Source organism: Legionella bozemanae, from assembly GCF_900450575.1.
Lineage (GTDB): Bacteria > Pseudomonadota > Gammaproteobacteria > Legionellales > Legionellaceae > Legionella > Legionella bozemanae.
Genome location: NZ_UGGY01000001.1, coordinates 1,155,068 through 1,212,738 on the forward strand (window position 1 = coordinate 1,155,068; position 57,671 = coordinate 1,212,738).

Consider the following 57,671-nt stretch of genomic DNA (forward strand, 5'->3'; position numbering starts at 1 on the left):
GTCCCACAAGGACATAGCAATCTTTTGTTACGGCCTGAATCTGTTTTAAATGTTCGGCAACCGCTTGTTGAAATTCCTTACGAAAGAGCAAATCTTCAGGAGGATAACCAGTTAAAGCCAATTCGGGGAAGAGTATTACATTGTGATCAGCTTGTTTGCTTTTTATAACCTCTATAATTTGAGCCTTATTGGATTCTAAAGCACCAACCGTGGGATTGATTTGTGCCATAAGCACAGTAAGCTTGTTCTGCATGATATATACTCTTTATAAATACTCTAAAAGTCCCTAAAGAGCGATAAACTAATATAAAGAACCTTTAATTTAAAGATAAAAATGTTAATTATTTTAAAAATTGACTAAAATAGATCCTTTGTCCAGTAAAAAACACATTTATGTTAAATGAAGCACTCTCAAAAATGCCAGAGGTCTTTGAGGCCAAAATATTATTACGAGGCCAAGAATATTTTGAAAATGGACACGTACTTAATATCCGCTTTAGTGATGGTCTATTAAAAGGTCGAGTTAAAGGGAGTTCGAGTCAAATTTATGATATACATATGGATTTGAAGGTCTGGCCAAAAAAACTAGCGCATTGCACTTGTAATTATCAATACAATTGTAAACATGCCGCTGCGTGTCTGCTTGCCCTGCGTGATAGAGAAAAAGTAAGCTCCCAATCTTTTGCGGGTAATAAATTAGATAAACGGCTCGATAGCTGGTTGAAAAATTTGCGCGCTCAAGAAGCTGCAATTGTGAAAGCGCCCGAAGCGACGCATCATTTAGTTTATCTCATAGAACTAAAACTTGATGGCTATGAGCACCGGATCGCCATTAAGTTAGCTTTAGCCAAGCTATTAAAACGCGGTGGCTATGGAAAAATGATCCCGTTTAACAGTCTCTCTGATTCCAAAAAGCAGCATTTTATTGGCGATGATAATGATTTGGTAGCACTTCTTCTGTTTAAATGCGGGGTTGCAGGTTGGTTTGATACATTAACCATTCGCAATAGTGAATTATTAGAACGAATCATTGCAACTGGAAGAGCTTTTTTTATACAAAATCAGGATGAGCCAATTCATTTGGGGGAGGCTATTCAAGGTACTTGTGAATGGGTGCTATCGCATAATGGTCATCAAAATTTATTGTTAATGCATGAAGGAAATGAGCTTGAGCCGTTGCTGTTGGATGAAAGTTGGTATTTTAATCGTTCTGAAGACAAAATGGGACGTTTAATTACTCCATATCCAATAAAACAATTGAGTTATTTATTGAAAGCACCTCCAATTCCAATGGAGCAGGCTGAATTACTAGCAAGCAAAATGGCTAAAACATGTCCTGAGTTTCCCGTACCGCAGGTTTTTGCAAAGCGGGAGGTTCGACAAGTGACACCAGTACCTGTTCTTATTCTAGATGCCATTAATGAATTGGATAATGAATCTTCCTGGCTTTATGACACTGAAGAAGAACTGCATGCCTTATTTACAGCGCGTATTCTTTTTGATTATGCAGGTTTAATGATTGCCGGTTCTGAAGAATGTAATACCGTTGTGTGTCAGCAGGAGGAGCTTTTAATTGAATACACCCGTTATAGAGATTTTGAGCAATCAAAATGGGATGAAGTGCAGGAAATACTTGAGTTAAGGACACCTAGAGCCTGGGAAAATGAACAGTGGGAAAAAGTAAAACAGGCTGATTTTGTTTTGCAGAATATTAATGTCTCGGCAGATTTGCAGTTTGTTTACAGTCAGTTGGTGCCTGAATTAAAAAGTCGCGGTTGGCGTGTTGAATGTGTCAGTCCATTGTATCAAGAAGTGATCCATGCTGATGATGTAGAGTGGTATTCTGACCTGCATGAAAATACAACCGATTTTTTCTCATATCAATTGGGAATTTTGGTTGAGGGTAAACCAGTCAGTATTGTCCCTTTGGTAGCAGATTTAATTCATCGTTACAGTGGCAATGATTTGGATAATCTTCTGGATACGCAATTAGTCAAGCTGCCTTTGCATGACGGACGTGCATTGCAGTTAGAAATGGGACGAATTAAACCTTTGGTTCGCCTGTTACTTCAATTTGGCTTGCGCCATATAGATGAAAATCAGCACTTACAAATTAACAAATATCAGCTTATTTTAATGCGTGAAGCTGAGTTAGCTATTGCGGCAACCAAAACACGTTGGCAAGGCGCTGAAATTTTAAGGGATCAAATAAGACAATTGTCTCAATTAACCCATATTCCTGAAATACAACCACCCCTTGGTTTGCATGCTCAGCTCAGGGATTATCAACGCTATGGTTTAAATTGGTTGCAATTTTTGCGAACAAGCCATTTCAGTGGCATTCTTGCTGACGATATGGGGTTGGGTAAAACAGTACAAACCTTGGCTCATTTACAATATGAAAAAGAACAAGGTCGTATTAAAGCAGCAACCTTAATTGTTGCGCCAACAAGTCTTGTGGGGAACTGGGAGGCTGAAGCAAAACGTTTTACTCCATCATTAAAGGTTTTAATTTATCATGGTTCCGAGCGCCATCAGGATAATTTTGATGACTATGATATCGTTGTTTCTACTTATGGATTGATCCACCGAGATAAAGAGAAATTTGTAACTTATTCTTTTTATTATCTGATTTTGGATGAAGCGCAATTTATTAAAAATACACGTACGAAAACGACACAGATTATTCAGCAGTTACATGCTACCCATCGTTTATGCCTGACAGGCACGCCTTTGGAAAATCACTTGGGTGAATTATGGTCTTTGTTTCATTTTCTGATGCCTGGCTTATTGGGTGACGCGAAGCAATTTAGACTCTGGTTCCGAACTCCTATTGAGAAATATGCTGATTTGAATAGAAGAGAGGTGCTGACAAAGAGAGTACAGCCTTTTATATTGAGGAGAACAAAAAATCAGGTAGCTCGTGAATTACCTCCTAAAACAGAAATGACGCGTATTATAGAAATTATTGGGCCACAGCGTGATCTATATGAAGCAATTCGAATGAGTATGGAGAAAAAAGTTCGTGATGCGATTGCAAAACAGGGATTGGGTAAAAGCCATATCCTTTTGCTGGATGCGTTATTGAAATTACGGCAGGTTTGTTGTGATCCCAGATTATTGTCTTTACCCGCAGCAGCTATTGCTCATGGTACTTCTGCAAAACTTGAGACATTAATGGATCTGTTGGATAACTTGATAGGCGAAGGAAGGCGGGTCCTGGTTTTCTCACAATTTACTTCCATGTTGCAGTTAATTGAAGATGAATTGCATGCGAGAAGTTATGATTATTTAAAGTTAACAGGCCAAACAGTACATCGACAAGCAATGGTAGAAAAATTTCAGGAAGGAAAAGTTCCAATTTTTCTTATCAGCTTGAAAGCAGGCGGCACGGGGCTTAACTTAACGCGTGCTGACACAGTAATTCATTATGATCCCTGGTGGAATCCTGCAGTAGAAGACCAAGCTACAGATAGAACACATCGAATAGGTCAGGAAAATCCCGTATTTGTCTATAAATTAATTACTTCGGGTACAGTGGAAGAAGCTATTTTAGGAATGCAAGAGAAAAAGAGACAATTAGTTGAAGGGGTTTTATCTGCTGATCCGGCCAAAGCAATGGCTTTAAGCGAAGAAGATGTAGAGCGGTTTTTTACGCCATTAGAGTAGGGCCTGTTTCCAATGACTCAAGAGAACGAATTGGAAACAGACTCCCTAAATATAATGTGATTACCCTTGTAGCCTGGGTGCAGCGCAGCGGAACTCGTGTTTACGATATCAACAAACTTCTTAATCCCGGGTTCTGCTACGCACCCAGATTACATGGCACACTCATTTATAAAAAATTACTTCGTTAATGCTGGCATAGTATTCAATCATAGCATAAGCTATTAAATGATTGTAAACATGGAGAAAATTATGAACTTATGGAAGCTAGCTTGTGGTTTTTTTGTTGCTGTGTTTTATTTACCTGCAGCACTTGCCGCATCGCCAGTAGGTAAGTGGGTCACAATTGATGATAAAACCGGTAAGAAAAGAGCCATTGTTACCATTAGTGAGTCGGGTGGTACTTTAAGTGCAGTTATTAATAAGGTATTTCCACAACCAGGTGATACTGGAATTTGCCAAAATTGTCCTGGTATGTTTAAAGGAAAAAAAGTTGAAGGATTGACCTTTATGTGGGGATTAAAGCAAGAAGGGGATAATGAGTGGGGCGGTGGCTCTATTTTAGATCCTAAATCAGGGAAAATCTATCGCGCTAAAATCACTGCTCAGGGAAATAAACTTTTAGTCCGAGGATATCTGGGTATTTCCTTATTGGGACGTACTCAAGTTTGGAAAAAACAGTAGCTTAACAACATAATTCATCCCGAACGGCTTTGTTCGGGATGACATCTATGTAAAAGAACATTACAATAGACCTTGTTCCAAGTTTCTCATTACATCACGACTATGTACGATCTGCAAAATTCCAAAAAAACAGTTGATCCATTAAAACGCCCTCCTCATTCAGTGGAAGCGGAGCAATCCATTATTGGTGGATTAATGTTGGACAATCAGGTTTGGGACAAAGTCAGTAATAAATTATGTGAAGCAGATTTTTATCGCACCGAGCATCGAATTTTATTTCGAGCAATTTCCACTTTGGTAAAAAAAGATCAACCTTTTGATGTAGTGACTTTGCTTGATGCATTAAAGTCTCATAACGAATTAGATGATGCTGGTGGGGAAGCCTATTTGTTCGAATTGGCTAATAATACCCCCAGCGTTGCTAACGTATCTGCTTATGCTGATATAGTTCGCGAAAAATCAGTGCAGAGACAGCTTATTACTGTAGCCACCGAAATTGCTGATTCAGCATATAATCCTGGAGGTAGACAAGTTCCTGAGCTTCTTGATATGGCAGAAACTAAAGTTTTTGCTATAGGCGAACAAACAGGCGGCGATGGCGGGCCTGAAAATATAAAATCAATTTTAGTTCGTGCAGTGGAAAAAATTGATGCACTTTATCATAATGGTGATGCAATTACTGGGCTTGCCACAGGTTTGTCTGATTTGGATGAAATGACTTCAGGATTGCAACCTTCTGATTTAATTATTGTTGCGGGTCGTCCTTCCATGGGTAAAACGACTTTAGTTATGAATATGGCAGAACATGGTGCGATTAAATCTGGAAAACCTGTGCTTGTTTTTTCTATGGAAATGCCGGCGGATTCTTTGGCCATGAGAATGATGTCTTCTTTAGGGCGCATTGATCAGCATAAGATTAGAACGGGTAAACTGGATGATGATGATTGGCCTCGCGTGACCTCAGCCGTACATATGCTTTCGGAAGCCCCTTTATTTATAGATGATACCCCCGCTTTAAGTCCTGGGGAAATGCGTGCGCGAGCCAGGCGGCTGGCCAAGGATCAAGGTAACTTGGGTCTAATTGTGGTAGACTATTTGCAATTAATGAAAGTGCCCGGGTTTAACGCTGATAATAGAACAGCAGAAATATCTGAAATTTCACGTAGTCTTAAATCGCTTGCAAAAGAACTACAGGTACCGGTTATTGCTTTATCCCAGTTGAACCGAAGTTTGGAACAACGCGCAGATAAACGTCCTGTTATGTCTGATTTGCGTGAATCTGGTGCGATCGAACAAGATGCCGACTTAATTTGTTTTATTTATCGAGATGAAGTCTATAATGAAGACAGTCCAGATAAGGGAACAGCAGAAATCATTGTGGCCAAACAAAGAAATGGTCCAATTGGTAAGGTTCGTGTAGCCTTTATTGGTAAATACACTCGTTTTGAAGATTTAGCTTATAATGGTTATCAAGGGGTAGATTAGGTGTCCAGACCTACCAAACTGGTGATAGAGCCAAGCGCTTTACATCATAACTTAACGCGAATAAGACATTTTGCCCCAGGCAAGAGAATAATTGCTATGGTTAAGGCCAATGCTTATGGTTGTGGTGTACATGTTGTAGCACCAATATTGGAAGGACATGTAGATGCTTTTGGTGTCGCTTGTATTGAGGAAGCCCTAGTTCTTCGTAAAATTGGAATACGAACTCATTGTATTCTATTTCAAGGCATATTTAGTCCTGATGAATTTAAGGTGGTAGCACAGCATCAATTTGGATGCGTGATTCATCAACCGCATCAAGTGCAGTGGCTTTTAAATACCCCTCTGGATACGCCGGTAAAACTTTGGGTTAAAGTGAATACGGGCATGCATCGTTTGGGTTTTAAGACTCATGAATTGCAAGGAGTAATGGATGCATTGCAGTCTTGTCCTTGGGTGGATAAAGAGATTGGCTTGATGACCCATTTAGCGTGTGCAGATGAACCTGAACGTATAGAAAATTATCAGCAAATTACTTTGTTTGAGAGTATTTCTGTCTCTGGGTTTAGCCAACGCAGTGTTGCCAATTCAGCTGCTATTATTTCTTTTCCACAAACTCATATGGATGTTGTCAGGCCTGGTATTATGCTTTATGGTGTGTCACCTTTTGCCGATCAGACTGCAATTGATTTGGGTTTGCTTCCTGTAATGCGTTTTGTTTCAGCAATTAGTGCAGTTCATCATAATCCTCCTTTGGCTCAAGTTGGGTATAGTGGTATTTGGAAAAGCGAAAAACCTTCCATCATTGGTATTGTTGCTGCGGGTTATGGTGATGGTTATCCACGGCATATTGCGGCAAATACCCCGGTTTGGGTGCAAGGCAAAGAGGTTCCTATTGTAGGGCGAGTTTCAATGGATATGCTTGCTGTAGACTTAACAGATCATCCCGAAATAAAACCTGGAGCACCTGTTGAGCTTTGGGGGATACATATTTTAGTTGAGCGAATTGCACAAGCAGCAGGAACTTCAGGTTATGAATTATTATGTCAGATTTCTGAGCGAGTGCGTCACGATTAAATGAATTATTTTTGATTGTAATCCGCGCACATTGTAGCCTGGAAGCAATGATGTGGAGCTTAGGTAAACTTGGGGTTCGCTTTGCTACATCCAGGCTAAAATATTTAGATTTCTCTTAACTATGGATAATAACTGAGCGTGATGTTAGAATTACAACCGATTTCTATAACCTTTTAATTGGGTGATATGTTATGAAAAAAATAGCTGTTGCATCATTGTCTTTATTATTGGTTGGTTGTGCCTCAATGAATCATGAAGACGTAGGTACTATCTCAGGTGGAGTTATCGGCGGATTGATTGGAAGCCAATTTGGTGGTGGCCCTGCAGCTAAATTGGCTGCAACAGCAGGTGGTGCTATTGCTGGTGCTTATTTAGGTGGTCAAATTGGTAAATATATGGATAAAGTGGATAGAATGGAAATGCAACGTGCCTTAGAAACTGCACCCACCGGCAAATCAGTACATTGGTCAAACCCAGACACTGGAAATAGTTATACAGTACAACCTACCCGTACTTATTATCGTGAACGCTTGCCTTGCCGTGAGTATCTAACTAAGGCAATCATTGATGGAAAACCACAAACATTACGTGGTAGTGCATGCCGTCAGCCAGATGGTACATGGCATGTTGTAAACTAATCACTTGCATCTTATGTAGGTTGAGCTAAAGGTTACTAACCTGAGATTCTTTGAACTCTGGTGCTGGGCTTTGCAAGCCAGCACCAGAGTTCAACTACTATTTTACTTCTCAACCTTTTTTACTTTCGGCTCTTTTTTTACTCTGACATCTTTTACTTCCACATCCTTTTGCTTGTCACAACAGACGCACTTGCAGCCACTAAACAAATTATATAGCCAAGCAATCAGAAAGCCTGTGATGAATGCATCAATGAAGCCTATAACAGCTCCTAATAAACTTCCTTTGATTGAAGGCTCATATCCAGGATATAAAGAACCTACTGCAACTACAAAACCATGTCCGTAGGTATAATAGTAAGCAAGTAGCCCCAGCATTAAAATAGATATGCCCCAAAGAACCCCAAATGCAAGACCTAGACCCACAGGGCTTAATTTGCAACCTTTCATGCTTGTCTCTCCTTTTTATAGAATCGTCCTCTATAGCCTCGCCAACTAAGTTTATACTGCGTTGCAAGCTCACTCGGCTTATATATACACTCCTTCGCCTCATTCACTTGCGTCTTGTCCTAAAGCTTAGTAAGTGAAGCTATAAAAACCTGGGTGCAGCGAGCGAAGCCCAGGAATTTATTTAGAAACCCCCGGGTTTCGCTTCGCTGCACCCAGGCTACAAAGCTACAAAATTGCAATAAATTCAACTGTATTTCTCAAAGTATAGACTACAACATTAATTAATTAATAATTTTTCGCAGATCGAAAAATATAAAATTTCTAATTGATACAGATCACTTAAGGAAACACATTCATTTACTTGGTGAATGGTGGTATTAACGGGTCCGAGTTCTACTACTTCAACACCATAAGGTGCAATGAAGCGGCCATCAGATGTTCCACCACTGGTAGAAAGTTCCGGTGAATTTCCAGTGTGTGCGAGGATTGCTTCCTTACAGCTTTCCAATAAGGCACCTTGGGAAGTCAAGAAAGGTTCACCACTTAGACGCCATTCAATAATAGGATTCAGATCGTGCTCTTGAAAAGTAGCAATGACTTTTTCTTTTAATAAGCGGTGTGTTTGTTCTGTTGAGTATCTAAAATTCAGGTGTAGAACCAACTCTCCAGGAATTATATTTGCAGCATGGCCTCCTGATTGGAGGTGGGTAATTTGCATGGATGTTGGCGGAAAATGATCGTTACCCTGATCCCAAAGTGTTGTGGTCAGCTTCGCAAGTGCGGGACTAATTTTATGTATTGGGTTGTCTGCCAAATGAGGGTAGGCGACATGCCCTTGTTTCCCATGTAAGGTAATTTGGGCACTTAATGAACCACGCCTGCCAATTTTGATTACATCACCCACTCGATGAGTACTTGATGGCTCCCCTACAATGCAATAATCAATGTGAATGCCTTGATTTTCCAGGAGTTGCATGACATAAGGTGTGCCCATATCATAATCATTACCTTCTTCACCGCTAGTGATAAGGAAACCTAATCTTCCCTGAAATTTGGGATAAGTATTTACGAATCGTTGTGCCATAAGCAGCATGCACGCAAGACTTCCTTTCATGTCAGCAACACCACGCCCATAGAGCATTCCATTTTTATTTTCCACTATAAAAGGATCAGACAGCCATTTTGCTAGGTCACCCACAGGAACCACGTCGGTATGACCAGCAAATACAAGCAAAGGGCCTGATTCTCCATAAGAAGCAAAGAAGTTGGAAACAGGCCCTTTATTCATACGTTGGCAAGTAAATCCTGCTTGTTCCAAAAAATGGATCATAAATTCTTGGCAGTCCGCATCTTCAGGTGTAATCGAGGGAAAATGAACAAGTTTTGTTACGATTTCTTGTAAGTCTGCCTCTAGATCAGGAGATACTTTCGTCATGCTAACTTGCTCTCAATAGTTCATTAATGCTTACTTTTGCTCTTGTTTTTTCATCTACCTGTTTTACAATGACCGCACAATACAAACTGTAACTTTTGTCTTCACTGGGCAGACTCCCTGCGACTACCACTGATCCTGCCGGAATACGGCCATAAGTAATTTCTCCAGTGAGACGATTATATATTTTAGTGCTTTGTCCTAAGTAGACACCCATAGATAATACGGAGTTTCGTTCTACGATAACGCCTTCGACGACTTCTGAGCGGGCACCGATAAAACAATTGTCTTCGATAATTGTGGGGTTGGCTTGCAAGGGTTCTAAAACACCGCCTATGCCTACTCCACCTGAAAGGTGCACGTTTTTGCCGATTTGAGCGCAAGAACCCACAGTCGCCCAGGTATCAACCATGACACCTTCATCAATATATGCGCCTACATTGACATAAGATGGCATTAAAACGCAGTTTTTTGCAATGTAAGCACCTTTGCGAACTATGGCATGCGGAACCACGCGCACTCCTGTTTGTTTGAATTGTTCTTCAGTATAGTTGTTGTATTTGAGGGGTACTTTGTCATAAAACTGACAGAAACCTGAATCAATCACTTGATTGGGATAAAGTCTAAAAGATAAAAGAACCGCTTTTTTTATCCACTGATGAACTACCCATTCATTATTTATTTTCTCCGCAACTCGGTACTGGCCGTTGTCCAAACAAGAAAGTACTTCATTCACCGCCGCAATAAGTTCAGGAGATGCTGTATCAATTGATAATGTTTGGCGTTGTTCAAAAGCGTGTTCAATTAGAGTTTGTAAAGTCTGCATCTATTTTTCCTGTGTCATTTGTAGCCTGGGTGCAGCGCAGCGAAACCCGGGTCAACTGATTAAGAACTCCCCCGGGTTTCGCTGCGCTGCACCCAGGCTAGCCAATGGCATCCTCGCTTTAATATGCAAGCGCATATTCCAAATCAGCTTGTAAATCTTTCACATGTTCTATGCCTACAGAGAGTCGAATAAATCCATCCTCTATGCCCAACGCTTTACGCTTTTCTGGAGGTATAGACGCATGAGTCATAATTGCTGGATGCTCTATCAAGCTTTCTACACCACCTAAACTTTCAGCGAGCGTAAACAACTCACAACGAGCAAGAAAATGTTTGGCTGCATCAATGCCGCCATCAATTACCATGGAAATCATGCCGCCAAATCCGTGCATTTGTTCTTTAGCTAACTCATGTTGGGGATGGTTTGTAAGGCCTGGATAAATAACTTTTTTTACTTTAGATTGCGTACTCAACCAATTTGCTAAATGAAGTGCGTTCTCGCAATGTCTTTCCATACGCAACGATAAAGTTTTCAGACTTCTTAAAACAAGAAAACTATCAAATGGACCTGCAATTCCGCCGCAGGAGTTATGCAGGAAAGCAATTTTATCTGCTAAATTAGGATTATCACCAACAACTACAACCCCACTGACTACGTCTGAATGACCATTAAGGTATTTAGTTGCTGAATGCAGTACGATGTCAAATCCTAACTCTATAGGTTTCTGAATCCAGGGAGTTGCAAAAGTGTTGTCTGCAACTGCTATAAGATTATGGCGTTTTGCTATCACTGCTATTTCACGTAAATTAGCCAGTTTTAACATGGGATTTGAGGGTGTTTCTACCCAGATCATACGGGTTTTGGGGGTAATCGCAGCCTCTATATTGCGCGTGTCAGACATGTCTATGAAAGAAAAGGATAATCCAGATGTGCGTGTTTTAACCTTATCAAATAAACGGAATGTGCCTCCATAAAGATCATCCATGGCAACAACATGATCTCCTGCATCTAATAAATCAATAATTGTGTTGATTGCAGCCATTCCAGAAGCAAAAGCAAAACCACGCTCACCTGACTCCAAACTGGCGATACATCCTTCATAGGCTCCACGAGTTGGATTATGTGTACGAGAGTACTCATAGCCAAGATGTTCCCCTGGAGCCATTTGTTTGTAGGTAGATGTTGCATAGATAGGAGTCATAACTGCACCGGTACTTGGACATGGTTCCTGGCCAGCATGAATGGCTCGAGTTTCAAAGTGATGCTTTTTCATTGGACTATCCTTAAGGGCTGTAAAATTTTTATGTCGATACTTTCTTGCATTAGCAAAGAGTGATCTTTTCAGAGTGGTTTATGTAGGATATTCTAGTGGGGGTTGTATGTATAGGCAAGTTCTACTTTTTTGGGGTTTAGTCAGGGCATAGCGAAGTTTTCATGTACAGGCAATTAATAGTTCAGGGGTCGTTTTGGCAATGAAATTTGATCTTCATGCTTTATTTTCAGCAAAATACGCACAATGGATTATTATTGTCTTGATTTCATTGTTTTCCGTACTGATTATCGCTGAATACGCTACTTTAATCTTTTCCCCTATAACTCGTCAGACGGTACCTGAAACCACAAAAGAGATGCCGGTGATAGCAAAACAGAATTCCTTTGATGCGATTTTACACTCTTCTTTATTTGGCGTTTATGTTTCAAATAATTTATCCAGTATTAAAAAATCCATGTTGAATGTTACTTTAGTAGGGATCTTATTTGCTAATAAGATAGATGACTCCCAAGTCATCATTCGTTCTGCGAATGGAGAGGAAAGCACTTATAAATTGGGTGATACGATACCTGGTGGTGCTGTGATCAAACGTATTATGGCTGCCGGGATTTTGGTTGAACGTAATGGTACTTTAGAGAGTTTAAGTTTACCCAAAAATGAATTAATCTTTGAGCCAGTAGCAAAGCCTTTGGAAGGGGATAAAAATTTATGAGACGTTTATTTAATCGATTAATCGGTGTAATTTTTATTTCTGCTCTTGCTGGATGTGCTGTCACTAACAAAATTAATTTGCGTGAAGGAATTGATAGTTTCAGAGTCGAAGATTACCGTAAGGCTTTTATCCGTTTAAAACCATTAGCTCAGCAAGGTCAACCTGATGCGCAATATGCTGTAGGTTATATGTATTATTATGGTAAAGGAGTAGTAGAAGACCGAAAAAAAGCTTGGTTTTGGATAAATGCTGCTGCTAATTTAGGCCAACCTGATGCAAAAGTAGCGATTAAAATATTAGCCAGCGGGGGCTCATTAAGTTAAATGAGCTTGGTCTGGATAGAGCTATATTTAATGCATTGAATCAATTATAGTTTTAGCTCGGATTAATAGATTACTTACGAAACTTATCGTTTTTTAAATAACATAGTGTAATGAAACGATAATATTTTGCTGGTGGGTTGAGCTAATCCTATAGAATGTATTTGCTCTTTTGCAAACCACTGCCCTTGTTGCTCAGACATTATGTTGCCTAATGCTTTAGTTTTTATGCTCAGCGCATTGATTTCCAAATGAAAATGGCTAAAACGATGTTTAAAATTTAAAAGTTGCTGTGGTGAGTCTCCGGATAAATCATAATTCAGACGAATAAAATCCAGGGGACAATCTCCTTCATCCAGACTGGGTAAACACCATAAGCCACCCCATAACCCTATAGGAGGTCTTTTTTCTAAATAAATGTGGCCTTGTTCATTGTGTAAAACCAGAAATTGTTGGTATTGAATAGGTATGGGTTTTCTTACTTTTTTTTCAGGATAGAGATGTTGTTCTTGGTATTTCAATGCAAGACAATTGTTCTGAAGAGGACAATTAAGGCAATCCGGTTTTTTTGAAGTGCAGCATAGTGCACCTAAATCCATAATTGCTTGAGTATAATCAGCGCAATTTTCATGAGGCATGCACGAGTCAGCCAGTTCCCACAGTGTTTTTTTTACTTGTGCTTGTTCAGGATAACCTTTAATTCTGAAAAAACGAGTTAAAACTCGTTTAACATTTCCATCAAGAATCGCGACAGGTTGGTTAAAGGCTTGTGACACAATAGCTGCTGCAGTAGATGGACCAATTCCTGGTAATTCTTTTAGTAACTGATAATCATCAGGAAATACACCACCATACTGTTGCATCACTATTTTTGCGGTTTGATGAAGATTTCGGGCACGGCTGTAATAACCAAGTCCTGACCACAAAGAAAGTACCTCATCATCGTTTGCTTGAGCCAAAGCATCTATGTTGGGAAATCGCTGCATAAAACGTTCGAAATAAGGGATAACGGTTTGTACTTGAGTTTGCTGAAGCATAATTTCAGAAAGCCATACTCTGTAGGGTGTTCGGGGTTGTTGCCAGGGAAGATTATTACGTCCGTATAGGGCATACCATTGTAGTAATGGTTGACTAAATTTTTTGTACAAATTTTGTTTGTCCACGCGAGCAATTCTTTGATGCTTTATTGTGGACGTACTGTAAAAAAAGTAATGCTCCAGGTCAATGAGTAATGATCATTAATATCCATTTAAATGATGCATACTCGTAGTCTCACTTGAGTATTGTACTCAGTACCATTTAAGTTATATTTATGAAGAGAGTTGAAGAATGCTTCCTGATCCTTGTTTCTCAGCTGGCTGATAAAAGAATGAACTTGGACTAGTAGTATAAAACTCATTGTTAAATTGTAATTGTTCCTCTTCTTTAAGAAAAGGGCCTGGGCCTAAAGCCCTCATAATTGATGAGATAGTGCTCTTTTCAATTAAATGAAATTTTTTGGGTTCTCCATTATCCAGATTCGTTTGAATTGATAAAACGGGTTTCAGAATTTCAACACACTGTGCAACGTCCTTTTGAGTTTTCAAATCGCCAATACTATGAATAATATTAGAAGGATAAGCATAAATATTTAAATCAGCATAGACTTCGCGAATTTGTTGAAATGTTTCCTTATGAGCCCAGCTTTGTTTTAGAATGATCGCATCATTGATCATCTCTTTAACACGTGTAAAGCCATATTTTTCCATTAGATTCATAAGTAAAGCATGCAATTGTTGAAATGACTCATCATCATAAATATCCATAGAAAACTGGTGTATGTTTTTTTCCTTTAAAAATCGAATAAAGCCATTAACAAATGATGTTGGTTCAGTTTCAGTACTTGAACCAAAATAGGTTTTAATTAAATCCCAACTGTCTGCAACTTGTGGACTTAAGTCAACAATAATTACTTGCGGCACACTACTTACTTTTTCCCCTAAATTACAGGCCAAAGCAATAGCACCAAAAATAGAAGTTCCTACAAAAACAAAAGGCTTGTCTGTTTTATAAGGTTCCAGATCTCCTTTTTTGATGGGATCATTTCCTAACCAAAATGCGAAGCATTCATTTAATTCCTTAGTCGGCAGTTGTTGGATTTTGGATAAAAGTTGAATCCGTTTTTTCTGAGTTTCTTCAAGTTGATGTGTTGCTTCTAATTTGTTATACATGATAACGACCACAATAATTTTGGCAAAAAGAAATATTATAAATCAATTGGGTTATAAAATGAACATATTATCTTAATGAATTCTGAATTTGATACTTGCATATCTTTCTTTTTGGAATAAATGCTTGCTTGGATATGACATGTTATCTCATAAAAATTTAATTAATTTCAATAAGTTATTAAAATATTTCATAAGTTAAATGATAAAATTTCACCTAGGTCATCAAAAAATTAAAGATGACTCGCTAAGTGTCGATATATAGTCTATCGTTTTAAATAGGGGCCTTTGCTGTACTCAGGATGAGTAAAGTCAGCTGAATCATTTGCTAAAGATTGTAGCGAATTCACTTAATGCATTGACGCTGTGAGTTTTTTTAAGATTTTTTTAATTTTAAAATAGGGGCTGAATTGAATGCCACAGAGCAAAAAAGATCTTAAGATAGATTGCAGGCTCAATGCATTTAGGTGTGTGCTGTAATTTGTTGGTAGGTGATTTAGGTCAAATCTAAGGAGAGATCGATGCACGACCGCCAACATGAAATCGTGGTATTAAAACCTACAGCTGTTTTTTTATCATTTCTTGCTTCGCAATTACCTGAAGCAAAGTTACCAGATCTTAGATTATTGCAAATTGACAATACCGCATATGTATTACACAAACAAAACTCAGATGATGCGACCCTGGATGAAATAGAAAAGCATTTTTCAACAATGTTTCGCCACGAAATTTGTCGTTGGCTAGGTGATAAAGCACGCAATGAAATTGAAACTAATTTTCTTGATTTTCTTTGTTGCTTTAAATTTGAATTGCACAACCATATTGTGTTAATGGAACCTTCAATAGAAACAAGTCATCAATTACTGTTCATTAAACCTCGTGTGGCTTTACTTAACTGGATTAAAAAAACAATGGAGGACCAAGATAATTTGGTCGGAGTTATTGAAAAGGTAGAATTATCACACTTGGAAGAAAATGCTACTGCTTTGGTGAAAAATTTTTCTAATTTGACTGAGATAAAACCCTTTATCAAAGAGAACTATATTTCCATTTTTGCAGCAGCGATGAGTCGTATGTCAAGTCAGCCCGATCAATGGCCATTGATGGATTCACTCCAAACTTTTAGTCAGTATTTTGCTGTTGAAATTCATACTCAATTGATTCATTTGTCCAATTAAAGGAGTTGACTATGGAGCCAGTCAGTATAGCACTTATTTGTACTGCAGCATTGGGGGCTGTTGTTATTTTGGCGGCATTTATAAGACAAATCCTGTTAAGCCGAGACAAGCAGTTAAATGATATGGCACAAAGCAGGGCATTGACCCAAGAAGTAATGGAACTGGAGCAAATCCGCGCGCAAATGCAAAATGAGAAGCGATTCGACTCTCATTACCAAGTGCTAGGAGCTAATAAAGAAGCAATTAGGTATATAGATACTAAAATAGAAGAGATTTTAAACAAAAAAACAGAGCTTGTTGAGCGTTATGCCAAAGTTATTGTGAAAGAGTCAGACTCAATAGTTAGTGGGGCTGTTTCATCTGAGCGGAAAACTGCGTGTGATCGATTAAGAGAAGAAATTGATCATAAAATAGCATTCTATGATAGTGAGCTCAAAGAATTACAAGAAAGAAGAGCTTCTCTATGGGATGCCCATACTGATTTTCAAAGATATCTTTTGAACCAGGAAAAGTCACGGAATGCCAGTTTGGATAGTGTGTACAAACAGCATTCAGCTTTGTTGGAAAAAGTATATTTACGTCATATCGATGATACAGAAATTGTGGCTGTGAAAAGCATGGAAGCATCAACTATGACTTTTAAAGATATGCTCATGATGCCAATACAATTTTTGATGCAATATTTTGGAGTATCAGTAACTCCCGGAATTTCGCTGGTGCAAACGCGAGTAGAGAATGTGTCACGAGCGAACGTAGATAAAATACAACACGAAATAAATGATCCGGTGCCTGAGAAACAGGAAGATGTAGTGCATAACGAGGCTAAGCCACGAGATAAAGTACACCAAGATGAGCAGCATGATGATGTTAATCAACAAGAAAAAAAGAAAGAGGAAGAGAAAACTCACTCAATGACATTTGCGTGAAAATTATTCTTCTGACTCATTTGATGACATTTTTGTCGTTATATATTACAATTCACCTGCATTTGGAGAAATGCACGCATATGGTCCTAATTGGTGGAGATATATTGATGGCAAGAGAACGTTTTTTATGGTTTATTACTTTTATGCTATGTTCTATTCTGGCTTTACCAGGACATAGTACAAGTGTAAATTCCCTTCTTCCTGATGAACAAAATACGGTACAAGTTTTTCATGACGCATCCCCTAAGGTAGTATATGTTCACAGATTAGCAACAATAACCAATAGATCATTACAGAAAAAGCAAGTATCCGATGGAGCAGGCTCTGGAATTGTCTGGAATAATAATGGGTATATAGTTACCAATTTTCACGTGATTAAGGGTGCTGATAAATTGGCAATTACTTTAGGTAAGTTGACGGTACCTGTTAAAGTCGTCGGAGCAGAGCCACGTAAGGATATCGCTGTATTAAAGATTGAATCACCACAAGCCTTGGCGCTGCTAAAAGAATTTAAACCGTTTGAAATAGTACATCTTAATGATCTCATGGTAGGGCAAAAGGCAATTGCGATTGGTAATCCTTTTGGTCTGGATCATAGTTTATCTAAAGGTGTGATTTCTGCTTTGGGTAGAAAAGTTCCAGGCATTGGCGGGGTTACAATTCGTAATATGATTCAAACAGATACGCCAATTAATCCAGGCAATTCAGGAGGCCCATTATTGAATAGTGCTGGACAATTAATTGGTATGAACACTATGATTTATTCCCAATCAGGTTCGTCTGCTGGAATTGGTTTTGCTGTCCCAGCAGATGATATTGATCGTATCGTGACGCAAATTATTAAAAATGGGCGAGTCGTATTGTCCGGGATTGGTATTCAAAGTGTTCCACCGAGTATTGCTCATCGATTAGGCATACGCAAAGGAATATTAATTGCAGACGTGATACGCAATACACCCGCAGATAAAGCTCATTTGCGCGGTACTCACCGAGATGCTTGGGGGCATATCGAGTTAGGTGATATTATCGTAGCATTAAATGGACATGCAGTTCCTAACTATGATGTTTTATACAATATGCTTACCGATATAAAAGTTGGGGAACAAATAACGGTATCCATTCAGCGAAATAACAAGCAGATGGATGTTAAAATGAAAACAATTGATATCGCTGGGGTTTAGTGATTTACTGAAAATTCCTCTACTGATGGACTTATAGCCTGGTTTGTGATTCATTTCACCCAGGCATTAAGGTCTGTTTCTATTTCTACTAGCTAAACTGACCTGCTTTTCTGTGTTCCGATGTTCACATACTCTGTGTATGCTGCGCTTCGGTACTCGAAAATAAGGCCATTTTTGCTCAAGCGAAATGGAAACAGGCCTAGCTTTAATTTCAAGATCTTCAAATTATGCGCCTAAGGAGAATAAGGATGTTACTTAATAAAGAGGATTCACTCTTATTATTGGTTGATGTGCAAGAAAAATTAACACCAGCCGTATTAGATAGTGAAGCATTTATCGCGCGTTGCGAATGGCTTTTAAAATTAGCCAAACGAATTAATGTCCCCATTTTAGTGAGTGAACAATATCCACAAGGTCTTGGGACAACTTTGAAACAATTTCAATCCTATTTTAATCAGCAAGAATGTGTTGTTGATAAAGTAAATTTTTCTTGCATGAGCGAGCCTAAATATGCAGAGCGCTTAAAGCAATTTCATAAAAAACAATTAATTCTTATTGGTATTGAAACACATGTTTGTATCTTACAAACTGCGCTGGAAATGAAAGATGCAGGATATGATGTTTTTGTTGTTGCCGATGCAGTGAGTTGCCGTGGTGAACAAAATATGAAATATGGATTGAAACGAATGAAACATGCAGGAGTTCATTTGGTTACCACGGAAATGGTTTTTTTCGAATGGTTAAGAAAGGCTGGGACTCCTGAGTTCAAACAATTGAGTAAGGAGTTTTTTTAAGGATCTGTTTGCATTTCTACTATCTTGGCCAAACTGACCTGATTTTCTGCGTTGCATGTATGCTGCGCTTCGGTACTCGAAAACCAGACCATTTTGGGTCAAGCTCGCGAAATGTAGCAGATCCTAGTTAATTGTAGCCTGGGTGCAGCGTAGCGGAACCCGGGAATTCTATGTTTGTTAACCCGGGTTCTGCTACGCTGCACCCAGGCTACAAATTATGGAGAATCATAGTGAATTTTACGAATCAAATCGCCTTGATTACAGGTGGCGCCTCTGGTATGGGCAAAGCAAGTGTTCAATACTTACAGAAGTGTGGAATGCGTGTTGTGGTATGGGATAAGCAAGCAGATGACCAAAGTGAAGCCGATTTATTTATCAGCTGTGATGTAACCAGTGATGAATCAGTTGAAAAGGCGATGCAACAAACAATAGAGCAATTAGGAACACCGAGAGTGTGTGTGAATTGTGCAGGTATTGCTCCTGCTAAGCGTATTGTTGGGAAAGAAGGTGCTATGCCTTTGGCTGTCTTTAAACAGGTGATTGATGTTAATCTTATTGGTACTTTCAATGTAATGAGAGTTGCAGCACATGCAATGACCAGCTTGGAGTTAGAAAGTAATTCCCAGGAACGTGGTGTTATTATTAACACAGCCTCTATTGCAGCATTTGAAGGCCAAATTGGTCAAGCCGCATATAGTGCTTCCAAAGGAGGGGTTGTGGCAATGACCTTACCTGCTGCGCGAGAGCTTGCTCAGTTCGCCATTCGCGTAAATACTATTGCACCTGGATTAATAGCGACACCTATGCTATTAAATATGCCACAAGAGGTACAAGATAATTTGGTGGCAACCATGACTTTCCCCAAACGTTTTGGTAAACCCGATGAATTTGCTTCGTTAGTTGCACATATTATTGAAAATGGAATGATGAATGGCGAAGTGATCCGTTTGGATGGTGCCCTTCGCATGAAGTAAATCCTCGGATTTTTAATGGAATTTGCAGCGCATAGCAAGTAGGTTGGATCATTTTGATTTAACCTACTCTCTAAAAATGCAAGACAATACTATGCCTGCTAAAAAATAAAGCTATAAAGACAAATCGTTGATGGAGTGCACCTGCTACCCAATAAGAAAGAAGTTGATTAATTTTTTCTGGGCTACAGCTTTACTGTCACCCAGAAGAAATTTTGCTCAATATTTTTAGGCTTCCTGATGATGTGTATTGTCTTTTGGTGATTGAATATTTCCAGTGGAAGTATAAACACTGACTGCATTTGCTTGATTTCCTGACAGTGTATTGACAATTTCTTGACGGACATAAAGATTGTTGGCTATTATTTGTCCATTTACTGCATTTAATTCACGACAGCATGTTAGTAGTTCAGCAAGCTTAGTATTTAATTCATTGATTTGATTTGTTTCCTCAACAGTGCACTCTTTAAGAAACTCAGTTAAAACGAGGTTCATATCTTGATTGGGATTCGTATAGTTAATAAGTTGCAAGCGTTGTTTGGCACTTTCTTCTAACTTACTTGATAATTCCTGTTTTTTATTCGCGAATTCTTCAAGCTTATTAAATTCACGGGAGGTGAGAATTTCTTTCTCCTCAGCCAGCAAAGAATTGAGTGACTCTATCCAATTAATTTCTTGTTCCAAATGGCTGCTCAATGTTTTTATCTTATGATCCATATAATTATTGCCCTTAGAATTTATGCAGGTTCTACATTTAACATTTTCATGGCAATTTTGTCACTATCAATCTGATAGTTTCCGAGTGCTATTTCAGATTTAAAATATAAAACTCGTGCCTCATTGATTTCAGAAACTTCCCGAAGAGAGTTTTTTATAGCTTCTAACTGTTTGGAGGTATCACTAATATTGACATGTGATGAGGAATCCTCAATCAAACTTTGGATTTTTTCTTGGTGTTTTATTTTTAAACGATTGTCTGCCTCTAGAGTTTTTACAGGAACTGCATCACTGATTTGATTAAACATAATTTATCCTCAATCACGTTCGACTTCTAAATGTATCGGCTATTTTGTAAAAATCTTTAGTAAATTTAATTAAAAGGTATGTTTGCATTTCTATTATCTTGGTTAAGCTGTCCTGATTTATGTTCCGAGTCTTACATATTGTGTGTATGCTGCACTTCGGTATCCGAAAATCAGGCCATTTTGGCTCAAGTTAGTGAAACGTAAGTAGCCCTAGTTCTTAAATAATAACATTCACTTTCTTTGAGTCAGTAATCTGAGCTTCAATAATTTTTTTGGAAGAAAGATTGCGTACTTTAATGGTTTCACCCAGTGAACCTTCTTCCAAAGCAATACCATCCATACTTACAGTTAAATTGCTATCACTAGCAATAATAGAAACATGTTCTCCTTTATTAATCAATTTTGCTGCTTCTATATTATGCGGATTAAGCGGGCTGTTTGGGGGAATATTCTGTTTGCATATTTGCCCTATTAATAAATCCTTTTTAGTAAAATAGCCGTGATTTAATCTTTGTACATCCATTTCTGTTTGATAAATATCATCATTGGAAAGTAGAGTTCCTTTAATAAGAGCACGTTTTGCTACGTAGATCGTTTTTAATACAGTTATTTTAACAGGAACGTATAAAGACCAATGATTGTCATTTTCTTGGCATTTTATTCCCATAGTACTGGTGTTTAAAATAGGAGATTGGTAGGGATTAAACACAACTAATTGCTCTTCAGCACATGCTTTGAGATTTAAACGCGAATCAATTTTATCCGCTGTAACGCGAATTATTCCTTCTTTATATGAAGAAAGCTCATTACGTATATGTTGTTCTATTTTATTCGTTAGTATTTCAGGCGCCTGCATTGCTTCAGCATGTAATCCTGTACTTGCAAAAAATAGTAAAACACTTAGTATGCACTTTTTCACAAATAATCCCTCTTTAAATAACTTGTTGCAAACTGCAAATATTATGCCAATTTTTAGGAGAGTATTACATTATGATTCATTTCATTATTTATGTAGTGATTTTACTGATATTTCAATTACCGGTTCATGCAGAAAGTCATCATCCCCAAGAGTTCTTGCAATCAATTAGCGGTACCAAAGATGAAGGGGAACAAATTTACAATCATTTTTGCGCCAATTGTCATGCGAGCAAACCATTAATTCCTATAGGTGCCCCTAGAATTGGTGAAAAAGCAGATTGGAAAATACGTTTAAAACAGGGAATGGAAGTGCTCTTTAAACATACTGATGAGGGTTTAAATGCAATGCCGCCTCGGGGAGGATGCTTTGAATGTACTGATGAACAGTTAATGAGTGCCATTCAATTTATGCTCCCAAAACAACCAAAAAAGTAACCATTAAATAAACTCTAAGGTCATAAAAAACACACAATGTAGGAAAAATTTATAAAAAAACCTAAACCTATTTTTAAATCTCCCGATAAATAGAAAAAAAGAGGGAGAAATAAAGTGAAAAAATATCTAGCGTTAGTCCCAGTGTGTGCTTTAGCAACATCCTGTGCTTCCATGGATAGATCAGTCCCTATAGTTGATGATGCGGGCTACACACATTATACGATGAGTATGAAATCTGACCATAGGGGGGCTCATTCCTTTCCTGAGAAAAGACCGGCGACTGGGAAAAAAGTGATTGTCTTTGACCCTAAAGCAACAGCGTGGGCTGCTTACGATAAGGATGGTAATAGGGTAAATACCGGTAGTGCTTCCGGGGGTAAAGATTTCTGTGAGGATGCAGGTAAACCCTGTCGTACAGTGACTGGAACATTCCATATTTATTCTAAAAAAGGTGAAGAGTGTACATCCAGTATTTATCCATTAGAAACACATGGCGGTGCAAAAATGCCATACTGCATGCATTTCCATGGAGGTTATTCTATTCATGCAGCATATGAAGTACCTAACTATAATGCAAGCCATGGCTGTATCCGTGTTTTACCCAGTGCAGCAAAATGGTTAAACGAAGATTTTGCTGATATTGGTACTACAGTAATTGTTAAACCCTACTAATCAATTGCTCATCAAAAAGAAATTTTTGATGAGCAATTGATGTTAATAAAGATGATAATCTCCACTACTGCCCTGTGCATTGCAGGGCTTTTTTATTGAGGTACTGACAATGCCAATTTTAATAATGAAAAATAAAATGAGCGATTGCTGTACTTGGATTTAACTGAAATTAATTATATCGTCAGGTAACGAGACGATAATATTTGAGCTATATTTAAGAGAAACAAGTCATGTAAAGTAAAATCAAATGAGCAGAGAAAAATTACCCAATGATTTGATAGAAAGGCTTCGTAGTGCAGAAAATCTTGCAGAAGAAATGTCAATGAAGGTGCAGATTACTCCTGTACCTCCAGAACAAAAAAAATTTATACTTAGATTACTTATAAATAAGATTCCATTACTTTCTGGTTTCTTACAAAGTTTAGGAAGTTCTGGTACTGCAACTACAGCTCTAATCAAAAGTCTGGGTAATACGTCTCAAGCGTTGCAAGGAGCAAGTGCCGGTTTTCAATATGCTGGCTTAGGTGTTGCAGCAGTTAATTTTGTTCGTATTCCTTTGATTTATTTCTTTGCACTTATTGCTGGAGATCCCCCGCCTTTTACCCTTTCCAATAATGCACGTTGGGCTTATTCAGCATTATTATTGGGCTTGACTTTAACTGCCATTTTGGTTCCCGCCGCAGCGCCTCCAATTGCCTTAGCTATGGCCAGTTTAAGTTTGATACTTAGTTTGGTCTCTATAGGAAATATGATTTACAAACGTTATACGATTAAAAAATCGTTGCGAGAAACTAATGAAAAGATAAAGGTTCAAGAGGACCTTTTAGAGGAGATGCAGGAAAATGCTAAATTGTTGAGCAAGAAATTAAAAGAACTTGATGAAAATGATGAAGAAAATGCCAAAGCTATTTGCAAAGAAATTGAAGACTTAAATTATAAATATGAAATTGAAAAAGCCAAGTTACAGGAGCTTTCTAATAAAAAATTGGAGGATGAGAAAACACTTAAAGGTTTGGGAACTGCAGCATTTATGGATAGAGGTGTCACTGCAGCCCTTACATCTGTTGCTATTATCGGTTTGGCACTCAGTCTATTTTTTCCTCCTGTTGGTCTTGGTATTGTTGCAGGTAGCGCAGGACTAGGTGCTCTTTATGTAGTGGGGCGGGTTGCTGTTGCCCTGCTCGCGCCAATCGTCAGCGCTCAAATAAAAAAACTCGGGCTATGGAAATCCCAAACAGATGAAAATGAGGAATCTCTTGAACCTTCCCTGGATGACTCATTAGAAAATCAATCCTCATTATCATCAGAAAAATATAAAGTTTCTCTGAATAAGGAGGCCCCTACATCGGAAAGTAAGAATGAGGGGTCTACCTTAAAAACGATGAGAGAACTATTTGGAATAAACGTAAGCCAAAGATTGCAAGAATTAAAAGAAGATGCCCTTGAGATGGAAAAACTCGATAATCGTTTATCTGCAATCGTTGAATCTCAGAATCATCGGGAAGTTTTAAAATTTTTTCAAAATTTAGCAGTAATTGCCCAAATGGAGGAGTGTCCTCATGGTGATTTAAGATGTTTATTCGACAAATTTTCTAAGATGGATAAAGTACTACCCTTACTTGAAGAAGCTCTTGATGAAGTTAAAGAGGGTACCTTGATCTTATCGAAAGAAGAGAAAGCGGCATTATATGCTTCTGAACCTTTAATGGCTATTTTAAAACAAAGTAAGAGATTGACCGATTTAAGCTTTTTAGTTTCATCAACACAAAACACAGCATCACTGAACGAAATGCAGGAAGACAAACAACTTAATTTGGAACAACAATAATCCCTCTACAATGAGAGGCGCTTATCGAAAAACTCTATCTGGGATCTAAAATCAAAGTATTTTTCTTTTTATCAAAAAATTTTTAATTTGCGATTTCATTTTTTCTAGCGAACACCTTGCTAATATGAACATCGCAATTTACTATCATGTTTTTTAGACTGGATGCATGACATTATGATTCTTTGTATTGATGTTGGAAATTCTCATATCTATGGTGGCGTTTTTGATGGGGAAGAGATCAAGCTTCGTTTTCGTCATACATCTAAAATAAGTACATCTGATGAATTGGGTATCTTTTTGAAAAGTGTTTTGCGAGAAAATAATTGTTCTCCTGAAGCAATTAAACAGATTGGTATTTGTTCTGTTGTCCCTCAAATTGATTATTCATTGCGTGCAGCCTGTGTTAAATATTTTTCTTTAGAGCCTTTTTTATTACAGGCGGGAGTTAAAACAGGCCTGAATATCAAATATCGTAACCCTATAGAAGTGGGTGCAGACAGAATTGCAAATGCAATTGCAGCAACACATATCTACCCAAACCAAAATGTGATTATTATTGACTTTGGTACTGCAACTACTTTTTGTGTCATTAGTGCCCAGAAAGTATATATGGGAGGTGCTATTTTACCAGGGGTTAGGCTCTCGGTAGATGCGTTGTCAAAAAATACAGCGAAATTACCTGCTGTAGAAATCATAAAAATTGAAAATTCGGTCGGACGCTCAACAATAGAAAGTATTCAGTCAGGTGTTTATTACGGTGCTATTGGTGCTTGCCGCGAATTGATTCAACGCTTGAACCAAGATGCGTTCGATACGGAAAACGCTTTGATTTTAGCAACAGGTGGATTTGCTTCCTTATTTGAAAAACAGGAAGTGTATGATCACCTCGTTCCTGATTTGGTTTTGCAAGGGATAAGGTTAGCTGCTTTGATGAATAATTGATTAACTTAATTCATTCTTCGGCATTAACTTTTTGAAACATGCCTTTCCTCTCTACTGTTGCAGTCAAATGGTGTTGGCATTGTTGAAGAATGGTTAACACTTCATAATATTGTCTTGGTACTTTTTCAAATTCCTCTATAACCCTTACTGGTACTAGAAACTCCTTCTTATCCTTTATAGCGGTTTTTGGGGACTCAAAAAAACCGCACGATGTAGGCGTAAAATAAGGACTTCGCTATCGCTCAGAATTTTTGTTTATTTTGGCAAATTTTGATGCGTAGAAATTTCGAGCTATAAAGCAAAAAAAATTCAATAAAGACATCGCCTGGTCTCAGGAGCCTTTAGACGATGTCTTTAAGGTAGGTTTGTAACTAGGCTTACTATTTGAAATAAAAATATTGTAAAAAAAAATCTATTTGATAAAATATAGCACAATTTAATTGCTTATAGGTGATTTTGATGTTAACCAAAAATGAAGCGCTTACTTTTTTATATCAAGCTAAAGAATGGGGGGGCGGCGCAGAATACAATGCTGGCAACGATTTTTCCTTGGGATATTTCTTAGTTGAATGGATGCCTTGGAGACATAATAAATATCAATCAGGTATTGAATACAGCCAAATTTTTCCATTTAATTTTGGCGAGCAATTTGATTTTAAATCAATTGATGATCTAATTGCCGAAATAGAAGCTTCAGAAGTTTTTGATTCAAAATCGCATGAAGCAAAAATTATTAACCGTTTGATGAGTAGAAAAGAAGGCTATTTCGTAGAATTATTGCACTCAAATTTAGAAAAAATTGAGCAACATTTCTTGGATTATTTGCAGGATGCGACAGGGGCAGATCGTCTTTACACAATTGATGTGGGCGGAAAGCATTACCGTATTAGCCCTTATTCTCTTTTTTACATTCATCCATTTTTTAATGGGAATGATGATACAAGTGTTGCTGAAAGAAAAAATATCATTGAGCAAAAACTTAATCAAGAGCTTGAAAAAAGAGTTAGTCTTGATGTCTTTTTAAAGCCTTTTTGTGAAAATAAACAAAGAAAGGAGTTGGCTGGATTAATAATGCTTGCTAGAGATGGATATGTAATTCCTAATGCTCAAAATGCAACACAAAACACACAAAGATTCTTTGCTATGACTAAAAAGCTGCCTCAAGAGTTATATGGGTTGGTGACTAAGTCTTTTGTTAATTCCCAGAAAGAAATCCTTACCGATAGTGCGATTGTTGAAGGTGCGAAGGATATGCTGTTAAAATTTTGACAATATTCAAAAATACTTATGGCTAATGAATAATTATTAGATGATATGATTTATGAGCCATAAGTTTTAGCGCTTAAAACCAGATTAGCTGTGCTTGAATTATTTTGCCAATGGTTCAACAGGCATTTTTTTATGAACTTTAAAAATATGTTGGCAATAGTCAACACTTTAGTCGCCAGTACGGCTTTTAATCGCTTAATGCTGAACCATTTAAGGATACGTTTTTTGTTTTTATAATTTATTGTTAACTTGAAACATTTTCGTCGTTATGGATATCAGACCAAGCGCTTCGAGCAAAAAGGTTTGGGTTTGCTTCAAATTCTCCTGTTCCTATGCGACGGAAAATTTCTTTTTGGCAAAGTCGCGTTATTTGATTTCTCATGGCTGTTTCTTTAACTCCAATTTGTTCCGCTAGTCTATCTCTAGAGTTTTTCGTTAATAGGCCGATGGCGATGCGGTGCTCGTGCGTGTACATTCTGGCTCTACTCCTCACACTTCGCAGCGAATTTTGAAAAAAGTCCACTCAATAAATGCGCATATTTTTTAAATAAAGTTCTGTTTTTAATCATTTTTTCCATGGTCCCTAAATAAATTATCCAAAAAGTGGGTTTTTATCTTGACGCATGGAGAAATGTGTTTCTATAGTGTATAAAAGTGGGGTAAAATAATAAAAAAGTGGAGAATTGTGGAAGATAAAAACTTCCACATAAAAGAAAACCATGTTTCGTGGAATAAATGCCATCACCATTGATACTAAAGGGCGCCTAGCTATCCCTACGCGTTATCGAGCCGCGCTGGGCGCTGAAGAAAAAACTCCTCTGGTGGTGACAATTGATACTGAGGAAACATGTTTGCTGCTCTATACTGCAGCTCAATGGCAAATTATTGAGGATAATTTGCAAAAATTACCCAGTTTTAATGCTGCTGCACGAAGAATACAGCGTTTATTAATCGGTCATGCGACCGATATTGAAGTCGATGCAAATGGACGGGTGTTATTACCTACGGTTTTAAGAAATTATGCGCAATTGGAAAAAGAAGTAGTGATGATAGGTCAAGGAAATAAATTTGAAGTATGGAGTAAGGATCTTTGGGAAACCCGACGTGAACAATGGTTGGCTGAGGAAAGCTCCGGAACCAGCGGGTTACCCGATGAAATGAAAACGTTTTCTTTGTAATGGAAACAAAAAATGGCAACGCATCAATCAGTATTACTTCATGAGTCAATAGAAGGTCTGGCCATTAAAAGTGGAGGTGTCTATTTTGATGGTACTTTTGGGCGTGGGGGCCATAGTAGAGAAATTTTGCAACATTTAAATGATCAAGGTCGCTTATATGCCATAGATAAAGATATAGAAGCGATCGCATACGCCACAGATCATTTTAGTCACGATAAGCGTTTTCATATATTTCAAGGTTCATTTGCACAAATTGAAGAGTTTGCTACTGAAGCAGGTGTATTGGGAAAAGTAGATGGTATTTTGTTGGATCTAGGTGTGTCTTCACCACAATTGGATAATCCGGAAAGAGGTTTTAGTTTTATGCAACAAGGACCTTTGGATATGCGTATGGATTTATCTCAACCCATGAGTGCTGCGCGGTTTGTTAATGAAGCCGAAGCAGAAGAGATGGCTTCTGTTTTCAGGCTGTATGGAGAAGAACGTTTTGCAGGACGTATTGCAAAAGCAATTGTTGCTGCCAGAAACATTGCGCCCATTTCTACAACGTTGCAATTGGCGGAAATTGTGAAAGAAGCAAATCCCAAATGGGAAAAACACAAGCATCCAGCAACACGCGTGTTTCAAGCAATACGCATTTATGTAAATCAAGAGTTAAATGATTTAAAGAGTTGTCTGGAGCAATGCCTTAATGTTCTAGCTCCCAAAGGCAGATTGGCAGTGATCAGTTTTCATTCCCTTGAAGATCGCATCGTTAAACAATTTATGCGCGATAAAGAACAGGGAGCCAAACCTCCTCCGGAGGTGCCCATTCGTTATGAGGCGCTAAAGACAAATTTTAAAAGAATAGGTAAGGCGATTATGCCACAAGAAGTTGAAGTAAAAGAGAACGTCAGATCTCGAAGTGCTGTACTTAGAATAGGGGAGAAATTAGCATGAACGCTGCAGCGAGAGTAATCAATCAAGGTACCTTATTTAATGGTCAACTGGCAGATATGCATATGTCAAAATCATTATACATGCTGATTATATTATTAGTTGCTGTATTAGTGAGTGCTTTGGCTGTGGTATACAGTACCAATTCATATCGGGTGACTTTAAATAAGGTGGAACAACAAGAACAGTTAACACATTATTTACAGCTACAATGGGGACAGTTACTCCTAGAACAAGCAAGCCTGGCTACGCCGGCACGCGTAGAAGAGCTGGCCACCGAAAAATTACAAATGCTTTTGCCAACACCTAAAAATACTTATTGGTTACAAGCACAGCAGTAGAAGTTTTTGTTTTAAACGAGTACCATTGCCCTTTAGTTTTAGTACCGTAGCCTAGGTGGAGGCAAGGCCATAACCTGGGAGTTTTGTGCAATATAACCCAGGTTATGGCACGTGCCTTCCACCCTGGCTACAGATGGATAAATATCCATGAAAAACTCAACTCATTTAAACAGACTGATCGTAGTATCTACATTTTTTTCATTACTATTATTTATTTTGATTTGGCGTATGGTTGATCTCACTGTACTTCATCGTCAATTCCTGCAAGGTCAAGGCAATGCTCGCAGTTTACGTGTTGTAGACATTCCTGCGCATCGAGGAATGATCATGGACAGAAATGGCACGCCTTTGGCAATTAGCACTCCTGTGGAATCGGTATGGGTAAATCCTAAAGAGTTCTCACCCGATAAAGAACAATTTATGTCCTTGGCAGAATATTTGAATTTAACTCCCAAGCAGCTAAGCAGAAAAATAGTAGATGCAGAAAATAAAGAATTAGAATTTCTCTATTTACAAAGGCAATTACCGCCTCCTTTAGCTAAAAAAATAAAGGCATTAAAAGTCCCAGGTGTAAACTTTCAAAAAGAATTCAAACGTTATTACCCTGATTCAGATAGTATTTCCCAGTTGATCGGATTTACTAATGTCGATGATCAGGGGTTGGAAGGAATAGAGCTTGCTTATCAAGATTGGTTGAAGGGTGTTGTTGGTAAGAAAAGAGTAATTAAAGATCGTTTAGGAAGAATTATTGAGGAATTAGGTGTCATAAAACAACCTCGCCCTGGACGTGATATAACTTTAAGTATTGATCGGCGTTTGCAATATTTGGCCTACAGCGAACTTGCTAAAACGGTTGAGGAATTTGCTGCAAAATCGGGTTCTGTTGTCGTTGTGGATACAGAAAACGGTGAGATTCTAGCTATGGCGAATGTTCCTTCCTATAATCCCAATTCGCGGGGACGTTACGATAAAGACACTTATAGAAATAGAGCAGTCACAGATACGTTTGAACCGGGTTCAGTGATTAAGACATTTAGTATCGCCAGTGCTTTGGAAACTGGTCTATTTACACCCTCGACAATTATTGATACGAACCCAAGTTGGATGAGTGTTCAAGGTCGTATCGTTCGAGATATTCATAATTACGGTGTCCTTGATGTAACTGGTGTATTAGAACACTCCAGTAACGTTGGTGTGACAAAAATGGTTTTAGCCAGTCCCCCAGAACAATTAATCGGGTTGCTGCAACGTTGTGGCTTTGGACAACGCACTGAAAGTACTTGTCCGGGAGAAAGTGAAGGAAGCATCGTTAATGTTAAAGAAGCGAAACCTTTTGTATTGGCTACTGTGAGTTTTGGTTATGGCATGTCGGTCACTGCGTTACAATTGGCTAAAGCGAATATGGTCTTTGCAAATCAAGGCAAATTGATTCCGGTAACGTTACTGCATAATGATCCACCAACCCCAGGCGTGCAAGTAATGAAACCTGAAACGGCACAACAGGTTTTATCCATGATGGAAGCTGTTTTGGGAAAAAATGGTACTGGAAAATCAGCAAGAGTGCCTGGTTATCGAGTAGCGGGAAAAACGGGAACGGCACGTGTAGCAGGAAAAGATGGTTATAAAGATAGAAAATATACTGCAAGTTTTATAGGAATTGCGCCCGTTTCAAAACCAAAGTTTGTTGTAGTCGTTATCATTCATGAGCCTTCTCGTAAAGGTTATTATGCTGCAGCAGTTGCAGCTCCGTTGTTTGCTAAAGTAATGTCGGGAGCTTTACGATTGTTCAATATACCAACTGATGAATTGGTAGGATAAAATTCAGTCGTAAGATAAAGGTTTTTGTTATAATGTAGCCTGGGTGAAGCATAGCGGAACCCAGGTTCGGACATGCTAGACTTCTTTGGAAACTTGCTGCAGAGGACTGCATCCCCGGGCTCCGCTGCGCTTACCCAGGCTATTTAGAACTTATTAGGAACAAGTGATGAAACTCTCACGATTATTAAAACCATGGATGCAACACGTTAATTCGGATTGCACTATTACCGGTTTAGAAAATGACAGTCGTCGTATTCAACCAGGAGATTTGTTTATAGCTTATGCTGGTGCAGCAGCTGATGGTCGTTTATTTATAAATAAGGCTGTTTCTGCAGGTGCAGTTGCTGTTGCCTATGATCCTATCCAGTTTCCCAAGAATTGCGTATTACCTGAATCCGTTCCTTGTGTTGCTGTCCCTGACTTAGCGACACAACTTGCTCCAATTGCAAAACAGTTTTATGACGATCCTGGCCGTTTTTTAACTGTAACTGGAGTTACTGGAACCAATGGTAAAACAACTATCGCTTATCAATTGGCTCAAGCGCATCATTTATTAGGGCAGGGAGCAGCATACATAGGCACTATTGGCCAAGGCAATGTAGATAAACTTCAATTATTGGATAATACAACCCCTGACTCACTTTGTTTACAAAAGCTATTACATCACTATAAAAATCAAGACTTGAGACAGGTATGCATGGAAGTCTCTTCTCATGCATTGGCACAACATCGAGTAGATGAAGTTGCGTTTAAACAGGCTATATTTACAAATCTAACTCTTGATCATCTGGATTACCATCTCACCATGGAAAATTATGCGATTGCCAAGGCATTATTATTTGCTAGAGAATCGTTGCAATGGGCAATTATTAATCAAGACGATACATATCAAAAAATAATGGCTACTGCCATTAAGCCTCATGTCAAAAAGTTAACTTATGGAATACATCAAGCGTGTGATGTGAAAGCTGTAAATTGGATTATGGATATAAAAGGCACAGAAATTGAAGTGCATTCTCCTTGGGGAGAACATCAATTCAGGATAAAATCCCTAGGCCAATTTAATATTTATAATAGCTTGGCCATATTCAGTAGTTTATTAGCTTCTGATTATGCACCCGCGCAGGTTGTCGAAGTGATGACCCAATTAAAAGCAGCTCCTGGGCGAATGGAAATTGTTGCTCATGCTCCTTATGTGCTTATTGATTATGCGCATACTCCCGATGCTCTGGAAAATGCCTTAATTACATTAAATCAATTAAAAAAAGGACGACTATGGGTGGTATTTGGTTGTGGCGGAGATAGGGATAAGACCAAGAGACCGGTGATGGGAAAGGTTGCCAGTAAACTTGCTGATCAAATCGTTATTACCAGTGATAATCCACGTACAGAAGATCCACAGATGATCGTTGATGAGATAGCACATGGTATTGCAAATTCATCCAATGTCATTCAATTAGTTAATCGTGAGGAAGCAATTGCTTATGCTTTAAATCAAGCAGGTGAGCATGATGTTATTTTAATTGCAGGAAAAGGACATGAGGCCTATCAACAAATTGGCACAATAAAGCATACTTTTTCGGATCAGGATGTAGTGAGAAGGTTAATTCATAAATAGGTGAATACTACTGGAGCTCGGGTTTCATGTTTATAAATTTCCCAGGTATCCGCAATACTTCACTTGTCTCTTGAGCACACCCTCCTACGCCCTGCGAACAAGCCGCGGGACGTCGAAGTAGAGCTGGACTGGTTCAGCGATATGGAGAAGATTCAGATGCTTCACCTGGGTAACGCTCTATTTATGTATATATTGTTTGAACTTCATAGGTGATATTTCTTCATAGCCTTGAATTGCTACTGCAAATAGATTCGGATCACCTGTCTCGTAGATACAAACTAATTCATCACCTTTACCTGACTCAGGAACCCCGGGTGCTGTTAAGTCAGCTAAAATATCATTGGTTATATCGATTGTCTCTTCTTCAGAATCTGCTTCTACAGGACCAATAGCGAATCCCCAGCTAGATGAAGTATTGTAGTTATTGACCGCATAGCCAATGTAATAATTATAAGCTAACTGTGACGCCATAGTAATTCCTACAGCTTGGATGTCGCTTAGTTTAGGGCAAACAGAGTCACCTGCAAAAGCAGAACCAGTAAGAACCAACGCAGCAGCAAAAGAGGTTAATTTTGCATTTAAAGACATAGTATAACTCCTTGTTAAATCAAATTATTCCAAGTGAATCCCAGGTTGATTTTTTTATCTAACCCGGGTAAATAGCTATTTTTTACTTATGAGCTTTTAGTAAGTATTGTTTTAATTTCATTGGGCTAATTGCGTAATCTCTAACAGCAACAGAATAAACATAAGGGTTACCTGTGTCATACAAACAAATTAATGTGTCATGATCCAGTTCTAAAGGAAATCCAGGAGTAGCCATATTATTTAAAATTCCAGTTGTGGCATCTAATGCATCATCTTCTGTATCTGCTTTTACTGGTCCGATGGCAAAGCCCCAGGTAGCTGAATTGAATTGACTGATAGAAAAACCAATGAAATAGTTATTACCAATCTGTTGAACTTCTGAAATTCCCTCTGCTTGCAGATCACTTAAATCAGGACACATATTATTTGCGAAGCTTGCACCAGCAAGGGCCAATGCTGCTGTAAAAGTAGATACTTTGACTCCTAAAGACATTTACATACTCCTTTGTTTTTTTGTAAAAATCGGCAAAAGAGTACCATTTGATTTACTAATTTACAATGGACAATTTTAGATTTAATCGTATTTATTATGTAAACAATTTGAGGCTATTTAGCTGTCTTATTTCTTATACACCCAATAATAATTTAGTTTTATAGTTCGAAATTGAGTCTTTTGAGTACTGAGAAAAATCATGGCGAGTTTGATGATTTTTACGCAAATTTAAGAAAGCGGCTTTTTTATCTGAAGCATGCTTTAAGGATAATGTTTCTTCAAGCGGGTTATAAATTTTTAATATAAAGTCATACCATAATTGGTCTTTTTCCAAGTTCAAAGTTTGGGGCAAAGCAGGCGCTGCAAATTGAGGGATAGCTAGATCAGCAATTTGGTGCAAAACGGAGCTAACCATAGCAACCGCAGTGTATTTTGCCTCCAGACTATGGCCTGCGATATGGGGGGTGCATATTGTGGATTGATTAATAATACGTGTGTCGATATCCGGTTCATCAAGATATACATCGGTGCAATAGACTAGCGGTTTTGAGGAATGGAGAAGTGCTTCTTCATTGACAATTCCACCGCGAGCGGCATTAATAATGACACAGCCTGATTTTAATCGGTCAAGAAAATCCTGATTAATCAAATTAGCACTAGGATAGGGTTGATTATTATGTAATTCAGCATGGATACACAGCAGATCAACTGCATACAATTCTTCAATAGCGCAACTTTGAAAAGTGGGTTCACGTTCTGCCTTGAGTGGATCGTAAGTTAAAACTTCCAAACCAGCTGTTTGCAAACGCGCAGCAATTTGAGTCCCTACTTTTCCCAGTCCAATAATGCCTGCTTTATTCCCACGAACAAGTTGCTGTTGCTCCAGAAAGGCAAGACAGGCAACGACATAATCAGCAACAGCTCGCGCATTGGATCCTTTTGCATCAATTATTTGAATGTTTTGAGAGGTGAGCCAGGGGCGATCAAGATGATCAGTTCCACTGCTTGCAGTCGCAACATAGCGCAAACAATGATTTTTTAATAGCAATTGATTTACTTTTAGATTAGCACGGCAAAGAAGAACATCTTGTCCTGAAAGTAATCCTGCGATTTCATCGAGATGATGATATATCGTTAGGTGAAAGGGCATAGGAAAAGCCTGCTCTAATCCCGGGAGAGAGGCATCAGCAAGGATATTCATCAAAGAGCACCCTTCAAAATTTTGTATTGAGAGGTTAAATCGTTGGTGTTCATATTTTAAAAATGGCGCTGAGTGCGATAAGTCCCAGATTAATTATCGGGGTTAATATCATGCCTAAAACTCCGGTAAACACTAAAAGAATGAGAATAAAAAATCCATAAGGTTCTATTTTAGCATAAGCCATGGCTTGTTTGGGAGGTAAAAGGCTACTGACTACTCGGCTACCATCCAAAGGTGGGATAGGAAGTAAATTTAATGCAGCCAAAATTAAATTAATAAATATGCCTGCCTGGGACGTAGCATAAAGAAAAAGTACAGCCATCGATGCACGTGGGTTGAGAATGAGCGCGAGCTTGTCACAAGCAGCCCATAAAAATGCCATGAAAAGATTTGCAAATGGTCCGGCAAGAGTTACCAAGATCATGTCGCGCCGAGGATGACGAAATTGACTCCCGTTGATTGGGACAGGTTTTGCGTAACCAAAAACAAAATTAAATTGGGTTAATACACCAATCAATAAAGGCATAGCTACGGTACCTATAGGATCCACATGACGAAGAGGATTCAAACTTAAACGACCAAACATTTTTGCCGTAGTATCGCCGCAACGATATGCCACAAAAGCGTGAGCTGCCTCGTGCAGGGTAATGGCAAGTAAAATGGGAATGGCCCAAATACATATTTTTTGGATCAGGGTAAATTCTATCATTAAGAAAACTGAGCAGTAATAAATGTGTTCTGATTTTAGCGAATAGTTGCTTCCAATAACAAGTAAAAAGGAGTTAAAAGTCTTTCTTCTGATTATGGATGTTTTTAACCTCAACTCGACATAAGCATCGAGCCCTAGGTATCTTGCCCTGCCCTCAATTCTTATGTCGAATTGAGATTATTTAATTTTTGTCGTCAAATCAGTATCTTACTTGTTGATTAAATTGGAGCCAGAAAGTTGATTGGTTGGTCTATGCATGATATATTTTGCCCGAAATTTAACTAGTCTAGGAGACAAAATGCCAACATTAAATAAATTAAAGCCGGAGCTTAAAGAGGCCTTAGGTAAAATGAGTGATCTCGTATCTCGATATGATGAATTGGTTGAAAAAAGTAAAAAGGAGTCTCTTAGAGATAACCAAGATGCAACTCAATACGTTGATGACGTTATTAAGCGTTATAATTTGATTAAAAAAACATCGCCTAGCTCATCAGCCCTGCAAGAAAAAAAAGAATCCTTTTTATCTTTATTGAAAGGGCATGCTGCCGAAGTTGGCATACTCGCATTTTCTAAACCGGGAGATCTTGCAACTCGACTTAACGAGCTGGATTTCGAGCCGAGTAAAATTGATGAAATAACTAAAGGCATGGAGCAAGCTGGCGGTGATGATGATTTACTCTCTCTTATTGTATCATCAGTAGTAACCAGTGAAACTTTGTTAACATGCTCTGATAGTCATCACCATGGTCATCCTCATGCATCCGTAACATCTTATGGTTTTGGTAGCCATCATCACGGTCATTGATAATTAAATGTAGGAGAGCGGCATGTTATTGATGAAGGATTGTGCTATTGATCCAGGCGATATAGTGTTTGTTGTCTCAAGTAGCAGAAAACCTTTCGTACGATTAAAACAGGCCGCTCAATCTATCACGACTGCTGGCAACAAACATGGACATATGGAGGTTGTTACAGTCTTTGTTTGTACTGGCAAGAATGAACACGGCATCATCTGCCACAATTATGAGCGACAGCTTTCTTCGTCACCGAATGTATTTATTGAAAATCTTCAAGGGAAGAACGTAGAAGAATTAACAGTTCTGCTTCTCAATTACTGCCGCAAAGAATTCACCTCTGTTCAAATAAAGAAAACACTTGAAAGTGGTGTTGAATGGATGAAACGTTGGGCTGCCAAAATAACGGGAAATGAGGAGGCAGAAGATCTCATCAAACAATTCCTTGTTGCCTCCAATGGGAATAAAGAGAGATTAATTCAATTATTGGTTGCTTTCTGGCGTGCTTCAGGACAAGCAGAAACTCTTCCTGCTGTTAATTCAAGTTTGTTGGTGTTTAAACATACCGATAGTAAACAAAGACAACAATTCCTCGATGCATATCGGGAACAAGTTAATATTACTAAAAAATTACATGCACAAGGAAAAGGCCGCACCAGCTTCTGGGCTGTGCTCAAATCACTTTTCCAATGGTCAAATAAACAGGATAAAAAAGATAGAGAAAAGCGTTCTCCTTCTGATGAAACTTTTTGCTCTCAAAATGTAATGCAAGTTTTAAATCAGGTTAATCCTGATCTGGTAAAGAGAGGCAGACATGTCCTGCCAAAATCTTTAGAGGCAGGGCTTCGTGAAGCAACCCAAGCAGAGGCTACAAATCAGGAGCAATTCGATGATTTTGAAGCAATGATTGCCGCACAAAAACTACCTCCTTTTAAATTACAAATTTTACCTTCATCAGGTAAAGAATTGATGAGTACATTATTAGCAGTAGTAGATCAAGAAATTCAGCGTATTGAGTCTAAATGGTGGAATAATCAAAAGGATAGAAAAAAAGCAGTTGATTTGAAAAGACTTCTTTTGCCTTTTCGGGATCCCAAATACCAAGACTACCCTGTTGAGTTACAGGTGGATGAGGCTTTAAAGCTCATTGCAACGTTACTTCCTACATTGCAAAGAAAAACAGGCTTCTTGGGCGAATGGCTTCCATCAACTGCTTATGCCAATGTAAGAGCATTTGCCCGTACTCAGGGTATTTTTGATGGAGACATCCGCAAAGCCACGGAGAAGCTAAAGAGTAAATCTGTTATTCAGGAAGAGGTTCAAGAAGGTGTAGCCGAAGATCTTGAACCAGTGCCTACCGATCAAATTTATATTTTTTCTGATTGGTCATTTTCCTGTTGGTCAACAGGTAAACGTGAGCTGATGCTAAAGCATATGCTTGAATTGCTTGCTGCAGGGCATGTGTTATATACCTGGGAGAATGAACAATTAGTTCAAATGGACATAAAGTCTATACAAAGCGCCATTAATGGGGAGGATTTTGATAATTTGCTGGCTTCTAAATTAAAGCCAGCAACTCGCGCTACTCTGCTTGTCCAGGCACAACAGCAACAATTAGATACAAAACAGATACACTTCCTTGATTATAAAGTCTGCCAAGAATTAGCAGATGATCGTCAATCCATTGAAATACACCTTAATCAGGTTGCACCGATATTCTCGCCTAAGCTGGACGAGTACCATTTGAATCAAACGAAACAAGCTATTATTGATGTTGAACTAGCAAATACGCATAATGCAAGAGAGCAATTCGAATTACAGAGCCTAAAAAGACGCATTATTAACCAGAAAGAAATAAAACAAAAAACATATCAAAGTGGTATTGATACAAAAGCCTTTATTGCTCAACCACAATATAGAAAACCCATATTCAAACCAGTAGATCCACTGACTTTTACTCCATCTACTAAATATTACCGTGACGAAGTTTATTCTGATCTGGTAATTCATGAAAACCCATCCTCTCCATTCCAATATTTTGAATTAGGGGGCATGAATGCTACGGAAAACCTGGTTGAGTGCCACTATATGTTTCATGCAGAGGGACTAACAGAAGAACTCATTGAAAAAAGAAAAGAGGAGTCAGCTCGCGTCCTCTTAAAAGGAAAAAAGAGATTAAGTTTGACAGAAAATTGGCAGGCTTTACCTTCCTTGCATCCTGGTGAAACTTTATTAGACATTGCGATTAGTGGATTAAAACAGGATGATTTTGAAATAAAGTACTCTAAAAAAAATCATTTGCATTATATTCGCTTACGCAAACCCACAACAGAGCCACGGGACACTTTTGTCAATTTATTATTACGCATGCCCAAACACTATAGAACACATCCTGTGTTTAGCACGTTAACTACACAACCTGAACATCAAGAAATACATTGTTTATTAATGAAATACTTTAAGTTTGGTAGAGACCGTGGAGAATTACGTAACTCCATTGGAGTCACCGTACATAATGGCAGGGAGTATCTTGATGAGGCAAGAAAGCTAGGTGTTGCAAGTTGCCGTTTAAGAGCAATTGCATTTAAGGAAGAAATGAGTCGTTTATATCCGGAGATTCCTGTATCTATTGATGTTAATCCGGATCATTGTTTTATTGAAATGGAATTGGATGGTCAATGGCAAAGGTATTGTCTTGGTGGATACAGGGATACCCCAACTTTGATGGAGTCAGTCAAGGAAGATACTTTAAGATGTCGATTCTTTACTGAAAAAACAAAGCAACAATCTCATGCACCTGTCGAGGAAGTGAGGTTTGTTAACCGTTTTGTGTAGCCTTGGTGTAATGTAGTACAGGGAAATATATAAAAGTAGGGACATAAATGATTAACTTATTTGATGCGCATCTGCATATTATTGATTACCGTTTCCCTTTGGTTGCAAATCAATCTTATTTACCTGAGGAGTTTACGGTTGGTGATTACCTTGAAATGGCACAACCACTGCACATTATTGGCGGGGCAGTGGTATCAGGATCTTTTCAAGCATTTGATCAAACCTATTTGGTAAATGCGTTACATGCCTTGGGACCCAATTTTGTTGGGGTGACGCAATTATCTGCTACAGCAAGCAACGAACAAATTATTGAATTAAATCAACAAGGAATTCGTGGTATTCGATTCAATCTGAGACGTGGCGGATCAGAAAGAATTGAGCATTTAAGTGACATGGCGCATCGAGTTTATGAGATTGCCAAATGGCATGTAGAATTGTATGTTGATTCTTCTGAGCTCGTGGAATTGGCTGATTTGCTACTCAGTTTACCGGCGGTCAGTATAGACCATCTGGGATTATCGAAAAGCGGGCTTCCAGTTTTATTTAAGCTCGTTGAGCAAGGGATCAAAGTCAAAGCATCTGGATTTGGCAGAGTTGATTTTGATGTCGCAAGTAGCCTAAAAACGATTGCATCGATTAATCCCGATGCACTAATGTTTGGTACAGATCTTCCCTCAACGCGTGCGCCGCAACCTTTTAGAAAAAATGATATTAATCTTATTTTGGATACCTTTGATAACCGTATTGCCAATAAAATTTTATTGACTAATGCAGTTGATTTTTATCGTTTACAGCTTAATTTTTAAAAAGTAACCTGGGTGAAGGCTACTTTTTGAATGATTGCTTGGCTGCTATATTGAAGTTCGAGAAAATCGAGTTATATCAAAGGCTAATAATTTAAAATAATCATAAGACATGTAGAATTCACCGTCATCCCCAACAGAGGTGCCCCAAGAGTTTCTTAAGAACAATAATCCTTTATGCTTCACTCCGTGGTTATCCACTGCAATAGCATTATCATCATACCCGGTAATGACCATTTCATGAGCTGCTTCGACATAATCAACATCTGCAATTATTTCTGGTGTTAAAACCCAGGTATCTTTATATATCCATGTCTTATATTTGCCGACTGCTCCTACAGTACCTAAATCGGTACGTGGAAGAAGTACAGCAAAAACCAAGCGGTCACCTGCAGATAGAGCTTGCTTCACATCATTTAAGTTCTTTCCTGGATCAGCTTTTTGAAATACATCAGACCAATTGACTTCTTTGCCAAAGATGAATTCGCTAAGTGAACTAAATTTTTCGGGATCCATAAAAGATGCGGGATCGTGAGCTATGTATGTTGGATAGTATTTCATGCCACCGCAACTGAATTTTAGTTGTTTTACTTTATTAACAATTCCATACTGTTCCATCTGGTCAATGACATAACTCGCATAACTTCCATCCCAGCCGCTTAGACCATAACCGTGTTTTTCTAGATAACTACCCAACTGTAGATTACACAATTGACTAATATAATCACCTTTGGCCATGGTGGCATCAAGCGCAGCGGTTACTGCAAAAGTGACGCAGGTTCCATGGATTCCTTGGTCCAAGACTGGTACATTATTCATACCTAATTTAACATTATTAGGTATCAATGAGGTTGCTTTATTTGCGGAAGCATAAGCAAACTGGTGGGTATGTGCTAAAGCATCTTGGGCACGGCTGGCTAGGAGGTTTTTTGCTTCATCAGAAAGATGAACCTGCAGTAATTGAATGCTCTTTTTATCTTTTAAAAGACGATTGTGCGACAAATTTGCAGGGGCTTGCTGTAATGTCTGTTTCAGAGTACCAACAACTGTAACATCCTGGGCATACCCCCCCTTAATTACCAACGCAGCGAAAACAAGAGTTTGCATTGACCTAATAGAAAATTTTGTTAAATCCATGCTAATTCGTTCCTGTGGTTAAGAATTTATGTTGAATTGTTATACTTTTTGGCTTTAATGTCAACAATATATAATGATTTGAGATGGATGCTGAAACGGCTAGTTATAATGGAGTTTCTTATAATGAAGATGTCTTTATTAAGATTTATTGAATGGTTACAATAGGTTAAAAACTTCAGAGGACATTAGGGATATGTCATTAATCGATAAAATTTTAGGGAAGCCTCTTACTTTAAAGTCCAAGAAAAAACAAGAATTGTCAGTATTAACTGGGGTTCCTGCACTTGGATTGGATGCTTTGTCCTCAACAGCCTATGGACCAGAAGCAGCACTCACAGTACTGCTGCCAGCAGGAATCATCGGGTTACATCATTTTTTTACTATTTCTCTCTTTGTTGTCCTTGTTCTTATGTCTCTGTATTTTTCTTATATGCAAGTAATTGCAGCATATCCACAGGGAGGTGGAGCTTACATAGTTGCTGGTGATAATTTGGGCAGAAAATACGGTATAGGTGCAGCAATTTCATTAATACTGGATTATTTATTAAATGTTACTGTCGGCATATCAGCGGGTGTAGGTGCTATAGTATCGGCAATTCCTGCATTACAGCCCTATACACTGACATTATGTCTTGCGATCTTATTTATGCTCACGGTAATTAATTTGCGGGGAATTCGGGAAACAGGAACACTTTTTGTAATTCCAGTAATTATTTTTATATTGTGCATGCTAATTGCCCTGTGTGTCGGATTAGTCGATGTCTGGAGTAGTGGTGGGCATCCACAACCTGTAAATGACTTGGCAAAAACTGAAGCAAGTACCGTCGAAACGTTAACATTTTGGATACTATTAACCGCTTTTGCTAATGGTTTAACTGCGATGACCGGGGTAGAGGCAGTTAGTAATGCAGTATCTTTATTTCGCAAACCGACTGTTAGAAATGCACAATGGACGTTGACTGTAATTGTTGGCACACTTGCTCTATTTTTAATACTCATTGGTTATCTTTGCCCTGCTTATCATATTGTAGCCATGGATCAAAATCAGCCGGGATATAAAACCATACTGTCACAATTAGTTGAGGCGTCTACAGGGAAGGGTATTTTTTACTATATTTCGATTGCCAGTATTTTTACTGTTCTTGCCTATTCAGCACAAACCAGTTTTTCAGCTTTTCCGAGGGTATGCCGTTTCCTTGCTGAAGATAATTATTTGCCTTATTTTTTTGCTGAGCGAGGAAGACGCCTGGTGTTTTCAGCAGGAATTATCATTTTGGCAATTTTTTCGGGTATGATTTTGATCGTTTTTAAGGGAATTACCCATAATCTAATTCCATTATTTGCTGTGGGAGCTTTTAGTGCTTTTCTTTTTTCACAGATTGGCATGGTAGTGCATTGGTTACGCAAAGAAAATCGGCACGTTCGCTATAAATTAGTAATCAATGCTCTGGGTGCTTTAATCACTGCAATCGCACTTTTTATTATTATTATCACAAAATTTATAGAAGGTGCCTGGATAATTATAGTTCTTGCGCCTTCATTAGCATTTTTGATGCATCGTATTAAACGTCATTATAATAAAATTGCCCGCGAAATTGAAAATCCAATAAAAATACATCCTCGTTCTCTAAAACACCCTGTAGTCATTATTCCAATACGTGGTTTGGATTTAATCGCAGAAAAAGCAGTTCAATTTGGAATGCTGCTCTCAGATGATATTACTGCTGTTTTTATTGATGCAGGATATGAAGATGTTGGACGTTTGCAACAACTTTGGCATAAGCTGATTGAAATGCCAGCCAAAAAAGCAGATAAAGGGATGCCTAAACTAGAAATTATTAAATCGCCTTATCGACGTATTTATAAGCCATTATTAAATTTTGTAGATAAAGTAAGAAAAGAGAGGAAAGATAGGCTGATTGCCCTTATTATACCTGAGTTAGTAGAACCTAAATGGTATGAACACTTATTACACAATATTCATGCCACAGGATTACGCGCTTTACTGTTTTTAAAGCGAGATCCTAATACAATTGTTATTACCATTCCATGGTACTTACGTGAAAAATAAGGATTGGATTGATGTCGCAGTTTGAAAAGTTATTTAATTTTATGAAAAAACCTTGGGTTATTATTTCCTATGCATTTTTGGTTATTTTAGCCTATTATTTTGTAGATAAGCCTTTGGCAACTTATTTTTACCAGTTGGATTTTAGAGTCAATATTCCCTTTTTAGTACTATTGACTGCATTGGGAAAATGGGTTGCTTATATCATTTTATTTTTTATCGCCGGATTGTATTTTCGATACATTCAAGTTAATACTGTTTATGAAGCGCGATCATGGTATTTACTGGGTTGTGTACTTTTAGCCAATTTGGTTTGTTTGATTTTAAAAGTTGCATTGAGCCGTGCTCGCCCTGAATTATTATTTTCCAGTAATGAGTTTGGATTTTATTGGTTTAAGTTAAGTTCAAATTATTGGTCTTTGCCTTCAGGACATACGACAACGGTTATTAGTTTAGCCGCAGGGTTAGGGATGATTTTTCCTCGATATTTTTATGTGTTGCTTGTTGTTGCTCTTTTAGTTGCTGCCTCAAGAGTTTTGTTATTTTTTCATTACTTAAGTGATGTGATGAGTGCATTTTATATTAGTTTGTTGGTTGTTGGCTTTTTTACAGAATACATGAAACGGAAGAATTGGTTCAACAAAATGGATTGTACTATGCGATAACTAGGATTTCAGAAAGTTAACGAGTTTTAGCAGTATCGATCCTAAATAGCCAATCTAGGGAGAGGTTATGACTATAGAGACTGAATTAAAAACTCTGGTTAGCATCTATGCCAGTTATGATAAAGAAAAAGAGTGTTATACAAATGACTTGAACAAAGAGGCTCTTTTACGACTAGACGCAGATTTTATTAAGTTAATTAATAAATTGTTGCTTAAAGATGGTCCGGATAAAACAAAAATAAAAAAAAATTATAAAATTTTATCTTTGAATTTCCATCCGGACCTTATAGGAAAATTCGGTCCGGAAGCAAAATGGATTGAGAGTAATCTGTCTGAAAATCGCAATGATGGAGCTTGTTTTAAAACATTATCGCTTTGCTATGGGAAGTTAACTTCGCCTCAGAATTTTAAACCGATTAAGTTGGATGAAATTACTACCCAAGAAGATTTTAAAAAATGGCTGGAAAACTTAAAAAATACTTCCCGAACGTTTACTGAGCGTCATTTCTACGCGAGTCTTCTGGGTTTATTTGATCAAGCTACTGGATATTTAGATGAAGTAGGGAAAATAAAGCCAAAAGGGATTCGTGCTTTAATTTCATTTCTTCCAATGATTTTTATTAGCTTCAGTACTTTTGTTTTTGCTGAAGAATTATTTGCTGTTTATGCAGTTTATTTTGCTTTATTAAAGGGTGGCCAATTTATGGCGGACAGCAATTCAAGAGAGTTGCAAAAGCTTGGTAATACCTTGCAAAAAATCACTATAATTTCTGCCACGACCACAACTACTTTATTAGTTCGTTTAATTGAAATGACTTTTTGGGCATCCCGTCAGTGCTATGAGATGAGCTTGCAAATAGGCTCTACACTTATAACACCATTACTTGGTGCCCCTTCGGAGGTGAAATCTGACGATTCTGCAGTAGATGAAAATTTATGTCGCGAATTGATTCTTGCAAGCCAGAATCAAAGTACCAGCAATAATTTTAAAACGCCTGAATTAAAAATGATTGCAGCGCCAATTGAATCCTGTCTTGGATTATTAGAGCAGCAATTTTTTAGAAACTGGAGAGCCGGAGGGGGAAAACATCGCGCATTAGACGCATTTTTGCTTAGAATGCGTGTCATCGATAAAGACAATGACTTGCAAGTCGAAGAAAAAGTTGCGAAAGTTTCTAAGGCATTAGAGTTAGTTAAAAAAGATCCCAGTGTTTACACTCCAGGAGGAAAAACGGCTTTGGCAGTTGACCGAGCTGAGCGTGTGATTAGCCTGCTCAAAGATGATTCTGGGATGCAGCTTGCTGTAGGAGGATGTCCTACTACGTAAAAGCAGTTTTTAAAGTCAGGTATCTCGTTAAATGCCTAAATTTTAGGCGCTATATTCATGGTCTTTACCATTGTCAAATTCAAGGTAAAATAGAAATACCCCTTGAATTTGGCAGGGTATCTCTGGCAAGATGCGTTAGTTTTGATTATCCAGTGAGGAATTATGAAAGTTCTCGTGGCAGTGAAGCGTGTAATCGACCCTTATGTCAAAATTCGGGTCAAATCGGACCATTCCGGAGTTGAAACACAAAATATTAAAATGGCAATGAATCCATTTGATGAAATTGCTATAGAAGAAGCGTTACGTTTACGCGAAAAAAATTGGGCTACAGAAGTGGTAGCAGTCAGTATTGGCAGTGAGAGCTCTCAGGAAACTTTGCGACATGCCTTAGCTTTAGGCGCTGATAGAGCAATTTTGGTTCGCACGCAAGATTCCTTAGAAAGCCTTAATATCGCAAAAATATTAAAAAAGATTATTGATGATGAAAAGCCTGATTTAGTATTAATGGGTAAACAAGCTATTGATGGTGATAATAATCAGACACCCCAAATGTTGGCCTCTTTATTAAATTGGCCCCAGGCAACGTATGCTTCTAAAATCGAAGCAAGTAGCGACCACCTTCAGGTAACCCGAGAAATTGATGGGGGGCTTGAAACAATTAACGTGCATTTGCCAGCAGTAGTCAGCACGGATTTGCGTTTAAATGAACCACGATACGCTAGCCTTCCCAATATCATGAAAGCAAAAAAGAAACCTTTAGAAGACATGGAGTTAGATAAATTGGGGTTGTCACTTAAAAAACACGTTGAAGTATTAAAAGTCACTGAACCTGATGCTCGCAGTGCTGGAGTGAAAGTTGAATCAGTGGCTGCGTTATTGGATAAACTACAGCATGAAGCCAAAGTGCTTTGATAAAGGGGGACGTGATGAGCACTTTAGTACTCGTTGAACATGATAATCAAACATTACATCCATCTACACGTAATGTTCTGGCTGCAGCATTGGAACTGGGCGGAGAACCAACCTTACTCGTTATAGGACATCAATGCAAAGCGGTAGCAGAACAAGCCGCAAGTCTTGCAGGAGTGCATGCTGTTTGGTGCATTGATAAACCGTGTTATGAGCATCCATTGGCAGAGCAAATAAGTGATTTAATTCTTTCACTTGTGCATTCATTTAAAGCCATATTAGTACCAGCAAGTACTTTTGGTAAAAATATTGCACCACGCGTTGCAGCACAACTCGATGTGTCTCAAGTTTCGGATGTGAGTAAGATTATCAATAAAGATACCTTCGAGCATCCAATATACGCTGGTAATGCTATAGAGACTGTACGAGTTCTTGATCCGATAAAAGTTTTGACGATTAGAATAACGGCATTTAATCCAGTAACTACAAGCCAGGCTAGTTGTTGCATTGAACAAATCGATAAAGAATTTATTGCAAAAGGTAGTCAATTTGTTAAACATGAGCTAAGTAAGTCTGAACGCCCTGATCTAGGAAGCGCTAAAATTGTTGTTTCTGGTGGAAGGGGACTGCAAAGTGCCGAGAAGTTTAAGTTGATTGAAGAGTTAGCTGATGTACTTGGTGCTGCTGTAGGAGCATCCCGTGCTGCTGTAGATGCCGGGTTTGTTCCTAATGATTATCAGGTGGGGCAAACCGGAAGGATAGTTGCACCAATGCTTTATATTGCTGTGGGAATTTCTGGAGCGGTACAGCATTTGGCTGGGATGAAAGACTCCAAGATTATTGTTGCAATTAATAAGGATGAAGATGCCCCTATTTTTCAAATTGCTGACTATGGTTTGGTTGGTGATTTATTTGAACTCGTGCCGCAGTTAATAGCACAATTAAAAAACCGTTAGAGGGAGAAAGTATGTTAGTAGGTGTTCCAAAAGAAATTAAACCTCAAGAAAATCGTGTAGGTCTTGTTCCTTCTAGTATTAGGGAAATTATCCGAGTAGGCAGCTCTGCTATTGTAGAGAAAGGTGCTGGATTGGGAATTGGGATTTCTGATGATGATTATCGACATGCCGGAGCAGAGGTTGTTGATAGTGCGGATGAGGTATTTTCCAGAGCTGAACTTATTGTAAAAGTAAAAGAACCGCAACCCATTGAGTGCAAACGTCTTCGTGAAGGTCAAAATTTATTTACCTATTTGCATTTGGCGCCGGATCCTCACCAAGCACGCATGCTTAAAGAGTCTGGAGTTACTGCTATAGCTTATGAAACAGTAACTGAAGATAATGGTGGTTTGCCCTTGTTGGCTCCTATGTCACAAGTTGCCGGTCGTATGTCCATTCAGGCAGGAGCACATTGTTTAGAAATGGCCCAAGGTGGTAGTGGCGTTTTACTCGGGGGTGTTCCTGGAGTGGCTGCAGCAAATGTCGTAGTTATTGGAGGAGGGGTAGTTGGTACTAATGCAGTACGTATGGCTATGGGTATGGAAGCTCGAGTGACAGTACTTGATCGTTCCTTACAACGTTTAAACGAGTTAGATTTCCAATTTGGCTCTAAGATCAATACGGTTTATTCTACTGCGGATGCCATAGAAAGATATACCGCTAGCGCTGATTTAGTGATTGGTGCAGTGTTAGTACCTGGGGCAGCAGCACCCAAATTAATGTCTCGTGCCATGCTTAAATCAATGCGACCTGGTTCGGTACTGGTGGATGTAGCCATTGACCAAGGTGGATGTTTCGAAACAAGTCGACCCACAACACATCAAGAACCTACATATGTTGTCGATAATGTGGTGCATTATTGTGTTGCAAATATGCCGGGTGCTGTGCCAAGAACATCAACCTTTGCTTTGAATAATGCAACTTTACCTTTTGTTTTAAGCATTGTAACTAAGGGTGTGAAGTTGGCTTTATTGAATGATAAGCATTTACTTAATGGCTTAAACGTTCATCAGGGTAAAATTACCTTTGATGCAGTCGCCCGTGATTTAGGCTATGAGTATACACCTGCAGCAATCGCATTGGCTGGTCGATAAAGTTTTATTGTTGTCTGATTTACTCTATAAATTGTAGCCTGGGTGAAGGCGAAGCCGTAACCCGGGAAATTTATGCCAGGAACTCCCGAGTTCCACTGTGCCTTTAGGCTACATTAATTTAAAACAAACTGTCTTCGCTCATTGGCGGTTGTTGCTGATCATTACTCGCATTAAAGACAGGAGTTGGATCTTCTTCCGCAGGAACTTCTTTATTACGAAAATACTCGATGATGCCATTTGCCTGATTAGGACGCGCCAATAAACCACTATTGGGATCAATGCGAACTGCGACTACATCCTCAGGTTGTCTCATTTCACTTTCAGGTTTTCCTCTCAAGGCAACTTTCATAAAGTCGATCCATAAAGGCAAAGCGAGTCCCGCAGCATATTCATGCAAGGATTTAGGGTTATCAAAACCTATCCATGTTGTGGCAACGAGGTCAGGATTAAACCCAGCAAACCAGGCGTCTACTTGGTCATTAGTTGTCCCGGTCTTGCCTGCAATGTCTTGGCGATTAAGCACACGAGCTGCGCGAGCAGTACCATGCTGAATAACATCTTTTAAAGCGGTATACATTAAAAAGTTAATGTCTTCAGGAATAACTCGCGGAGCTAGGGTTGAATGGTCTACATTGTTGTCGCAGTTATTACAAACAACGGTTGGTTTGGCCTGCAACAATATCTTGCCATCTGCATCAGTAATATGATCGATGAGATAAGGTTCGACTTTATAACCACCATTTGCGAAAACAGCATAAGCAGCAGTCAGCTCCATAGGGCTAATCGATAAACTGCCTAAAGCCAGAGACAAGCCTCTAGGAAGGGCTTTTTTATTAAATCCAAAACGGGCTAGGAAATCGATGGTGTAATTGATTCCTATATCATCAAGAATACGTATGGACACTAAGTTTTTAGATTGAACCAAGGCTTGTTTTAATCGTGTTGGTCCATTAAATTTCAGATTCACATTATGAGGACGCCATAAGTTGGGCTGACTTGGGTCATCAACGACAATAGGTGCATCATTAATCAATGTTGCCAGGGTATAACCGTTATTTAAAGCAGCAGCATAAACAAAAGGTTTAAAGCTGGACCCTGGTTGTCTGCTGGATTGAGTTGCCCGGTTAAATTTGCTTTTTTGGAAATTGAATCCACCAACGAGCACCTCTATGGCACCATTTTTAGGGTTAAGTGCTACCATTGCTGATTCAGCTTCAGGGATTTGTGCCAATTCCCAATGGTCTTTTATTGAATGAACATAAATAATGTCTCCAACCGCAACAACTTGCATGGCTTTGGATGGAGATTTTCCTACCCAACCATTTTTAAGCGCTGGCCTTGCCCAAGATAAACCAGCCCATGGGATAAGAATAGTGCGGCCGCTTTGTAATGTGGCTGTTGCTTCTTTTTCCCGGACTTCGGTAACTACTGCTGGAAGAAGATGGTTAAGTTCTGGATATTTTTCTAGATTTTTTTGAATTGAGTATAGGGATTTGCTGTCTTTTTCACCAATTGTGGCAACAGGTCCTCGATAACCATGTCGGTGGTCATAAGCAATTAAGTTTTTTTCGACTACATCATTAGCTGTATTTTGTAATTTTCCATCAATAGTCGTGTAAACTTTATAGCCTTTAGTATACGCGTCAGGGCCGAAATTATCGTATAAGGATTGACGAATCATTTCAGCAACATAAGGTGCCTTTACTTCAATAGGAGTGCCATGATACTTCGCCGTAATTGGCTGGTTTATTGCGTTTTGATATTGTTCTTCATTGATATAATGCTCTTCCAGCAAGCGCTCTAATACATGGTCGCGCCGTTTTTTGGCAGCTAAGGGGTTTGCAATGGGGTTTTGAGTTGAAGGTGCTTGAGGAAGACCAGCAATCATTGCAAGTTCTGCCAGATTTAATTCTTTAAGGGGTTTACCAAAATAAACCATTGCTGCAGCACCCACACCATAAGCACGATTACCTAAATAGATTCTGTTAAGATAGAGTTCGAGAATTTTTTCCTTACTCAATTCCCTATCTATTTTAATGGCAAGCATAATTTCATTAAATTTCCGTAAAAAGGTTTTTTTACGACTTAAGAAAAAATTACGCGCAACCTGCATGGTAATGGTACTACCGCCTTGGGATTTTGTTCCAGTTTTAACCATACGCACTGCAGCACGTCCAAGACCTAAAACATCCACACCAGGATGCTCAAAAAAGCGTTGATCTTCAGTAGCAATCAAAGCATGAATCAGCATGGGGGGGATTTCATCATAAGTAACAGGAATTCGTTTTTTTTCGCCATACTCCTGAATAAGCAAACCTTCTTTGCTGAAAATTTGTAAAGGTACTTGCAATTGTACTGTTTTTAATGAATCTACGTTGGGGAGTTGGCTTTCAACATAGAGGTAAAATAGACTACCAGCCACGATTAAAACAAAAAACAGGCTCATCAGCGCCCATAGACCTTTACGCCAGAAGTATGCCATTTTCATAGAGTCATAATGTTTTAAATGAAATTTGGCGTGTATTATACAGTGATTTGTTGTGCGATTGCGAGTTTTGTGTAAAAAAGAGAATAATTTTATACTAATTTTGTGGTGCTTCATCGAATTTTACAGAGAAACTCAATGAAACACAGTAAGCTATCTAATACAATATACTAAATAAAGAGTAAATGTCTCTTTATTTTCATTCTATTATTGTCTTCTGCACGTGGCTGCTCTCATCGTCCACTTCCAGTACACTTTGTGATGAAGAGCGTGGTTGAACAGGTTGGAAAAATCGAGGATGAGTTCCTGGTTGAAGCATATTTAATGCAGCAAGACTTCCATAGAATGGAGGGTAAACAGGAAAGCGTCTGGTTGGGGCTTCTGACTTAGCTTTTTGTAGTTCCTCAATAGTTGTGAGTTGTGCTTTATTTTTTTCTTTTAACTCCAGAATCTGGGATTCTGACTCTGATTTTTCTTTTTCCAACAATAGCTTTTGGGTCTCTAATTCAGATTTCTGTTTTTCTAGTTCTAATTTTTGAGCCTCTAATTCAGATTTTTGTTTTGCTAGTTCTAATTTTTGGGCCTCTAATTCAGATTTCTGTTTTTCTAGTTCTAATTTTTGAGCCTCTAACTCAGACTTTTGTTTTTCTAATTCCAATTTTTGAATATTTTGTTCTTTTTCATCTACTTTTTTTAATTTTTCAAATTGATTCTCTAGAAGAGTTTGCTGTTCCAAACAGATGTTTTTTGCAATCTCTTTGAGTTCCGCATTCGAGTCGTCGGTAGTCATATGAAGTACAGAAAAGACTTCATCGATAAGCAATAGGCCTGAATTACAGTATTTACCACCTACAAGCCGATCGTTTAATAAACCATTGAACTCCTGAGTTTTGGCACTTTTGGAATTAATTAACGTTACTGGATATTTGGAGCCCTTATACACATTTAATAATTGCCGAAAATCAATAAATAACTGGGTTAATTGCTCATGAAATGTTTGTAATTCTTTGGATTCAAATGGAATCTTTCTTTCATTTTGTTCTTTTAGATAACAAATGGTGCTCAAGATGAATGAAAGGAATTCCTTTCGAGCTTGATAGCCACCTGTGCACGCATTGATCTTTCCTTCTAGGTATGGAGCAAAATTGGTCTTTGTATCCTGTATTATTTCTACTGCGCGATCATGAGATTTTTTTTTGCGCATTGTAAGGTCAAGTGCGGTAACAAATTTATCTTTAGTCGCTATATTATCTTGAATGTCGTGATAACGGACTATAACGGTCGCCAATGCATAAATTAACTCTTCTAACCTAGTCATAAAAATCTCCTTTTTAATACATAAATGCGAAATCCCCTTACAAGTTGGTCTTTCACTATATTCAATGTTTTTGAGAAGCGCAAGTTGTTGTGGAACTAAAGAGTTAAAATGACAACATGACATCATTATAGTAGTTTAATCAAGCAGAAAATGTTGTAATTTTTTAAGAGGTTACGTTAACATCAATATATAGTCCTAAAGGAGTTTTTTTGAATGCATGGAAGATTCAAAGGAATAAAAAACATGCTCAAATTGTTTCAACCTAAGCATCGTTCTATTCTCGGAATAGATATTACATCGACAGCAGTTAAAGTTTTGGAAATTTCAGGTCAGGAAGATACATTCGTTGTTGAAAATTATGGCCGTGAAGTACTACCAGCAAATGCAATGGATGGGAACACAATTAAGGATGTTGATGCGGTTTCACAATGCATTAAGAAAGTAATTGACCGTTTGCATACACCATGTAAGCAAGCTGCTTTAGCTGTTCCTGACTCCTCAATAATCAGTAAAGTGATACAAATCAATGAAGGTTTAAATGATGAGGAGATGGAGGAGCTAATTGTTACTGAAGCTGATAAATACATTCCTTATCCAATAGATGAAATTAACCTTGATTTTGAAATTTTGGGACATTCTGAAAAAAATCCAAGTATGTTAGACGTACTTATTGTTGCATCGCGAGCAGAAAATGTGAATCAACGTGTTGAGACTGCAGTTCACGCAGGTTTAGAGGTTGTGGTGATTGACGTAGAATCTTATGCTGTGGAGAGAGCGGCACAACAACTTGCTAAGGATTTACCCGCATCCGGACAAGATAAAACAATTGCTATCATTGATATTGGCGCCTGCTATACACATTTATTTGTATTGCAAGGAATGAAATTGGTTTATTCAAGAGAAGAAAAATTTGGCGGCAAGCAATTAATAGACTCGATTGCTGAGTATTATGACATGTCTTTGGAACAAGCTGCCCTTGCTAAAAATAACGGAGAATTACCAGCAGATTATGAGGAAAAAATTTTGGATCCTTTTAAAGAAAATATCTTATTGCAAATCAAACGTACTCTGCAGTTTTTTTATTCTACAAGCCAGGACGGGGAGGTAGATCATATTTTGCTGTCTGGAGGATTAGCTAAGCTGCCTGGATTGGTAGCTTTGATTCAGGAGCGATTAGGGATGAGTACCACGATTGCCAATCCTTTTTCATATATGACTCCAGGAAAAATAGTAAATTTGGACTCAATAAAGCATGATGCTCCTGCGCTCATGGTAGCTTGTGGTTTGGCATTAAGGGATATTAAGTGAGATTATATGACGCAAGTTAACCTTCTTCCTTGGCGGGAGTTAAGGCGGGAGCAGGAAAAAAAGCTGTTTACAACGATACTACTGGCGTGCATTGTCGCCGCAGCATTTATTGTATTTTTAATTAACTCATATGCTTCAGGCTTGGTAAGGAATCAAGTCACGCGGAATCAGATACTTCAGAAAGAAATTAATTCTATGGATGCGCAAATAAAAGAAATAAAAAATTTGCAAAAAGCTAGGGAAATGATGATTTCCAGAATGTCTATAGTTCAGCATTTACAATCCACACGAACTTTAATGGTTCATTTATTTGATGAATTGATCAATATAACCCCATCAGGAATCTATTTAACTCAGGTAGAAGGGAAAAATGATGTCATTACTGTTTCTGGCTATACTGAATCAAATGCTTTTGTTTCCATATTAATGAGGAATATAGAAAATAATGACTGGCTTCATAATCCTCTTCTTAGTGAAATCAAGAAAGAAGAGGATGAAAAAAAGAAACAGCACACAGCTAATAATGAATTTAAATTAACTTTTGTGCTTGCCCCTCTCCAGATCGGGATAATACGATGAATAACATTAACCTGAGTGAATTAACTCTGGAAAATGTTGGGCAATGGCCCGTAGTGGTTAAAACCTGCATTTTTATGGGAGTGAATATTTTAATTATTGCTCTGGGTTATTGGCTAATCATACAAGACAATTTTGCTCAGTATAATAAGCTAAAAGGGCAGGAGGCTACTTTAAAAGCAGATTTTGAAAACAAGCAACGCCAATTATTTAATTTGCCAGCCTATCGTCTGCAACTGCAAGTTATGATGGAGCGTTTTGCATTAATGCTCAAACAGCTTCCGGAAAAAAATCAGATGCCCGGTTTATTAGAAGATATTTCCAAAACAGGGGTAGCATCAGGCTTAAAGTTTGAGTTATTCGCGCCACAACCTGAGGTAGTACATGAGTTTTATGTTGAGCGTCCCATAAAAATTTCAGTAGTAGGAACTTATTTTCAATTGGCAATGTTTATAAGTCGGGTCGCCGAAATGAGTCGTATTGTAACCTTACATGACTTTAGTATTGCAGGGTTGTCCTCCAAAGATAACAAAGTGGTTTCAGAGGATGAGTTGGTGATGAACATCACAGCTAAAATATATCGATATCGCACACAATGATAAACCGAACACAAAGAGTTGTTTGTATCTGTTCATTGTCTTTATTGCTGATTGCTTGTTCCGGTAATCATGATGATCTAGTGCGCTATATCAACGAGGCAAAACACAGAAAAACACGAGAGATTGAACCAATCCCTTCTTTTGCGCTTTTGCCTACTTTTAAATTTCCTGATAATGGCAATAGGCGCAATCCATTTAAGCCTATAACTCAAAAAAAGAAAGAGGTTGATATTAATGCCCCGGATAAAAATAGGCCGAAAGAGCCTTGGGAAGCTTATCCTTTGGATGCTTTAAAATTTGTAGGCACTTTAAGGCGAGGAAATGAAATATGGGCATTGATCAAACTCCCCAGCTCAGACATTACGCATGTGGGAATTGGTAATTATATGGGCCAGAATTATGGCCGTGTTGTATCAATTAAAAATGATTCAATTCAATTAATAGAAACAACACAAAAATCAGGAGAGTGGGAGAAACATAAAATGACGCTTGAATTATATACTGGGAAGTAGGAGCAAAAGTGCGGAGAATTGTTGTTTTATTCATTTTAATTAGTATGGGCTTAGGGATGGCTTTTGCCCAGAATAATCCTTTGGTATCAGTCAAGTTAATTCCTTTACCACAGGGAAAGCTGCGTATGGACTTCGAGTTTGCGCAACCTATAAAGCGAGACCCTGCAAGCTTTGTGACCCAAAGTCCGGCGCGTATAATCCTTGATTTTATTGATTCTAACCTGCAGTTACCATCCAAACAGAAAACAAAAGAAATTAAAATAGGTTCTCTTGATAAATATACTGTTGTTGCAGTGGGCACCCGTGTTCGGGCTATATTGGATTTAAACTATGCAGTACCTTATTTAGGCTCAATTTCTGGAAATGTATATACTCTTATTTTGAATGGCAAAAGTAATGAGTTATTCCAACCCCCTAAAGAGCTTCTAATCACCCATCGTCCAGTCAGAACAAATTATGAGCTCACTCATTTTGATTTTCGAGGAATTGAGCGGCAGGGCGGTCGAGCAATAGTGGATGTTTCCAGTACCACTGCCCCCATTGAGGTCGAAGAGCATGATAAAGAAATTTTAGTTAAATTTTTAAATACGAAAGCTCCTCAGAACTTAAGGAAACGTTTTGATGTTTCAGATTTCCGTAGCCCTGTACAAATCGTTACTTTTCAACAAAAAGGTAAAAATGCACATATGAGATTAGCAGGTACAGGCGCTTTTGGCCAATACGTGTATCAGGTTAATAAGCAATTTATGGTTGATGTATTTCCTTTGACTCCAGAAGAGGCGCAACAGGCCAAATTGAAAAAGAAGGTTTTTTCTGGAAGAAGAATTTCTTTAAATTTCCAAAACATCAGTATACGAGCTGTATTGCAGTTGCTGGCTGATTTTACTGGAATCAATATTGTAGTGAGTGATAAAGTTAAGGGTAATATTACCCTTAGGTTAAATAATATTCCTTGGGATCAAGCTTTGGATATTATTTTGACGACACAAGGTTTAGTGAAGCGTCAGATAGGGAATGTGATGTTGATCGACTATAAAGCTTCTTTTGATAAAATGGAGGCAGAGGAGCTGAAGACACAACGCGCTATTCAAAAGCTTGAGCCAGTACGTTCAGAGCTCATCCAGATCAATTATGCCAAAGCCACAGATCTTGCGATTTTGATTAAAGACAAACAAAATTCTCTTCTATCGGAGAAAGGCCGAGTAAGTGTTGATACGCGAACAAATACCATCTGGATTCAAGACAGTGGAACTCGGATAAATGAAGTCAGGGAGTTGATCAAACAGTTGGATGTACCCGTCAAACAAGTGCTTATAGAGGCGCGTATCGTCGAGGTGACCAAGGATTTTGCTCAAGATCTTGGTATTCGCTGGGGTGTTTCCAAGCCAACTCATTTAAGTGGTACCTTGGCTGGTGCCAATCAGTTGACACAAGGAGTTGCTCCGGCAAATGTCGTACCATTTACAGACAGATTAAACCTGGATTTAGTTGCTGCTCCGGTGATGGGCGCGACACCTGCTTCTATCGGTATCGCATTAGCGCAGCTTGGCGATAATATTTTACTTGATCTTGAACTGTCTGCTTTAGAAAGCGAGGGCCTTGCCGAATTGATATCCAGTCCGAGACTTATAACAGCAAATCAACAGCCTGCTGTAATTGATTCGGGACAAGAGATTCCCTATCAGGAAGCCACCTCAAGTGGCGCGACCGCTGTAGCTTTCAAAAAAGCGGTATTAAGTTTAAAAGTAACGCCGCAAATTACTCCTGATAGTAAGATCCTGATGGAGCTGAAAATTAATCAGGATACGGCATTACCTAACCTCACATTTAATGGAGTACCCGCCATTGCAACTAAAGAAATTCAGACGAATGTGCTTGTTAGCAATGGACAAACTATAGTACTTGGTGGTATTTATCAGCAGGATAAGAGCAAAACGATTACCAGAGTACCTTTTTTGGGGCAGTTGCCGGTAGTGGGGAATTTATTTAAGAATACACAAATTGCCCTTAAAAACGATGAGTTACTTATTTTTATAACGCCAAAAATAATCACAAACTCATTATCGATTACGACAATTGAAGGTAGAAAACCAATTCGCTTTGATGAAAAATAGGTCAAAAAATTGCAATGAACTGAAACATTGAGTTTAAGAGTAGAATTCCTAGGGTAGGATGATCAAGCTGAATCAACATGCCTATATTTTGCACTCTAAGTACAGAATGCACTGGTCTTCATGTATGATCAACTGGATACTGGGTAAACTGGGCAAGTAGGTAGAAAGAGTGGTTTTATGTTCAAAAATTAGAGGCGGTTGTCCTGAGCGAAGAATCACAGCTTAACTCGGACGTTTTGCTGCATCAGGAACTACAAATTTTTAGTACTATAGCATGATTCTACACGCTTATTTTTTAATGAAAGTGATATAATATAAATGATTAAGAGTAAATAGTTATAAAATAT

At 38.3% G+C, this 57,671-nt stretch carries 54 protein-coding genes (1 of these 54 cut by a window edge); 36 read left to right on the forward strand and 18 right to left on the reverse strand.

Annotated elements, in window-relative coordinates:
* Nucleotides 1-253 carry the 5' end (the start) of an NAD+ synthase gene (locus tag DY223_RS04900; RefSeq protein WP_058460359.1) on the reverse strand. The gene continues 1,355 nt to the left of window position 1, outside the view, so only the first 253 of its 1,608 coding nucleotides appear in the window; its start codon is at nucleotides 251-253; its stop codon lies off the left edge, out of view.
* A 140-nt stretch (nucleotides 254-393) separates the two neighbouring features.
* Here DY223_RS04900 and DY223_RS04905 point away from each other — a divergent pair, with 140 nt between their 5' ends.
* The 5 genes from DY223_RS04905 (at nucleotide 394) to DY223_RS04925 (ending at nucleotide 7,547) form a co-directional block, all read left to right on the forward strand.
* Complete coding sequence (locus tag DY223_RS04905) at nucleotides 394-3,669, forward strand: DEAD/DEAH box helicase (RefSeq protein ID WP_058460360.1); 3,276 nt, start codon at nucleotides 394-396, stop codon at nucleotides 3,667-3,669.
* A 249-nt stretch (nucleotides 3,670-3,918) separates the two neighbouring features.
* Nucleotides 3,919-4,350 carry a DUF2147 domain-containing protein gene (locus DY223_RS04910; RefSeq protein ID WP_058460361.1) on the forward strand — a complete coding sequence of 144 codons (432 nt, stop codon included), beginning with the start codon at nucleotides 3,919-3,921 and terminating at the stop codon, nucleotides 4,348-4,350.
* Between the two features lie 102 nt (nucleotides 4,351-4,452).
* On the forward strand, nucleotides 4,453-5,835 hold the full coding sequence (dnaB, locus tag DY223_RS04915; protein WP_058460362.1) for a replicative DNA helicase: 1,383 nt from the start codon (nucleotides 4,453-4,455) through the stop codon (nucleotides 5,833-5,835).
* Nucleotides 5,836-6,909 carry an alanine racemase gene (alr, locus tag DY223_RS04920; RefSeq protein WP_058460363.1) on the forward strand — a complete coding sequence of 358 codons (1,074 nt, stop codon included), beginning with the start codon at nucleotides 5,836-5,838 and terminating at the stop codon, nucleotides 6,907-6,909.
* A 191-nt stretch (nucleotides 6,910-7,100) separates the two neighbouring features.
* The gene (locus DY223_RS04925) at nucleotides 7,101-7,547 is read left to right on the forward strand and encodes an RT0821/Lpp0805 family surface protein (protein ID WP_058460364.1); all 447 of its coding nucleotides are present in this window, start codon (nucleotides 7,101-7,103) and stop codon (nucleotides 7,545-7,547) included.
* Nucleotides 7,548-7,649: 102 nt separating this feature from the next.
* Here the strand turns inward: DY223_RS04925 and DY223_RS04930 are convergent, their stop codons facing one another.
* The 4 genes from DY223_RS04930 to DY223_RS04945 form a co-directional block, all read right to left on the reverse strand.
* Nucleotides 7,650-7,994: a bacteriophage holin gene (locus DY223_RS04930; RefSeq protein WP_058460365.1), complete on the reverse strand. Its 345-nt coding sequence runs from the start codon at nucleotides 7,992-7,994 to the stop codon at nucleotides 7,650-7,652.
* 277 nt (nucleotides 7,995-8,271) lie between these two features.
* On the reverse strand, nucleotides 8,272-9,429 hold the full coding sequence (dapE, locus tag DY223_RS04935; protein WP_058460366.1) for a succinyl-diaminopimelate desuccinylase: 1,158 nt from the start codon (nucleotides 9,427-9,429) through the stop codon (nucleotides 8,272-8,274).
* Nucleotide 9,430: 1 nt separating this feature from the next.
* A complete protein-coding gene (gene dapD, locus DY223_RS04940) occupies nucleotides 9,431-10,252 on the reverse strand; it encodes a 2,3,4,5-tetrahydropyridine-2,6-dicarboxylate N-succinyltransferase (protein ID WP_058460367.1) in 822 nt (273 codons plus the stop codon).
* 118 nt (nucleotides 10,253-10,370) lie between these two features.
* Entirely contained in the window at nucleotides 10,371-11,525 is a 1,155-nt protein-coding gene (locus DY223_RS04945; RefSeq protein WP_058460368.1) for a trans-sulfuration enzyme family protein, read from the reverse strand.
* A gap of 199 nt (nucleotides 11,526-11,724) precedes the next feature.
* Here DY223_RS04945 and DY223_RS04950 point away from each other — a divergent pair, with 199 nt between their 5' ends.
* Together DY223_RS04950 and DY223_RS04955 are read left to right on the forward strand one after the other, a co-directional pair.
* A complete protein-coding gene (locus tag DY223_RS04950) occupies nucleotides 11,725-12,237 on the forward strand; it encodes a type II secretion system protein N (protein WP_058460369.1) in 513 nt (170 codons plus the stop codon).
* Complete coding sequence (locus DY223_RS04955) at nucleotides 12,234-12,560, forward strand: SEL1-like repeat protein (protein WP_058460370.1); 327 nt, start codon at nucleotides 12,234-12,236, stop codon at nucleotides 12,558-12,560. The genes DY223_RS04950 and DY223_RS04955 overlap by 4 nt, the downstream gene beginning before the upstream one ends.
* An 83-nt stretch (nucleotides 12,561-12,643) precedes the next feature.
* On the opposite strand, the gene mutY is transcribed toward DY223_RS04955, so the two are convergent.
* Both mutY and DY223_RS04965 read right to left on the reverse strand, forming a co-directional pair.
* Nucleotides 12,644-13,720: an A/G-specific adenine glycosylase gene (gene mutY / locus DY223_RS04960; RefSeq protein WP_058460371.1), complete on the reverse strand. Its 1,077-nt coding sequence runs from the start codon at nucleotides 13,718-13,720 to the stop codon at nucleotides 12,644-12,646.
* Nucleotides 13,721-13,867: 147 nt separating this feature from the next.
* The gene (locus tag DY223_RS04965) at nucleotides 13,868-14,767 is read right to left on the reverse strand and encodes a hypothetical protein (protein WP_058460372.1); all 900 of its coding nucleotides are present in this window, start codon (nucleotides 14,765-14,767) and stop codon (nucleotides 13,868-13,870) included.
* 518 nt (nucleotides 14,768-15,285) lie between these two features.
* Here DY223_RS04965 and DY223_RS04970 point away from each other — a divergent pair.
* From DY223_RS04970 to DY223_RS04990, 5 genes are all read left to right on the forward strand, one after another.
* Nucleotides 15,286-15,942: a hypothetical protein gene (locus DY223_RS04970; protein WP_058460373.1), complete on the forward strand. Its 657-nt coding sequence runs from the start codon at nucleotides 15,286-15,288 to the stop codon at nucleotides 15,940-15,942.
* 11 nt (nucleotides 15,943-15,953) lie between these two features.
* Nucleotides 15,954-16,868: a hypothetical protein gene (locus DY223_RS04975; protein ID WP_058460374.1), complete on the forward strand. Its 915-nt coding sequence runs from the start codon at nucleotides 15,954-15,956 to the stop codon at nucleotides 16,866-16,868.
* A gap of 107 nt (nucleotides 16,869-16,975) precedes the next feature.
* Nucleotides 16,976-18,049: a S1C family serine protease gene (locus DY223_RS04980; RefSeq protein WP_058460375.1), complete on the forward strand. Its 1,074-nt coding sequence runs from the start codon at nucleotides 16,976-16,978 to the stop codon at nucleotides 18,047-18,049.
* A 248-nt stretch (nucleotides 18,050-18,297) separates the two neighbouring features.
* Nucleotides 18,298-18,843: a hydrolase gene (locus tag DY223_RS04985; RefSeq protein ID WP_058460376.1), complete on the forward strand. Its 546-nt coding sequence runs from the start codon at nucleotides 18,298-18,300 to the stop codon at nucleotides 18,841-18,843.
* A 230-nt stretch (nucleotides 18,844-19,073) separates the two neighbouring features.
* Nucleotides 19,074-19,817 carry an SDR family NAD(P)-dependent oxidoreductase gene (locus DY223_RS04990; RefSeq protein ID WP_058460377.1) on the forward strand — a complete coding sequence of 248 codons (744 nt, stop codon included), beginning with the start codon at nucleotides 19,074-19,076 and terminating at the stop codon, nucleotides 19,815-19,817.
* Between the two features lie 225 nt (nucleotides 19,818-20,042).
* On the opposite strand, the gene DY223_RS04995 is transcribed toward DY223_RS04990, so the two are convergent.
* The 3 genes from DY223_RS04995 to flgA form a co-directional block, all read right to left on the reverse strand.
* Complete coding sequence (locus DY223_RS04995; protein ID WP_058460378.1) at nucleotides 20,043-20,531, reverse strand: flagella synthesis protein FlgN; 489 nt, start codon at nucleotides 20,529-20,531, stop codon at nucleotides 20,043-20,045.
* Between the two features lie 20 nt (nucleotides 20,532-20,551).
* Nucleotides 20,552-20,839, reverse strand: a complete 288-nt coding sequence (gene flgM, locus DY223_RS05000; RefSeq protein WP_058460379.1) for a flagellar biosynthesis anti-sigma factor FlgM — start codon at nucleotides 20,837-20,839, stop codon at nucleotides 20,552-20,554.
* 217 nt (nucleotides 20,840-21,056) lie between these two features.
* On the reverse strand, nucleotides 21,057-21,758 hold the full coding sequence (gene flgA, locus DY223_RS05005; protein WP_058460380.1) for a flagellar basal body P-ring formation chaperone FlgA: 702 nt from the start codon (nucleotides 21,756-21,758) through the stop codon (nucleotides 21,057-21,059).
* A gap of 71 nt (nucleotides 21,759-21,829) precedes the next feature.
* Between flgA and DY223_RS05010 the strand changes: the two genes are divergently transcribed.
* From DY223_RS05010 to DY223_RS05030, 5 genes are all read left to right on the forward strand, one after another.
* Complete coding sequence (locus DY223_RS05010; protein WP_374930655.1) at nucleotides 21,830-22,192, forward strand: c-type cytochrome; 363 nt, start codon at nucleotides 21,830-21,832, stop codon at nucleotides 22,190-22,192.
* A 114-nt stretch (nucleotides 22,193-22,306) separates the two neighbouring features.
* Entirely contained in the window at nucleotides 22,307-22,864 is a 558-nt protein-coding gene (locus DY223_RS05015; protein WP_058460382.1) for a L,D-transpeptidase, read from the forward strand.
* A 247-nt stretch (nucleotides 22,865-23,111) separates the two neighbouring features.
* A complete protein-coding gene (locus DY223_RS05020; protein WP_058460383.1) occupies nucleotides 23,112-24,692 on the forward strand; it encodes a hypothetical protein in 1,581 nt (526 codons plus the stop codon).
* Between the two features lie 174 nt (nucleotides 24,693-24,866).
* On the forward strand, nucleotides 24,867-25,634 hold the full coding sequence (locus DY223_RS05025) for a type III pantothenate kinase (protein WP_058460384.1): 768 nt from the start codon (nucleotides 24,867-24,869) through the stop codon (nucleotides 25,632-25,634).
* A gap of 459 nt (nucleotides 25,635-26,093) precedes the next feature.
* Nucleotides 26,094-26,903, forward strand: coding sequence for a hypothetical protein (locus DY223_RS05030; protein WP_058460385.1), 810 nt, complete (start codon nucleotides 26,094-26,096; stop codon nucleotides 26,901-26,903).
* 244 nt (nucleotides 26,904-27,147) lie between these two features.
* Here DY223_RS05030 and DY223_RS05035 read toward each other — a convergent pair whose 3' ends face one another.
* Nucleotides 27,148-27,378, reverse strand: coding sequence for a hypothetical protein (locus DY223_RS05035; RefSeq protein ID WP_058460386.1), 231 nt, complete (start codon nucleotides 27,376-27,378; stop codon nucleotides 27,148-27,150).
* A 244-nt stretch (nucleotides 27,379-27,622) separates the two neighbouring features.
* Between DY223_RS05035 and mraZ the strand changes: the two genes are divergently transcribed.
* The 5 genes from mraZ (at nucleotide 27,623) to DY223_RS05060 (ending at nucleotide 32,794) form a co-directional block, all read left to right on the forward strand.
* Entirely contained in the window at nucleotides 27,623-28,081 is a 459-nt protein-coding gene (gene mraZ, locus DY223_RS05040) for a division/cell wall cluster transcriptional repressor MraZ (RefSeq protein WP_058460387.1), read from the forward strand.
* A gap of 12 nt (nucleotides 28,082-28,093) precedes the next feature.
* The gene (rsmH, locus tag DY223_RS05045) at nucleotides 28,094-29,020 is read left to right on the forward strand and encodes a 16S rRNA (cytosine(1402)-N(4))-methyltransferase RsmH (protein ID WP_058460388.1); all 927 of its coding nucleotides are present in this window, start codon (nucleotides 28,094-28,096) and stop codon (nucleotides 29,018-29,020) included.
* On the forward strand, nucleotides 29,017-29,358 hold the full coding sequence (ftsL, locus tag DY223_RS05050; protein ID WP_058460389.1) for a cell division protein FtsL: 342 nt from the start codon (nucleotides 29,017-29,019) through the stop codon (nucleotides 29,356-29,358). The genes rsmH and ftsL overlap by 4 nt, the downstream gene beginning before the upstream one ends.
* Nucleotides 29,359-29,505: 147 nt before the next feature.
* Complete coding sequence (locus DY223_RS05055) at nucleotides 29,506-31,176, forward strand: peptidoglycan D,D-transpeptidase FtsI family protein (protein WP_058460390.1); 1,671 nt, start codon at nucleotides 29,506-29,508, stop codon at nucleotides 31,174-31,176.
* A gap of 166 nt (nucleotides 31,177-31,342) precedes the next feature.
* Nucleotides 31,343-32,794: a UDP-N-acetylmuramoyl-L-alanyl-D-glutamate--2,6-diaminopimelate ligase gene (locus tag DY223_RS05060; protein WP_058460391.1), complete on the forward strand. Its 1,452-nt coding sequence runs from the start codon at nucleotides 31,343-31,345 to the stop codon at nucleotides 32,792-32,794.
* Between the two features lie 177 nt (nucleotides 32,795-32,971).
* On the opposite strand, the gene DY223_RS05065 is transcribed toward DY223_RS05060, so the two are convergent.
* The 4 genes from DY223_RS05065 to DY223_RS05080 form a co-directional block, all read right to left on the reverse strand.
* Nucleotides 32,972-33,382, reverse strand: a complete 411-nt coding sequence (locus DY223_RS05065) for a DUF4949 domain-containing protein (protein WP_058460392.1) — start codon at nucleotides 33,380-33,382, stop codon at nucleotides 32,972-32,974.
* An 82-nt stretch (nucleotides 33,383-33,464) separates the two neighbouring features.
* Nucleotides 33,465-33,875, reverse strand: coding sequence for a DUF4949 domain-containing protein (locus DY223_RS05070; protein WP_058460393.1), 411 nt, complete (start codon nucleotides 33,873-33,875; stop codon nucleotides 33,465-33,467).
* Between the two features lie 133 nt (nucleotides 33,876-34,008).
* A complete protein-coding gene (locus tag DY223_RS05075; protein WP_058460394.1) occupies nucleotides 34,009-35,076 on the reverse strand; it encodes an NAD(P)-dependent oxidoreductase in 1,068 nt (355 codons plus the stop codon).
* A gap of 49 nt (nucleotides 35,077-35,125) precedes the next feature.
* Nucleotides 35,126-35,785: a site-2 protease family protein gene (locus tag DY223_RS05080; protein WP_058460395.1), complete on the reverse strand. Its 660-nt coding sequence runs from the start codon at nucleotides 35,783-35,785 to the stop codon at nucleotides 35,126-35,128.
* Between the two features lie 298 nt (nucleotides 35,786-36,083).
* Between DY223_RS05080 and DY223_RS05085 the strand changes: the two genes are divergently transcribed.
* Genes DY223_RS05085 through DY223_RS05095 form a run of 3 tightly spaced genes read left to right on the forward strand, consistent with a single transcriptional unit; the run spans nucleotide 36,084 to nucleotide 40,220 of the window.
* Nucleotides 36,084-36,590 (forward strand): hypothetical protein, encoded by a 507-nt coding sequence (locus DY223_RS05085; protein WP_058460396.1) that lies wholly within the window; start codon nucleotides 36,084-36,086, stop codon nucleotides 36,588-36,590.
* A gap of 22 nt (nucleotides 36,591-36,612) precedes the next feature.
* Nucleotides 36,613-39,414, forward strand: a complete 2,802-nt coding sequence (locus DY223_RS05090; protein ID WP_058460397.1) for a hypothetical protein — start codon at nucleotides 36,613-36,615, stop codon at nucleotides 39,412-39,414.
* A gap of 47 nt (nucleotides 39,415-39,461) precedes the next feature.
* Nucleotides 39,462-40,220, forward strand: a complete 759-nt coding sequence (locus DY223_RS05095; protein WP_058460398.1) for an amidohydrolase family protein — start codon at nucleotides 39,462-39,464, stop codon at nucleotides 40,218-40,220.
* 45 nt (nucleotides 40,221-40,265) lie between these two features.
* Here the strand turns inward: DY223_RS05095 and DY223_RS05100 are convergent, their stop codons facing one another.
* Nucleotides 40,266-41,354, reverse strand: a complete 1,089-nt coding sequence (locus DY223_RS05100; RefSeq protein WP_058460399.1) for a C1 family peptidase — start codon at nucleotides 41,352-41,354, stop codon at nucleotides 40,266-40,268.
* Between the two features lie 193 nt (nucleotides 41,355-41,547).
* Between DY223_RS05100 and DY223_RS05105 the strand changes: the two genes are divergently transcribed.
* The 6 genes from DY223_RS05105 to ald all read left to right on the forward strand — a co-directional run bounded on the left by DY223_RS05105 (nucleotide 41,548) and on the right by ald (nucleotide 48,412).
* Complete coding sequence (locus DY223_RS05105) at nucleotides 41,548-43,425, forward strand: APC family permease (protein WP_058460400.1); 1,878 nt, start codon at nucleotides 41,548-41,550, stop codon at nucleotides 43,423-43,425.
* An 11-nt stretch (nucleotides 43,426-43,436) separates the two neighbouring features.
* Nucleotides 43,437-44,087 carry a phosphatase PAP2 family protein gene (locus tag DY223_RS05110; RefSeq protein ID WP_058460401.1) on the forward strand — a complete coding sequence of 217 codons (651 nt, stop codon included), beginning with the start codon at nucleotides 43,437-43,439 and terminating at the stop codon, nucleotides 44,085-44,087.
* A 67-nt stretch (nucleotides 44,088-44,154) separates the two neighbouring features.
* Nucleotides 44,155-45,414 carry a hypothetical protein gene (locus DY223_RS05115; protein WP_058460402.1) on the forward strand — a complete coding sequence of 420 codons (1,260 nt, stop codon included), beginning with the start codon at nucleotides 44,155-44,157 and terminating at the stop codon, nucleotides 45,412-45,414.
* Nucleotides 45,415-45,576: 162 nt separating this feature from the next.
* The gene (locus DY223_RS05120) at nucleotides 45,577-46,326 is read left to right on the forward strand and encodes an electron transfer flavoprotein subunit beta/FixA family protein (protein WP_058460403.1); all 750 of its coding nucleotides are present in this window, start codon (nucleotides 45,577-45,579) and stop codon (nucleotides 46,324-46,326) included.
* A gap of 14 nt (nucleotides 46,327-46,340) precedes the next feature.
* Nucleotides 46,341-47,279, forward strand: a complete 939-nt coding sequence (locus DY223_RS05125) for an electron transfer flavoprotein subunit alpha/FixB family protein (RefSeq protein WP_058460404.1) — start codon at nucleotides 46,341-46,343, stop codon at nucleotides 47,277-47,279.
* Between the two features lie 11 nt (nucleotides 47,280-47,290).
* Nucleotides 47,291-48,412, forward strand: a complete 1,122-nt coding sequence (gene ald / locus DY223_RS05130) for an alanine dehydrogenase (RefSeq protein ID WP_058460405.1) — start codon at nucleotides 47,291-47,293, stop codon at nucleotides 48,410-48,412.
* 118 nt (nucleotides 48,413-48,530) lie between these two features.
* On the opposite strand, the gene DY223_RS05135 is transcribed toward ald, so the two are convergent.
* Both DY223_RS05135 and DY223_RS05140 read right to left on the reverse strand, forming a co-directional pair.
* Nucleotides 48,531-50,900: a penicillin-binding protein 1A gene (locus DY223_RS05135; protein ID WP_058460566.1), complete on the reverse strand. Its 2,370-nt coding sequence runs from the start codon at nucleotides 50,898-50,900 to the stop codon at nucleotides 48,531-48,533.
* A 196-nt stretch (nucleotides 50,901-51,096) separates the two neighbouring features.
* Nucleotides 51,097-52,215, reverse strand: coding sequence for a hypothetical protein (locus DY223_RS05140; RefSeq protein WP_058460406.1), 1,119 nt, complete (start codon nucleotides 52,213-52,215; stop codon nucleotides 51,097-51,099).
* 243 nt (nucleotides 52,216-52,458) lie between these two features.
* Here DY223_RS05140 and DY223_RS05145 point away from each other — a divergent pair, with 243 nt between their 5' ends.
* From DY223_RS05145 to DY223_RS05165, 5 genes are read left to right on the forward strand one after another with little or no spacing between them, the layout of a single operon-like run.
* A complete protein-coding gene (locus DY223_RS05145) occupies nucleotides 52,459-53,523 on the forward strand; it encodes a pilus assembly protein PilM (RefSeq protein ID WP_058460567.1) in 1,065 nt (354 codons plus the stop codon).
* A gap of 6 nt (nucleotides 53,524-53,529) precedes the next feature.
* Nucleotides 53,530-54,102 carry a PilN domain-containing protein gene (locus tag DY223_RS05150; protein WP_058460407.1) on the forward strand — a complete coding sequence of 191 codons (573 nt, stop codon included), beginning with the start codon at nucleotides 53,530-53,532 and terminating at the stop codon, nucleotides 54,100-54,102.
* Nucleotides 54,099-54,698 carry a type IV pilus inner membrane component PilO gene (locus DY223_RS05155; RefSeq protein WP_058460408.1) on the forward strand — a complete coding sequence of 200 codons (600 nt, stop codon included), beginning with the start codon at nucleotides 54,099-54,101 and terminating at the stop codon, nucleotides 54,696-54,698. The genes DY223_RS05150 and DY223_RS05155 overlap by 4 nt, the downstream gene beginning before the upstream one ends.
* Nucleotides 54,695-55,210: a pilus assembly protein PilP gene (locus DY223_RS05160; protein ID WP_058460409.1), complete on the forward strand. Its 516-nt coding sequence runs from the start codon at nucleotides 54,695-54,697 to the stop codon at nucleotides 55,208-55,210. Before DY223_RS05155 ends, DY223_RS05160 begins: the two co-directional genes overlap by 4 nt.
* Nucleotides 55,211-55,218: 8 nt before the next feature.
* Nucleotides 55,219-57,324 carry a type IV pilus secretin PilQ gene (locus tag DY223_RS05165; protein ID WP_058460410.1) on the forward strand — a complete coding sequence of 702 codons (2,106 nt, stop codon included), beginning with the start codon at nucleotides 55,219-55,221 and terminating at the stop codon, nucleotides 57,322-57,324.
* Nucleotides 57,325-57,671: the final 347 nt, after the last annotated feature.

Excerpts from the sequence above, each read along its gene's own strand:
- ftsL (WP_058460389.1), top strand. The coding sequence starts at position 29,017 with ATGAACGCTGCAGCGAGAGTAATCAATCAAGGTACCTTATTTAATGGT.
- DY223_RS05065 (WP_058460392.1), bottom strand. The coding sequence starts at position 33,382 with ATGTCTTTAAATGCAAAATTAACCTCTTTTGCTGCTGCGTTGGTTCTT.
- DY223_RS05075 (WP_058460394.1), bottom strand. The coding sequence starts at position 35,076 with ATGAATATCCTTGCTGATGCCTCTCTCCCGGGATTAGAGCAGGCTTTT.
- DY223_RS05125 (WP_058460404.1), top strand. The coding sequence starts at position 46,341 with ATGAGCACTTTAGTACTCGTTGAACATGATAATCAAACATTACATCCA.
- DY223_RS05110 (WP_058460401.1), top strand. The coding sequence starts at position 43,437 with ATGTCGCAGTTTGAAAAGTTATTTAATTTTATGAAAAAACCTTGGGTT.
- DY223_RS05140 (WP_058460406.1), bottom strand. The coding sequence starts at position 52,215 with ATGACTAGGTTAGAAGAGTTAATTTATGCATTGGCGACCGTTATAGTC.
- DY223_RS05010 (WP_374930655.1), top strand. The coding sequence starts at position 21,830 with ATGATTCATTTCATTATTTATGTAGTGATTTTACTGATATTTCAATTA.
- DY223_RS05145 (WP_058460567.1), top strand. The coding sequence starts at position 52,459 with ATGCTCAAATTGTTTCAACCTAAGCATCGTTCTATTCTCGGAATAGAT.
- DY223_RS04980 (WP_058460375.1), top strand. The coding sequence starts at position 16,976 with ATGGCAAGAGAACGTTTTTTATGGTTTATTACTTTTATGCTATGTTCT.
- DY223_RS04945 (WP_058460368.1), bottom strand. The coding sequence starts at position 11,525 with ATGAAAAAGCATCACTTTGAAACTCGAGCCATTCATGCTGGCCAGGAA.
- DY223_RS05030 (WP_058460385.1), top strand. The coding sequence starts at position 26,094 with ATGTTAACCAAAAATGAAGCGCTTACTTTTTTATATCAAGCTAAAGAA.
- DY223_RS04985 (WP_058460376.1), top strand. The coding sequence starts at position 18,298 with ATGTTACTTAATAAAGAGGATTCACTCTTATTATTGGTTGATGTGCAA.
- DY223_RS05135 (WP_058460566.1), bottom strand. The coding sequence starts at position 50,900 with ATGAAAATGGCATACTTCTGGCGTAAAGGTCTATGGGCGCTGATGAGC.
- DY223_RS04925 (WP_058460364.1), top strand. The coding sequence starts at position 7,101 with ATGAAAAAAATAGCTGTTGCATCATTGTCTTTATTATTGGTTGGTTGT.
- DY223_RS04930 (WP_058460365.1), bottom strand. The coding sequence starts at position 7,994 with ATGAAAGGTTGCAAATTAAGCCCTGTGGGTCTAGGTCTTGCATTTGGG.
- DY223_RS05070 (WP_058460393.1), bottom strand. The coding sequence starts at position 33,875 with ATGTCTTTAGGAGTCAAAGTATCTACTTTTACAGCAGCATTGGCCCTT.
- DY223_RS04965 (WP_058460372.1), bottom strand. The coding sequence starts at position 14,767 with ATGTATAACAAATTAGAAGCAACACATCAACTTGAAGAAACTCAGAAA.
- DY223_RS05150 (WP_058460407.1), top strand. The coding sequence starts at position 53,530 with ATGACGCAAGTTAACCTTCTTCCTTGGCGGGAGTTAAGGCGGGAGCAG.
- DY223_RS04955 (WP_058460370.1), top strand. The coding sequence starts at position 12,234 with ATGAGACGTTTATTTAATCGATTAATCGGTGTAATTTTTATTTCTGCT.
- DY223_RS04950 (WP_058460369.1), top strand. The coding sequence starts at position 11,725 with ATGAAATTTGATCTTCATGCTTTATTTTCAGCAAAATACGCACAATGG.
- DY223_RS04910 (WP_058460361.1), top strand. The coding sequence starts at position 3,919 with ATGAACTTATGGAAGCTAGCTTGTGGTTTTTTTGTTGCTGTGTTTTAT.
- DY223_RS05090 (WP_058460397.1), top strand. The coding sequence starts at position 36,613 with ATGTTATTGATGAAGGATTGTGCTATTGATCCAGGCGATATAGTGTTT.
- DY223_RS05095 (WP_058460398.1), top strand. The coding sequence starts at position 39,462 with ATGATTAACTTATTTGATGCGCATCTGCATATTATTGATTACCGTTTC.
- DY223_RS05155 (WP_058460408.1), top strand. The coding sequence starts at position 54,099 with ATGAATAACATTAACCTGAGTGAATTAACTCTGGAAAATGTTGGGCAA.
- DY223_RS04905 (WP_058460360.1), top strand. The coding sequence starts at position 394 with ATGTTAAATGAAGCACTCTCAAAAATGCCAGAGGTCTTTGAGGCCAAA.
- DY223_RS05120 (WP_058460403.1), top strand. The coding sequence starts at position 45,577 with ATGAAAGTTCTCGTGGCAGTGAAGCGTGTAATCGACCCTTATGTCAAA.
- DY223_RS05055 (WP_058460390.1), top strand. The coding sequence starts at position 29,506 with ATGAAAAACTCAACTCATTTAAACAGACTGATCGTAGTATCTACATTT.
- DY223_RS04970 (WP_058460373.1), top strand. The coding sequence starts at position 15,286 with ATGCACGACCGCCAACATGAAATCGTGGTATTAAAACCTACAGCTGTT.
- DY223_RS05085 (WP_058460396.1), top strand. The coding sequence starts at position 36,084 with ATGCCAACATTAAATAAATTAAAGCCGGAGCTTAAAGAGGCCTTAGGT.
- ald (WP_058460405.1), top strand. The coding sequence starts at position 47,291 with ATGTTAGTAGGTGTTCCAAAAGAAATTAAACCTCAAGAAAATCGTGTA.
- dapE (WP_058460366.1), bottom strand. The coding sequence starts at position 9,429 with ATGACGAAAGTATCTCCTGATCTAGAGGCAGACTTACAAGAAATCGTA.
- DY223_RS05020 (WP_058460383.1), top strand. The coding sequence starts at position 23,112 with ATGAGCAGAGAAAAATTACCCAATGATTTGATAGAAAGGCTTCGTAGT.
- DY223_RS05080 (WP_058460395.1), bottom strand. The coding sequence starts at position 35,785 with ATGATAGAATTTACCCTGATCCAAAAAATATGTATTTGGGCCATTCCC.
- DY223_RS05025 (WP_058460384.1), top strand. The coding sequence starts at position 24,867 with ATGATTCTTTGTATTGATGTTGGAAATTCTCATATCTATGGTGGCGTT.
- rsmH (WP_058460388.1), top strand. The coding sequence starts at position 28,094 with ATGGCAACGCATCAATCAGTATTACTTCATGAGTCAATAGAAGGTCTG.
- DY223_RS05035 (WP_058460386.1), bottom strand. The coding sequence starts at position 27,378 with ATGTACACGCACGAGCACCGCATCGCCATCGGCCTATTAACGAAAAAC.
- dnaB (WP_058460362.1), top strand. The coding sequence starts at position 4,453 with ATGTACGATCTGCAAAATTCCAAAAAAACAGTTGATCCATTAAAACGC.
- DY223_RS05060 (WP_058460391.1), top strand. The coding sequence starts at position 31,343 with ATGAAACTCTCACGATTATTAAAACCATGGATGCAACACGTTAATTCG.
- DY223_RS05105 (WP_058460400.1), top strand. The coding sequence starts at position 41,548 with ATGTCATTAATCGATAAAATTTTAGGGAAGCCTCTTACTTTAAAGTCC.
- DY223_RS04975 (WP_058460374.1), top strand. The coding sequence starts at position 15,954 with ATGGAGCCAGTCAGTATAGCACTTATTTGTACTGCAGCATTGGGGGCT.
- flgM (WP_058460379.1), bottom strand. The coding sequence starts at position 20,839 with ATGTTTAATCAAATCAGTGATGCAGTTCCTGTAAAAACTCTAGAGGCA.
- DY223_RS04995 (WP_058460378.1), bottom strand. The coding sequence starts at position 20,531 with ATGGATCATAAGATAAAAACATTGAGCAGCCATTTGGAACAAGAAATT.
- DY223_RS05160 (WP_058460409.1), top strand. The coding sequence starts at position 54,695 with ATGATAAACCGAACACAAAGAGTTGTTTGTATCTGTTCATTGTCTTTA.
- DY223_RS05115 (WP_058460402.1), top strand. The coding sequence starts at position 44,155 with ATGACTATAGAGACTGAATTAAAAACTCTGGTTAGCATCTATGCCAGT.
- mraZ (WP_058460387.1), top strand. The coding sequence starts at position 27,623 with ATGTTTCGTGGAATAAATGCCATCACCATTGATACTAAAGGGCGCCTA.
- dapD (WP_058460367.1), bottom strand. The coding sequence starts at position 10,252 with ATGCAGACTTTACAAACTCTAATTGAACACGCTTTTGAACAACGCCAA.
- DY223_RS05100 (WP_058460399.1), bottom strand. The coding sequence starts at position 41,354 with ATGGATTTAACAAAATTTTCTATTAGGTCAATGCAAACTCTTGTTTTC.